This window comes from uncultured Campylobacter sp. (assembly GCF_937981295.1).
In the GTDB taxonomy this organism is placed as follows: Bacteria; Campylobacterota; Campylobacteria; order Campylobacterales; family Campylobacteraceae; genus Campylobacter_B.
Genome location: NZ_CALJPC010000095.1, coordinates 1 through 54,187 on the forward strand (window position 1 = coordinate 1; position 54,187 = coordinate 54,187).

At 45.9% G+C, this 54,187-nt stretch carries 66 protein-coding genes, 2 tRNA genes and 2 pseudogenes; 34 read left to right on the forward strand and 36 right to left on the reverse strand.

Annotated features, from left to right (window positions below; all coding sequences use genetic code 11):
• Window positions 1–134: 134 nt before the first annotated feature.
• The 3 genes from Q0135_RS09755 (at window position 135) to Q0135_RS09765 (ending at window position 2,389) form a co-directional block, all read left to right on the forward strand.
• On the forward strand, window positions 135–1,025 hold the full coding sequence (locus tag Q0135_RS09755) for an NTF2 fold immunity protein (RefSeq protein WP_297990147.1): 891 nt from the start codon (window positions 135–137) through the stop codon (window positions 1,023–1,025).
• Window positions 1,026–1,359: 334 nt separating this feature from the next.
• Window positions 1,360–1,728 (forward strand): hypothetical protein, encoded by a 369-nt coding sequence (locus Q0135_RS09760; RefSeq protein ID WP_297921403.1) that lies wholly within the window; start codon window positions 1,360–1,362, stop codon window positions 1,726–1,728.
• A 133-nt stretch (window positions 1,729–1,861) separates the two neighbouring features.
• The gene (locus Q0135_RS09765) at window positions 1,862–2,389 is read left to right on the forward strand and encodes a hypothetical protein (protein WP_297990148.1); all 528 of its coding nucleotides are present in this window, start codon (window positions 1,862–1,864) and stop codon (window positions 2,387–2,389) included.
• A gap of 282 nt (window positions 2,390–2,671) precedes the next feature.
• Here the strand turns inward: Q0135_RS09765 and Q0135_RS09770 are convergent.
• Both Q0135_RS09770 and Q0135_RS09775 read right to left on the reverse strand, forming a co-directional pair.
• Window positions 2,672–3,099: pseudogene (locus Q0135_RS09770) on the reverse strand (VOC family protein).
• A gap of 218 nt (window positions 3,100–3,317) precedes the next feature.
• A complete protein-coding gene (locus Q0135_RS09775) occupies window positions 3,318–4,190 on the reverse strand; it encodes a neutral zinc metallopeptidase (RefSeq protein ID WP_297923214.1) in 873 nt (290 codons plus the stop codon).
• Between the two features lie 189 nt (window positions 4,191–4,379).
• Here Q0135_RS09775 and infA point away from each other — a divergent pair, with 189 nt between their 5' ends.
• From infA to Q0135_RS09865, 18 genes are all read left to right on the forward strand, one after another.
• Window positions 4,380–4,598: a translation initiation factor IF-1 gene (infA, locus tag Q0135_RS09780; protein WP_005869854.1), complete on the forward strand. Its 219-nt coding sequence runs from the start codon at window positions 4,380–4,382 to the stop codon at window positions 4,596–4,598.
• A 172-nt stretch (window positions 4,599–4,770) separates the two neighbouring features.
• On the forward strand, window positions 4,771–4,884 hold the full coding sequence (gene rpmJ / locus Q0135_RS09785; RefSeq protein ID WP_005869855.1) for a 50S ribosomal protein L36: 114 nt from the start codon (window positions 4,771–4,773) through the stop codon (window positions 4,882–4,884).
• Window positions 4,885–4,887: 3 nt separating this feature from the next.
• Window positions 4,888–5,256: a 30S ribosomal protein S13 gene (gene rpsM / locus Q0135_RS09790; RefSeq protein ID WP_005869856.1), complete on the forward strand. Its 369-nt coding sequence runs from the start codon at window positions 4,888–4,890 to the stop codon at window positions 5,254–5,256.
• Between the two features lie 10 nt (window positions 5,257–5,266).
• Entirely contained in the window at window positions 5,267–5,659 is a 393-nt protein-coding gene (gene rpsK, locus Q0135_RS09795) for a 30S ribosomal protein S11 (protein ID WP_177387174.1), read from the forward strand.
• Between the two features lie 18 nt (window positions 5,660–5,677).
• Complete coding sequence (gene rpsD / locus Q0135_RS09800; protein ID WP_177387176.1) at window positions 5,678–6,304, forward strand: 30S ribosomal protein S4; 627 nt, start codon at window positions 5,678–5,680, stop codon at window positions 6,302–6,304.
• A gap of 11 nt (window positions 6,305–6,315) precedes the next feature.
• A complete protein-coding gene (locus Q0135_RS09805; RefSeq protein ID WP_297990151.1) occupies window positions 6,316–7,341 on the forward strand; it encodes a DNA-directed RNA polymerase subunit alpha in 1,026 nt (341 codons plus the stop codon).
• Window positions 7,342–7,698: a 50S ribosomal protein L17 gene (rplQ, locus tag Q0135_RS09810; protein ID WP_297990152.1), complete on the forward strand. Its 357-nt coding sequence runs from the start codon at window positions 7,342–7,344 to the stop codon at window positions 7,696–7,698. It begins immediately after the preceding gene.
• Between the two features lie 30 nt (window positions 7,699–7,728).
• Entirely contained in the window at window positions 7,729–8,289 is a 561-nt protein-coding gene (locus Q0135_RS09815; RefSeq protein WP_297990154.1) for a L,D-transpeptidase family protein, read from the forward strand.
• Window positions 8,290–8,803: 514 nt separating this feature from the next.
• Window positions 8,804–9,070 (forward strand): NifU family protein, encoded by a 267-nt coding sequence (locus Q0135_RS09820; protein WP_297990156.1) that lies wholly within the window; start codon window positions 8,804–8,806, stop codon window positions 9,068–9,070.
• Window positions 9,060–9,608: a histidine kinase gene (locus Q0135_RS09825; RefSeq protein ID WP_297990158.1), complete on the forward strand. Its 549-nt coding sequence runs from the start codon at window positions 9,060–9,062 to the stop codon at window positions 9,606–9,608. The genes Q0135_RS09820 and Q0135_RS09825 overlap by 11 nt, the downstream gene beginning before the upstream one ends.
• On the forward strand, window positions 9,586–10,896 hold the full coding sequence (locus Q0135_RS09830; RefSeq protein ID WP_297990161.1) for a UDP-N-acetylmuramoyl-L-alanyl-D-glutamate--2,6-diaminopimelate ligase: 1,311 nt from the start codon (window positions 9,586–9,588) through the stop codon (window positions 10,894–10,896). Before Q0135_RS09825 ends, Q0135_RS09830 begins: the two co-directional genes overlap by 23 nt.
• 16 nt (window positions 10,897–10,912) lie before the next feature.
• Entirely contained in the window at window positions 10,913–11,260 is a 348-nt protein-coding gene (gene panD, locus Q0135_RS09835; protein ID WP_297990163.1) for an aspartate 1-decarboxylase, read from the forward strand.
• A 2-nt stretch (window positions 11,261–11,262) separates the two neighbouring features.
• Complete coding sequence (locus Q0135_RS09840) at window positions 11,263–11,592, forward strand: YbaB/EbfC family nucleoid-associated protein (protein WP_297990164.1); 330 nt, start codon at window positions 11,263–11,265, stop codon at window positions 11,590–11,592.
• 587 nt (window positions 11,593–12,179) lie between these two features.
• Window positions 12,180–13,031, forward strand: a complete 852-nt coding sequence (locus Q0135_RS09845; RefSeq protein WP_297990165.1) for a polyprenyl synthetase family protein — start codon at window positions 12,180–12,182, stop codon at window positions 13,029–13,031.
• Between the two features lie 3 nt (window positions 13,032–13,034).
• Window positions 13,035–14,963, forward strand: a complete 1,929-nt coding sequence (gene tkt, locus Q0135_RS09850) for a transketolase (protein ID WP_297990166.1) — start codon at window positions 13,035–13,037, stop codon at window positions 14,961–14,963.
• Window positions 14,964–14,990: 27 nt separating this feature from the next.
• A complete protein-coding gene (locus tag Q0135_RS09855; protein WP_297990256.1) occupies window positions 14,991–15,401 on the forward strand; it encodes a GyrI-like domain-containing protein in 411 nt (136 codons plus the stop codon).
• 289 nt (window positions 15,402–15,690) lie between these two features.
• Window positions 15,691–15,778 (forward strand) — tRNA-Ser (locus Q0135_RS09860).
• Window positions 15,779–15,813: 35 nt separating this feature from the next.
• A complete protein-coding gene (locus Q0135_RS09865; RefSeq protein WP_297990167.1) occupies window positions 15,814–16,362 on the forward strand; it encodes a GrpB family protein in 549 nt (182 codons plus the stop codon).
• Window positions 16,363–16,774: 412 nt separating this feature from the next.
• Here the strand turns inward: Q0135_RS09865 and Q0135_RS09870 are convergent, their stop codons facing one another.
• The 25 genes and pseudogenes from Q0135_RS09870 to rpsJ all read right to left on the reverse strand — a co-directional run bounded on the left by Q0135_RS09870 (window position 16,775) and on the right by rpsJ (window position 31,365).
• Window positions 16,775–17,860, reverse strand: coding sequence for a threonine synthase (locus tag Q0135_RS09870; RefSeq protein WP_297990168.1), 1,086 nt, complete (start codon window positions 17,858–17,860; stop codon window positions 16,775–16,777).
• Window positions 17,861–17,868: 8 nt separating this feature from the next.
• Window positions 17,869–18,255, reverse strand: coding sequence for a RidA family protein (locus Q0135_RS09875; RefSeq protein WP_297990169.1), 387 nt, complete (start codon window positions 18,253–18,255; stop codon window positions 17,869–17,871).
• Window positions 18,256–18,436: 181 nt separating this feature from the next.
• Entirely contained in the window at window positions 18,437–20,425 is a 1,989-nt protein-coding gene (locus Q0135_RS09880) for a sulfatase-like hydrolase/transferase (RefSeq protein WP_297990170.1), read from the reverse strand.
• A gap of 511 nt (window positions 20,426–20,936) precedes the next feature.
• Window positions 20,937–21,695, reverse strand: coding sequence for a type I methionyl aminopeptidase (gene map / locus Q0135_RS09885; RefSeq protein ID WP_297990171.1), 759 nt, complete (start codon window positions 21,693–21,695; stop codon window positions 20,937–20,939).
• A gap of 2 nt (window positions 21,696–21,697) precedes the next feature.
• Window positions 21,698–22,963, reverse strand: coding sequence for a preprotein translocase subunit SecY (secY, locus tag Q0135_RS09890; RefSeq protein WP_297990172.1), 1,266 nt, complete (start codon window positions 22,961–22,963; stop codon window positions 21,698–21,700).
• Complete coding sequence (rplO, locus tag Q0135_RS09895; protein ID WP_005868985.1) at window positions 22,963–23,364, reverse strand: 50S ribosomal protein L15; 402 nt, start codon at window positions 23,362–23,364, stop codon at window positions 22,963–22,965. Before rplO ends, secY begins: the two co-directional genes overlap by 1 nt.
• Window positions 23,365–23,376: 12 nt before the next feature.
• On the reverse strand, window positions 23,377–23,820 hold the full coding sequence (gene rpsE, locus Q0135_RS09900; RefSeq protein ID WP_297990173.1) for a 30S ribosomal protein S5: 444 nt from the start codon (window positions 23,818–23,820) through the stop codon (window positions 23,377–23,379).
• 15 nt (window positions 23,821–23,835) lie between these two features.
• Window positions 23,836–24,192: a 50S ribosomal protein L18 gene (gene rplR, locus Q0135_RS09905; RefSeq protein WP_297990174.1), complete on the reverse strand. Its 357-nt coding sequence runs from the start codon at window positions 24,190–24,192 to the stop codon at window positions 23,836–23,838.
• A gap of 10 nt (window positions 24,193–24,202) precedes the next feature.
• The gene (gene rplF / locus Q0135_RS09910) at window positions 24,203–24,739 is read right to left on the reverse strand and encodes a 50S ribosomal protein L6 (protein ID WP_297990175.1); all 537 of its coding nucleotides are present in this window, start codon (window positions 24,737–24,739) and stop codon (window positions 24,203–24,205) included.
• Between the two features lie 77 nt (window positions 24,740–24,816).
• Window positions 24,817–25,212: a 30S ribosomal protein S8 gene (gene rpsH, locus Q0135_RS09915; RefSeq protein WP_005868989.1), complete on the reverse strand. Its 396-nt coding sequence runs from the start codon at window positions 25,210–25,212 to the stop codon at window positions 24,817–24,819.
• 9 nt (window positions 25,213–25,221) lie between these two features.
• A complete protein-coding gene (locus tag Q0135_RS09920) occupies window positions 25,222–25,407 on the reverse strand; it encodes a type Z 30S ribosomal protein S14 (RefSeq protein WP_005868990.1) in 186 nt (61 codons plus the stop codon).
• Between the two features lies 1 nt (window position 25,408).
• On the reverse strand, window positions 25,409–25,954 hold the full coding sequence (gene rplE, locus Q0135_RS09925) for a 50S ribosomal protein L5 (RefSeq protein ID WP_291938590.1): 546 nt from the start codon (window positions 25,952–25,954) through the stop codon (window positions 25,409–25,411).
• A gap of 2 nt (window positions 25,955–25,956) precedes the next feature.
• Window positions 25,957–26,190 carry a 50S ribosomal protein L24 gene (gene rplX / locus Q0135_RS09930; RefSeq protein ID WP_005868992.1) on the reverse strand — a complete coding sequence of 78 codons (234 nt, stop codon included), beginning with the start codon at window positions 26,188–26,190 and terminating at the stop codon, window positions 25,957–25,959.
• Complete coding sequence (gene rplN, locus Q0135_RS09935; protein WP_005868993.1) at window positions 26,190–26,558, reverse strand: 50S ribosomal protein L14; 369 nt, start codon at window positions 26,556–26,558, stop codon at window positions 26,190–26,192. Before rplN ends, rplX begins: the two co-directional genes overlap by 1 nt.
• The gene (rpsQ, locus tag Q0135_RS09940) at window positions 26,558–26,809 is read right to left on the reverse strand and encodes a 30S ribosomal protein S17 (protein ID WP_005868994.1); all 252 of its coding nucleotides are present in this window, start codon (window positions 26,807–26,809) and stop codon (window positions 26,558–26,560) included. Before rpsQ ends, rplN begins: the two co-directional genes overlap by 1 nt.
• 9 nt (window positions 26,810–26,818) lie before the next feature.
• Window positions 26,819–27,001 (reverse strand): 50S ribosomal protein L29, encoded by a 183-nt coding sequence (gene rpmC / locus Q0135_RS09945; RefSeq protein WP_297990176.1) that lies wholly within the window; start codon window positions 26,999–27,001, stop codon window positions 26,819–26,821.
• On the reverse strand, window positions 26,988–27,413 hold the full coding sequence (rplP, locus tag Q0135_RS09950; protein ID WP_005868996.1) for a 50S ribosomal protein L16: 426 nt from the start codon (window positions 27,411–27,413) through the stop codon (window positions 26,988–26,990). Before rplP ends, rpmC begins: the two co-directional genes overlap by 14 nt.
• 2 nt (window positions 27,414–27,415) lie before the next feature.
• Window positions 27,416–28,111 (reverse strand): 30S ribosomal protein S3, encoded by a 696-nt coding sequence (gene rpsC, locus Q0135_RS09955; protein WP_005868997.1) that lies wholly within the window; start codon window positions 28,109–28,111, stop codon window positions 27,416–27,418.
• A gap of 21 nt (window positions 28,112–28,132) precedes the next feature.
• Window positions 28,133–28,444 (reverse strand): annotated as a pseudogene (gene rplV / locus Q0135_RS09960) (50S ribosomal protein L22); the annotation flags it as partial.
• Window positions 28,445–28,453: 9 nt separating this feature from the next.
• Entirely contained in the window at window positions 28,454–28,735 is a 282-nt protein-coding gene (gene rpsS, locus Q0135_RS09965; RefSeq protein ID WP_005869002.1) for a 30S ribosomal protein S19, read from the reverse strand.
• A 2-nt stretch (window positions 28,736–28,737) separates the two neighbouring features.
• Window positions 28,738–29,568, reverse strand: a complete 831-nt coding sequence (gene rplB, locus Q0135_RS09970) for a 50S ribosomal protein L2 (protein ID WP_297990177.1) — start codon at window positions 29,566–29,568, stop codon at window positions 28,738–28,740.
• 1 nt (window position 29,569) lies between these two features.
• Entirely contained in the window at window positions 29,570–29,851 is a 282-nt protein-coding gene (locus Q0135_RS09975) for a 50S ribosomal protein L23 (RefSeq protein WP_297990178.1), read from the reverse strand.
• A gap of 1 nt (window position 29,852) precedes the next feature.
• Window positions 29,853–30,467 (reverse strand): 50S ribosomal protein L4, encoded by a 615-nt coding sequence (rplD, locus tag Q0135_RS09980; protein ID WP_297990179.1) that lies wholly within the window; start codon window positions 30,465–30,467, stop codon window positions 29,853–29,855.
• A complete protein-coding gene (rplC, locus tag Q0135_RS09985) occupies window positions 30,464–31,042 on the reverse strand; it encodes a 50S ribosomal protein L3 (RefSeq protein WP_297990180.1) in 579 nt (192 codons plus the stop codon). The genes rplD and rplC overlap by 4 nt, the downstream gene beginning before the upstream one ends.
• An 11-nt stretch (window positions 31,043–31,053) precedes the next feature.
• Window positions 31,054–31,365, reverse strand: a complete 312-nt coding sequence (gene rpsJ, locus Q0135_RS09990; RefSeq protein WP_005869011.1) for a 30S ribosomal protein S10 — start codon at window positions 31,363–31,365, stop codon at window positions 31,054–31,056.
• A 279-nt stretch (window positions 31,366–31,644) separates the two neighbouring features.
• Between rpsJ and Q0135_RS09995 the strand changes: the two genes are divergently transcribed.
• Together Q0135_RS09995 and Q0135_RS10000 are read left to right on the forward strand one after the other, a co-directional pair.
• On the forward strand, window positions 31,645–32,976 hold the full coding sequence (locus Q0135_RS09995; RefSeq protein ID WP_297990182.1) for a hypothetical protein: 1,332 nt from the start codon (window positions 31,645–31,647) through the stop codon (window positions 32,974–32,976).
• An 83-nt stretch (window positions 32,977–33,059) separates the two neighbouring features.
• Window positions 33,060–33,395, forward strand: a complete 336-nt coding sequence (locus Q0135_RS10000; protein ID WP_297990183.1) for a hypothetical protein — start codon at window positions 33,060–33,062, stop codon at window positions 33,393–33,395.
• 1,130 nt (window positions 33,396–34,525) lie between these two features.
• On the opposite strand, the gene dapF is transcribed toward Q0135_RS10000, so the two are convergent.
• The 3 genes from dapF to coaE form a co-directional block, all read right to left on the reverse strand.
• On the reverse strand, window positions 34,526–35,404 hold the full coding sequence (gene dapF, locus Q0135_RS10005) for a diaminopimelate epimerase (protein WP_297990186.1): 879 nt from the start codon (window positions 35,402–35,404) through the stop codon (window positions 34,526–34,528).
• Between the two features lie 178 nt (window positions 35,405–35,582).
• Entirely contained in the window at window positions 35,583–36,503 is a 921-nt protein-coding gene (locus tag Q0135_RS10010) for a tetratricopeptide repeat protein (protein WP_297990188.1), read from the reverse strand.
• Window positions 36,504–36,568: 65 nt separating this feature from the next.
• Window positions 36,569–37,243: a dephospho-CoA kinase gene (coaE, locus tag Q0135_RS10015; protein WP_297990190.1), complete on the reverse strand. Its 675-nt coding sequence runs from the start codon at window positions 37,241–37,243 to the stop codon at window positions 36,569–36,571.
• A gap of 73 nt (window positions 37,244–37,316) precedes the next feature.
• Between coaE and purM the strand changes: the two genes are divergently transcribed.
• Genes purM through Q0135_RS10030 form a run of 3 tightly spaced genes read left to right on the forward strand, consistent with a single transcriptional unit; the run spans window position 37,317 to window position 38,703 of the window.
• Complete coding sequence (purM, locus tag Q0135_RS10020; protein ID WP_297990192.1) at window positions 37,317–38,300, forward strand: phosphoribosylformylglycinamidine cyclo-ligase; 984 nt, start codon at window positions 37,317–37,319, stop codon at window positions 38,298–38,300.
• Window positions 38,301–38,345: 45 nt separating this feature from the next.
• On the forward strand, window positions 38,346–38,549 hold the full coding sequence (locus Q0135_RS10025; protein WP_297990194.1) for an Imm10 family immunity protein: 204 nt from the start codon (window positions 38,346–38,348) through the stop codon (window positions 38,547–38,549).
• A gap of 13 nt (window positions 38,550–38,562) precedes the next feature.
• Window positions 38,563–38,703 (forward strand): hypothetical protein, encoded by a 141-nt coding sequence (locus Q0135_RS10030; RefSeq protein WP_297961318.1) that lies wholly within the window; start codon window positions 38,563–38,565, stop codon window positions 38,701–38,703.
• 462 nt (window positions 38,704–39,165) lie between these two features.
• Here Q0135_RS10030 and Q0135_RS10035 read toward each other — a convergent pair whose 3' ends face one another.
• Window positions 39,166–40,311 (reverse strand): iron-containing alcohol dehydrogenase, encoded by a 1,146-nt coding sequence (locus Q0135_RS10035; RefSeq protein ID WP_297990196.1) that lies wholly within the window; start codon window positions 40,309–40,311, stop codon window positions 39,166–39,168.
• 276 nt (window positions 40,312–40,587) lie between these two features.
• Between Q0135_RS10035 and Q0135_RS10040 the strand changes: the two genes are divergently transcribed.
• Genes Q0135_RS10040 through Q0135_RS10070 form a run of 7 tightly spaced genes read left to right on the forward strand, consistent with a single transcriptional unit; the run spans window position 40,588 to window position 49,536 of the window.
• On the forward strand, window positions 40,588–41,172 hold the full coding sequence (locus tag Q0135_RS10040; protein ID WP_297990198.1) for a restriction endonuclease subunit S: 585 nt from the start codon (window positions 40,588–40,590) through the stop codon (window positions 41,170–41,172).
• Window position 41,173: 1 nt separating this feature from the next.
• A complete protein-coding gene (locus tag Q0135_RS10045) occupies window positions 41,174–42,664 on the forward strand; it encodes a type I restriction-modification system subunit M (protein WP_297990200.1) in 1,491 nt (496 codons plus the stop codon).
• Window positions 42,661–43,644 carry a virulence RhuM family protein gene (locus tag Q0135_RS10050; protein WP_297990202.1) on the forward strand — a complete coding sequence of 328 codons (984 nt, stop codon included), beginning with the start codon at window positions 42,661–42,663 and terminating at the stop codon, window positions 43,642–43,644. Before Q0135_RS10045 ends, Q0135_RS10050 begins: the two co-directional genes overlap by 4 nt.
• On the forward strand, window positions 43,641–44,765 hold the full coding sequence (locus Q0135_RS10055; RefSeq protein WP_297990204.1) for a restriction endonuclease subunit S: 1,125 nt from the start codon (window positions 43,641–43,643) through the stop codon (window positions 44,763–44,765). Before Q0135_RS10050 ends, Q0135_RS10055 begins: the two co-directional genes overlap by 4 nt.
• 12 nt (window positions 44,766–44,777) lie before the next feature.
• A complete protein-coding gene (locus Q0135_RS10060) occupies window positions 44,778–45,803 on the forward strand; it encodes a DUF4917 family protein (protein ID WP_297990258.1) in 1,026 nt (341 codons plus the stop codon).
• Between the two features lie 3 nt (window positions 45,804–45,806).
• A complete protein-coding gene (locus Q0135_RS10065; protein ID WP_297990205.1) occupies window positions 45,807–48,884 on the forward strand; it encodes a type I restriction endonuclease subunit R in 3,078 nt (1,025 codons plus the stop codon).
• On the forward strand, window positions 48,874–49,536 hold the full coding sequence (locus tag Q0135_RS10070) for a M48 family metallopeptidase (RefSeq protein ID WP_297990206.1): 663 nt from the start codon (window positions 48,874–48,876) through the stop codon (window positions 49,534–49,536). The genes Q0135_RS10065 and Q0135_RS10070 overlap by 11 nt, the downstream gene beginning before the upstream one ends.
• 75 nt (window positions 49,537–49,611) lie before the next feature.
• On the opposite strand, the gene Q0135_RS10075 is transcribed toward Q0135_RS10070, so the two are convergent.
• Both Q0135_RS10075 and Q0135_RS10080 read right to left on the reverse strand, forming a co-directional pair.
• Window positions 49,612–50,325 (reverse strand): rhodanese-like domain-containing protein, encoded by a 714-nt coding sequence (locus tag Q0135_RS10075; protein ID WP_297990208.1) that lies wholly within the window; start codon window positions 50,323–50,325, stop codon window positions 49,612–49,614.
• A 350-nt stretch (window positions 50,326–50,675) separates the two neighbouring features.
• Window positions 50,676–50,752: transfer RNA gene (locus Q0135_RS10080), tRNA-Met, on the reverse strand.
• A gap of 70 nt (window positions 50,753–50,822) precedes the next feature.
• Here Q0135_RS10080 and Q0135_RS10085 point away from each other — a divergent pair.
• Window positions 50,823–51,386 (forward strand): LemA family protein, encoded by a 564-nt coding sequence (locus tag Q0135_RS10085; RefSeq protein WP_297961402.1) that lies wholly within the window; start codon window positions 50,823–50,825, stop codon window positions 51,384–51,386.
• A gap of 256 nt (window positions 51,387–51,642) precedes the next feature.
• Here Q0135_RS10085 and ybaK read toward each other — a convergent pair whose 3' ends face one another.
• The 3 genes from ybaK to Q0135_RS10100 are packed head-to-tail and all read right to left on the reverse strand — an operon-like array spanning window position 51,643 to window position 53,868.
• Entirely contained in the window at window positions 51,643–52,116 is a 474-nt protein-coding gene (ybaK, locus tag Q0135_RS10090; RefSeq protein ID WP_297990211.1) for a Cys-tRNA(Pro) deacylase, read from the reverse strand.
• A gap of 19 nt (window positions 52,117–52,135) precedes the next feature.
• Window positions 52,136–52,906 (reverse strand): pseudouridine synthase, encoded by a 771-nt coding sequence (locus tag Q0135_RS10095; protein ID WP_297990213.1) that lies wholly within the window; start codon window positions 52,904–52,906, stop codon window positions 52,136–52,138.
• Window positions 52,906–53,868, reverse strand: coding sequence for an SIS domain-containing protein (locus Q0135_RS10100; protein ID WP_297990214.1), 963 nt, complete (start codon window positions 53,866–53,868; stop codon window positions 52,906–52,908). The genes Q0135_RS10095 and Q0135_RS10100 overlap by 1 nt, the downstream gene beginning before the upstream one ends.
• Window positions 53,869–54,187 lie beyond the last annotated feature (319 nt).

Here is a 54,187-nt window from a genome sequence, read left to right on the forward strand (position 1 = left end):
AAAGTATATTTCAACCGCGCTATTATCGCAAAATTTAATTTTGTTGCGCGTGCAAATCCGCGCGTAAATTTCAGCGCCTTGCGCAAATCGTAAAATTTCACTAAAATTTTAAAATCAAATTTAAAGGATAGATGATGAGGCAGATCACGATGCAGGAGGCTTTGGACGCGGTTAGCGAGCGCTACTGCAAAGGCCATCACTACGAAAACGTAGCACTCACCGATGAGATGGTGCGCCGCATCTGCGAGGTAAAAAGCCTCGTAAATATGGGCTTTATAGCTACGGCGATTACGGATGCGGCGCTGCAGCATCTAGCCACGCTGCCGAAGCTTGCGTATCTGTTTTTGCAAGATAGCGATAAGATAAGCGGCGAGGGCTTTAGATACTTTGCGGAACACGCTAAGCTCGAACACATCGGTATCGAAAACGTCAGCATCACGGATGAGGGGCTAAAAGCGATCGTGCAAATCCCGAGGCTAAAATCGCTGCGCCTGATCAATTCGCACGTGAGCTTTGCGGGGCTGCTAGCCGCGGCGGATACGAAAATCCAGTTTTATCTAGACGGCGGGCGCTTTAGCAAGGAACAAATTGCGGAGTTTGAGCAGGCGCAAAGAGACGTCGCAAAGAGCAAAAAGAAGCTTGATCCAGATGACCTGGCGGCGGCGCGCGATGCGCTGCTCGCGTTTTTCGCGGCGATGAGCGAATGGGAAAAATTCGCTACATCGCGAATTGATGACGCGGATGACGGCGAGGTGCAGCGCAGATGCGAGGAGCTATTTGCGCGCTACTGCACGCCCGTTAGGCGCAGCGGCTTCCGCCCCGAGGGCATCTCATTTTCGATGATGGAGGGCGGCACCTACGGCGGGTACGAGCTAACGGACGCCGAATGCGAGAGTAAAAATAAAATTTACATCTACGCCAAGGACGAACACGGCTTTGCGCGCCGCTTCCTGCTCGTGCGCAAGGACGGGCGCTGGCTCGTAGATAAGTGCCAAGGTATGGACGGCAAAAACCGCGGGCTGTAAATTTGAGCGCGAAACGGGATTAAATTTCATCTGCGGCGCGATCGCAAGATAAAATTTAGCCTGCCGCGGGCACTGTGATAAAATTTCATCGGCGCTACAAAACAAAAACAAAGAGGGCAAATGAGCGGTAAAATTTCTGCGTACGACGCGCACGGCGATTAAAGAAAGGTGCGAATGAAAAGGCAAATTTTCTCCGAGCTGGGCGGCTTCGTGATAAAGGGTCCTCGCGCTGCTCGCGCACTATCTGGATAAGCACGGGCTTGCAAGCGACGACGTTCTTGCCTATTTCACGCAGACCGAACACGGCGACGCGGTCACAAGAGAGGGGGTCGCGGTGCCGATATCGGGCGTCCGCAGCGATTATTACGATTTTGCGGTTACCGTGGGCGAGGCGAGTGAGGAGATATTCGCACAAGACGAAGCAAAAATCATCTCTCGCGGCTGGGTCTTTCACTCCTCGGGCACGCTAAAAATCGCAGGCATCGGCTATTTTAAAGATATGAGCTGCATTAGCGAGCAAAACAGCCTGAGTTTTCGCGTAAAGCGCGGTCGGTACCGCTTGGAAATTTTAAGCGGATACCGAGGCGCAAATTTTAGCGGTGCGCCCGCTCCCCTCGGCGATACGCCCGTTTTTCATTTGCGGCTTACGCCTTCCGCTGAGCCCAAATTTAGCGGTGATTTGGAAACGTCATTTTATTTTTAGCAGAATTTGTAAAATTTCGCGTAAAATTTCTCTTTTTATGCGCGGCGGGCAGGCAAAATTTTATAAATTTAGCCGCATTTAACCGCTGCGCCGAGCAAAATGCTATAATCGGCGCCAAATTACGGGAGGCGAGATGGTTTTTGACGAACTTATAGACGCGCTGGCGCAAAACGGCTGGCAGATACGGCGCAGAAATGAAATTTGCCCGCCGCAAAGCGAATTTTTAGGCGGCAGATTTAAAAATTTAAGCGAAGATTTTTACCACTTTGTTTGCTCTTTTGAAATTTTGAGCGACGCTGCGGACGCCGTTTGGTTCGTATCCGCTAGAGATTATGCGTCGCCAAACGCGGACGAAGCGGAATTTTGCTACGAAGATTTTGAAAAAGACAGCCTGGAGTGCGCGGCTAACGATGCGGAAAGAGCCGCCGTGAGCGCGTTTTGGAGTGGGTGCTTGCCGTTTTTGTTTTCAGTCAGGGGCGAGCGCTGCTTCGCGGGCACCCTCACGCAGGGCGCAGACGCGGGCAAGATCGTATTCGGCGCGGAACCGATATATGAGGATGCCCTGGTCATCGCGCAAAACTTCGAGGAGCTTATCGCTATTTTCCTTGCCGCGCTCACGGACAAAAGTGCCGCAAAATATCCACTTTCTTGCTTTGTGTAGCGGCATGCGATGCGAGCAAAGCGGTACCGCGAGCGCGAGTAAAACAGCGCGACAGGGGTGCGAGTAAATTTTAGCCTCGCGCAAAATCTGTGCCGCAGATCATATAGAAAAGTAAAATTTCGCTTGATGTTTAGAGAAAAGCACGAAAAAACAGTGCCGCAAATTATACGAGCCACAAGAAACCCGTCCGATGATTTGCAATAAAATTTTGAGTTTAAATTTTACGCGCTTAGGCCAAAGGCTTCAGCGCCTCCGAACAGGCCTCAGCCGCAAAATTTTGATCTAAAATTTGAGCAGCCCATCCTCGTCAAATTTAAAACCGGGCCCCAAACCACCTCCCAGTAGTATCCGTCCGGATCGGCAAAATACGCGTGATATCCGCCCCAAAACGCATCTTGGGGTTCCTTGACGATGGTTCCGCCCGCCTTTTTTACTAGCTCTATGACGCTAGCTACGTCCTCTTTGTTTTTTACGTTATACGCTAGCGTGATGCCGCCAAATCCGCTTCCTTTTGGCGGATCGTTTTCGTCGATATCTCGAGCCAGCGCGTCCAATGGATAGAGCTCAAATTTGGTCCCCGGCGTATTAAAAAAGCATACCAGCGGGTCGTCGTCTTTGCAATCCGTCTTAAATCCTAGGCCGTCGCGATAAAATTTCAGCGCCCTTTGCATGCTTCGCACGCCTAGGCAGATGCAGGTTATTTTATTCATTTTTGCCTCCATAAATTTTAACGTATCTATTTTGGTTTCTTAATGCCGTAGTCGAGCCTGCGCTCAAATAAGCCGTCGTCGCGGTAGCCGAGCGCGCCGTCCGAACTTTTTAATCGCCGATCATTAAAATTTTAAAATTTCGCCTCCAAGCTCGGCGTTAAATTTTAAAATTTAGGCTGCTTCCAATCTAGCCCGCAAGCTAGCTCAAAGTCCGCACCTTACGGCTCAAACGAGCAAGCTTTTAGGTTTCCGCCCGCTAAGCCCTTTTTAAACCACTCTTTGCGCTGCGCCGAGGTGCCGTGCGTGAAAGAATCGGGCACGACGCGACCGCTAAATTTGCGCTGCAGCGTATCGTCGCCGATCGCGCTGGCGGCATTTAGCGCCTCGTCGATGTCGCCCACTTCAAGCACGCGCCCGGCTTTTGCTAGATAATGCGCCCAGACCCCAGCATAGCAGTCCGCCTGTAGCTCGACTTTGACCTGAAGCGCGTTTTGCTCGGCTTCGCTGCGAGCGCGCCTTTTTAGAGTGCTAACCTGCTCTAGCGTGCCGATTAAATTTTGAACGTGATGCCCTACTTCGTGCGCGATGACGTAGGCCTGCGCGAAGTCGCCGCCCGCTTTGTATTTGTTCGCAAGCTCGTCGAAAAAGCTAAGATCGAGATAAATTTTACGGTCCCTCGGGCAATAAAAAGGCCCCGTCTGCGCGCTCGCAAAGCCGCAGCCGCTTGCGATCTGATCGCGGAAAAGCCGAAGTCCGGGCTCCTCGTAGCGCACGCCCGCACTTTTAAATATCTCGTCCCAAACATCCTCGGTTTGGGCTAGCACCGCCGAGACGAAGGCGAGCTTTTCTTGCTCCTGTGGGCTATCGGTCGGCTCTCTTTGCGTGCTGGCGCCTCCGTCTAAAAGCGCTAAAGGGTTGTAGCCCATAAAATACGCTACGACGCCGATTACGAGCACTATGCGCCCGATCTTTGAGCCGAGCAAAAACCTAATGATCGGGATCAGCATCCCAAGTGAGCCCGAGCTCGTGCGCATGCTGCTTGCGCGGTCATCCTCCACGTTTGAGCTTCGTCTGCCGTTTTGCCATTTCATGTTCTTCCTTTAAAATTTTTGAGCCATTATACTAAAATTTTAAAAAGAGCGCCGTCTTGCCTTTACAAAAACAGTGCGCGCGTAGCGAAATAAATCTGAAATTTTGCTTATTTTAAATTTCTTTTAAGCTGTTTAAAATTTTAAATTCTATATAATCGCCCTTTTTAAATTTAAAAGAAAGGAGAATTTGTGGCAAAAGACGACGTCATAGAGATCGACGGCAACGTCATAGAAGCGCTGCCGAACGCGACTTTTAAGGTCGAGCTGGACAACAAACACGTGATTTTATGCCATATCGCGGGCAAGATGCGGATGCACTACATCAAGATAATGCCGGGCGATCGCGTAAAAGTCGAGCTGACCCCTTACAGCCTCGATAAAGGCAGGATCACCTACCGCTATAAGTAAGGATAAAGTTAAATTTAGATATACTCGCGATTTTGCGACTAAACTGTAGGAAGAAGTGTTTTCAAAATCCCCACTATTTTGAAAACAGTTGGTTTGATACTTTCGCTTTTGAAATTTCATTAAACCTAGGTGCAGTTTGCATTTAAAGTGGAGAAAATTTTAGGAGAGTGGAATGAAAGTTCGTCCATCCGTTAAGAAAATGTGCGACAAATGTAAAATTGTCAAGCGCAAAGGTGTTGTTCACGTTATTTGTGAAAATCCAAAACATAAACAAAGACAAGGATAAGTTATGGCTCGTATCGCAGGTGTAGATCTACCAAAGAAAAAAAGGATTGAATACGGACTAACTTATATCTACGGTATAGGTTTATTTACGTCGAGAAAAATTCTCGATGCGGCAGGAATTTCTTACGATAAAAGAGTCGCCGATCTGAGCGAAGATGAAGCCGCCGCTATCAGAAAAGAGATCCAAGAGCACTATATGGTTGAAGGCGATCTTCGCAAACAAGTGGCTATGGATATCAAAGCGCTTATGGACTTGGGCGGCTATCGCGGCTTAAGACACAGAAAGGGCCTTCCTGTTCGAGGTCAAAAAACAAAAACGAACGCCAGAACCAGAAAAGGCAAACGCAAAACCGTCGGCGCGGCAGCTAAATAAGGATTGAGATATGGCACAAAAAAAAGTAGTTAAGAAAAAAACCGTCAGAAAAAATATCGCCAAAGGCATAGTTTACATCTCCGCTACGTTTAACAACACTATGATTACCGTAACGGACGAGATGGGCAACGCGATCGCGTGGAGCAGTGCGGGCGCTTTAAATTTTAAAGGCAGCAAAAAATCCACCCCTTATGCGGCGCAACAAGCCGTCGAGGACGCGCTAAACAAAGCCAAAGAGCACGGCATCAAAGAGGTAGGCGTCAAGGTTCAGGGTCCGGGAAGTGGACGCGAGACCGCCGTTAAAAGCGTAGGTAGCGTAGAAGGGATCAAAGTTACATATTTCAAAGATATCACTCCTCTTGCGCACAACGGTTGCAGACCGCCTAAACGACGTCGCGTGTAATTATAAAAGGAGAAATTTATGGCTAGATATACAGGACCGGTTGAAAAATTAGAAAGAAGGCTCGGCGTCGATCTATTTATGAAAGGTGAGAGAAGACTTGCGGGCAAGAGCGCGCTTTTAAAACGCCCTTACGCTCCGGGTCAGCACGGACAAAGACGCGCTAAACTAAGCGAATACGGCTCACAGCTTCGCGAGAAACAAAAGGCTAAATTTATGTACGGCGTAAGCGAAAAGCAGTTCCGTAGGCTATTTGCCGAAGCGGCTCGCAGAGAGGGTAACACAGGAGCGATTTTGGTTCAGCTTTTAGAGCAGAGGCTAGATAACGTCGTTTACCGCATGGGCTTTGCTACGACTAGACGCTTTGCGCGCCAGCTCGTTACGCACGGACACATTTTAGTAGACGGCAAACGCGTCGATATCCCTTCATACAGCGTCCGCGCAGGACAAAAGATCGAAGTGATCGAAAAGAGCAAAAATAACCCGCAAATTTCAAGAGCGCTGGATCTTACGGCACAGACCGGCATCGTAGCGTGGGTAGACGTAGAAAAAGAGAAAAGATACGGAATTTTTTCTAGAATTCCAGAGAGAGAAGAAGTTGTTATTCCTGTAGAGGAAAGATTTATCGTAGAGCTTTACTCGAAATAGTAGGTGCTAATATGAGAAAAATCACAACATCAGCTCATATGCCAACTGAAATAAAGGTTGAGAATGTCAGCGAAAATGTTGCTAAAATCATAGCATATCCCTTTGAAACGGGATATGCCGTCACTCTAGCTCATCCTTTACGAAGGTTACTTTATACGAGCACGGTCGGTTTCGCGCCGACTGCGGTTAAAATCGAAGGCGTAAGCCACGAATTCGACAGCATGCGCGGTATGCTCGAGGATATGGCGGCTTTTATCATAAATTTAAAGGGCTTAAGGTTCAAAATCAAGGGCGATTCCCTACGCGAGGTCGTAGAATACAGCTTTAAAGGACCTAAAGAAATTTACGGCAGCGACCTAAACAACGACGCCGTAGAGATCGTAAATCCAAGCGCTTATCTAGCTACGATAAACGAGGATGCCGATCTTAAATTTACGCTCATCATCGAAAAAGGTATCGGCTACGTCCCAAGCGAAGAGATCAGAGAAAATTTAGACGCTGATTTCATCGCGCTGGATGCGTTTTTTACCCCGGTAACCAAGGCTGTTTACGACATCGAAAACGTATTTGTAGAGGATAATCCCGACTACGAAAAGGTCGTCTTTACGATCACTACCGACGGTCAGATCAGCGCGATAGATGCGTTTAAAAACGCGCTTGAGGCGATGTATCAGCAGCTGGCGGTTTTCAAAGGCATCGTAAATATCAGCGCTGCAGATACTTTCGGTAGAACGATCCCTGCAAATTCCGAGTTTGCAAAGCTTTTCGAGAGCGTTAGCAATCTAAGCTTAAGCGCACGAAGCTTCAACTGCCTAGATCGCGCCGATATTAGATTTATCGGCGAGCTAGCGATCATGGAGGAGAGCGAGCTTAAAGATCTTAAAAATTTAGGTAAAAAATCGCTAGAGGAGATCAAGGCCGTTATGGAGGAGATCGGTTATCCTATCGGCAACCAAGAGCTCGGCGATAAAAAAGAGCAGCTAAAACGCAAGCTTGATGAGCTAAAGGCTCAAAGACAAAAGAATGAAGGACAATAAATGAGACATAATCACGGATATAGGAAGCTAGGGCGTACTTCGTCTCACCGTGCCGCCCTGCTTAAAAATTTAACCATCGCTTTAGTTACTAGCGGCAAGATTGAAACCACGCTTCCTAAGGCAAAAGAGCTAAGAAGCTATGCCGAAAAGCTGATCACTCGCGCGCGCAAGGGCGACAGCGAGGCGTATAGATTTGTTTTCGCGGCGCTTCAAGATAAAGCTGCGACAAATAAGCTGGTCACCGAGATCGCTCTAAAATATACAGGCGTAAACGGCGGCTACACTCGCATCATCAAAACTCGCCTCCGCAAGGGCGACGCCGCAGAGATGGCTTATATCGAGCTAATCAGCAAATAAAATTTCGGGGTCGCTCCCGAAATTTCTTCTATGAAATTTAAAATTTTACTCCCGCCTATTATCATCGCTGCGGGCTTGGCATGGGCATTGGACAACTATCTTAGCTACAAAAATATCGAAACGATCAATTCTGAAATTTCGCTAAAGCAAGCATTGAGCGGCGAGCAAATTTCTAAAATCCGCGTCTATAAATCCAAACGAATTCTTGAAATTTTAACCTCAAAAGGCGTCGCGAAAAGCTACAAAATCGCCCTCGGACGCGAGCCCGAAGGACACAAAGAAGTTCAAGGCGACGGCAAAACCCCGGAGGGCAACTACACCATAAACGGCAAAAATCCAAACTCGGCGTATCATCTAAATTTAGGCATCTCCTATCCGAATAAAGCCGACGTAGCACACGCAAAATCCCTCGGCAAGAGCGCAGGCGGCGATATCAAAATCCACGGGCTACCGAACAAATTTAGCTACCTAGGGCAGAGTATCGCGGCGTTCGGCGACTGGACGGAGGGCTGCATAGCGCTCGTCAACGACGATATGGACGAGCTTTTTGAACACGTGAAAATCGGCACGCCGATAGAAATTTTGCCGTGATTGCACGCGCCTGCGCTAAAATTTCACAGCCGCGATCGATATAAAATGTAGCGTAAATTTCATCTGCGAGCTTTAAAATAATATTCGCCGCCCAATCTTTCATATCCCGCAAAATTTACGATTAAGATCGAAATCTATTTTTTATAAAAATTTAATCGTATCGGCGCTTGTCCTAATTAAATTTAGACAGTTTCGCTTTAAATTTTACCTACCGCTCAAGCAAAATTCCTTTTCAAATTTAGCCCTCGGTCTGGCTGAAATTTCATCCCAAATTTATAGCGCAAATAGTCTAAATTTAAATATACGCAAGCCCGATGATTTGCGCGTACTTCGCCATTGCGAATCGATAAAATTTTAAAATCGCGGCTCGCCGTTCGCGGCGTATAAAATTCTTTGCGAGCCATTACGCAAAATCCGCGTCCTCACGCAAAATTTCAGATTAAATTTCATCCCCGATAAGCCTTTTTTTATCGCTTTTAGATATAATTCGCCAAAATCAAAACAAGGAATTTTAATGATACCATTTAGCGATGAAGAGCTTCTAGCCCCGGTACAGGATAGCTTAGAGCTGATCCGACCGATGCTGCAAAACGACGGCGGCGATATGAAGCTTTTAGGCATAAAAAACGGCGTCGTCTATGTCCGCCTTACCGGGCATTGCCACGGTTGCGCCGCAAGTGCGCAGACCCTAAAATACGGCATCGAGCGCCAGCTTCGCATGGATATTCACCCCGAGCTTAGCGTCGTAAACATCCCCGAAGGCGAAGAGTTTGAACTATAAAAAACTGGGGCTAAAGGCCTTTTCGCGCGGAGAATTCGAGCTTGCGAAGCTGTATTTTTCGCTCGCCTACGAAAAAAGCGGCGAGGAGGAAATTCTATTTTTACTCGAGCTTTGTCAGACCGCGCTGGCAGACCGCGAAGAAGCGCTTATGCTCTTTGATTTTTACAACCTCAGCCCCAAAACTCAAACCGCGGAGCTTTTTAAAATTTTAAACTCCATCAACGAAAAGATTGCGAACGAAACGGCCTCCGAGCCCGGCGCCGAGGATGAGATCGCCGTTATTGCGTATGCCGATTTTATGCGAGCGGTAGGTCAAAAGGGCTTCAAAGACGCCTTCGAATCGATCATTTTTTCCTCTAAAATCGCCATTTCGGACAAAAGCGAGATGATAGAATTTTTAGAAAATTTGATAGAAAACGGCTACTACGAGATGGGGCTTAATTACGTCGAAAGCTCGGCTGCCGCGTATGCGGGCGATGAGCGCTTCGAAGCGCTAATGCAAAAAATCAAAAATCATGAAAATACGACTCGAAAATAGCTTTATCACCGACAACTCCGCCGAGTGCGAGGCGGGTTGCTTTTTTATGCACACTGACGCGAACGCTAAATTTGAACCCGAAGCGGCGCAAAAAGGCGCGCAGATCATCTCTATCGCGCAAGCAAAGGAGCTTTTAAATATCGATCCGCGCATCAAAATCGTAGGCATCACCGGTACGAACGGCAAGACCACGACCGCGGCGGCGATCTATTCGACGCTGCTGGATCTGGGCTTTAGCTGCGGCTTAAGCGGCACGCGCGGCGCTTTCATAAACGAGCGCAGGATCGACGAAAAGGGGCTTACGACGAGTTCGGTTTTTAAGACGATGAGCTATCTTTATGAAGCCGGCAAGCAGGGCTGCGAGTATTTCGTTATGGAGGTAAGCTCGCACGCGATAGCGCAAAATCGTATCGAAGGATTAGAATTTGCGCTTAAAATTTTTACGAATTTGAGCCAAGATCATCTCGATTATCACGGCAGCATGCAAGAATACGCGGCAGTCAAGAGCTCGTTTTTCGCAGACGACGCGCCAAAGCTTATAAACGCCGATGACGGACACATTAAATTTAACCCTGCAAACGCCCTTACCTACGGCATCAAAAACGCCGCAAGCTTCGGCGTAAGCGGATACGGGCTAAAGGGCGGCATCGACGCGCTCGTGCGCACTCCAAACGGCGATAATGCACAGCTGCAAAGTGATCTGATCGGCGAGTTTAATCTCTACAACCTTACCGTGGCGTTTGCGGCGGTTAAAATTCTGACCAAGCTGCCGAACGAAAAGATCGCAAAAGCCCTGGCAAACTTCGGCGGCGTCGAGGGTCGCGTGCAGATCGTAAATAAAAACCCGCTTGTGATCGTCGATTTCGCCCATACCCCTGACGGCATCGAGAAGGTGCTAAATGCACTGCGTGTAAGTGGCGAGATTATCGCGGTTTTTGGTGCGGGAGGCGATCGCGACCACGGCAAGCGTCCGAAAATGGGCGCCATCGCCGAGCACTTTGCCAAAATTTGCATCGTCACGAGCGATAATCCGCGTAGCGAGGATCCGGATGAGATCATCGAGCAGATTTGCGCCGGCATGCGCCGAAAAGATAAAATTTTAAAGATCGCGGATCGCAAAGAGGCGATCGCGCGCGCGCTAGATCTTGCCAAAAACGGCGAGATGATCGCTATTTTGGGCAAGGGAGACGAGACTTACCAGGAGATCAAGGGCGTGAAGCACCCCTTCAGCGACAAGCAGGTCGTGAGCGAGCTCATCGCGGCGCGAGGCGGGTCAAATTTAGACTAAATTTAAAGGACGGCCGATGAAAATCGAAATTTTATCAAGCAAAATCCACCGCGCGCGCGTGACGGATGCCAACCTAAACTACGTGGGCTCCATTACGATCGGGCCCGAACTCATCGAGGCTGCAGGGCTTTGCGAATATCAAAAGGTCGAGATCCTAAACGTCAATAACGGCGAGCGCTTCGCTACATACGTGATCCGCGGCGAGAAAAAGGGCGAGATCTGCCTAAACGGCGCGGCCGCGCGCAAAGTCTGCGTCGGTGACATCGTCATCATCGTAGCCTACGCTCAGATGAGCGTCAAAAAAGCGAGAGATTTCGAGCCAAAAATCGTGCAGGTAAACGAAAAAAACCAAATAACGGAGTAAAGATGTTTGAAGGAATGGATTTTTCGAAAATGGGGCAGATGCTCGATCAGATGCAGGCCAAGGCTAAGCAGATCGAGGAGGAGAATGCGAGCAAGGAATTTACCGTAAAATCGGGCGCGGGCATGGTCGCCATCAGGCTAAACGGCGCAGGCGAAGTGCTCGATCTCAGCATCGACGACAGCCTTTTTGGCGATAAGGAAAGCCTGCAGATACTACTGATCTCAGCGATAGGCGACGCGATAAAACTCGTCGAAAATGAAAAGAAGGGCGCCGCAGCATCCATGCTAGGAGGGCTCGGCGGCCTAGGCGATCTGCTCGGCGATAAGGGCTAAGCGTAGTTCAAAAATGGTGAAAATAAGCTTTTTATATAGAATGGCTGTTTTGCTTAGCGAACGGTTTGGATTTTACGGAGCGAGCGGCTTCTGTAGCAAACTAAATGAAGCCCGATTTTATAAGGCGGCGTTAATTTAGATTTTTGTGGCGATACGGTTTGCATAAAGCACAGCTTGCTTGATTTGACGCTAGGTTATTAAATTTCAACCTTAGCAAATCGGTCAAATTTAATGGGTGGCGTGAGGGCAAATTCTAAAATTTCGGCGAGCTGCTACGCTGCGGCGCAAAGTAAAATTTAGCTCGCACGGCTTAAATGCAAAGCGGGCGAGCCATTGCGCGACATCCGCGAGCAAATCTAGCTAAGATGCGGCTCAAAAAAGCGGAGCATCCTTCGCCGCACGCACTGCGTAAAGCTAGGGAATTAAAATTTAAAATTTTAAGCGGCATGATTGCTTTTACGCGGCGTACAAACGGCTCACGACAACAAAGTCTAAGCTGCGCGACAAAAAGGCATTTGAAGGGCGCGAATTTGCATTCGTCAAGGGCGCGCCCAAGCAGAGCAAATCAAAACCGCAAGGTAGGATCGATGGATATTTTAGAAAAATTTAAAGATTACTTGAAGCGCAACGAGCTGAAGGCGCCGAGCTTTCATCCGTACTTCGAGGAGGCGCTCAATTACATGCTGCAAGCGGGCGGTAAGCACTTTCGCGCGCAGCTGCTACTAGGCGTCGTCTCGGCGGTGGATGAGCGGCGCTTTGAGGGCGCGCTGGCGATCGCGATGGCGCTTGAGATGATCCACACCTACTCGCTCATACACGATGATCTGCCCGCGATGGACGATGCGGATCTGCGCCGCGGACGGCCGAGCCTGCATAAAAAATACGACGAGGTCACGGCGATTTTGGTGGGCGACGCGCTAAATACCGACGCGTTTTTGATCGCCGCGAGCGCGAACCTAAGCGACGAGATCAAGATAAAATGCATTAAAACTCTAGCGCGAAATGCAGGCAGCAGCGGCATGGTGCTGGGCCAGGCGATCGATTGCCGTTTTGAAAACAGCCCGCTAAAGCAAAGCGAGCTTGAGTTTTTACATCTGCACAAAACGGGCGCGCTCATCGCTGCGGCGTTTGAGCTAGGCGCCATAATCGGCGGGCTAAATGACGAGCTCGCGCATGAGCTTTATAAGATCGGGCTGAAGCTAGGTCTTATATTTCAGATCAAGGATGACATCATCGACGCCACGGGCGACGAAGCAAGCGCGGGCAAGCCCGTAGGGGCGGACGGCGCGAAAAATTCCTTCGTAAATTTACTCGGACTTGCGGGTGCCAGAAGCTACAAGCAGCGCCTAATAGGCGAGGTAAGCGGCGCGATGAGCGGCTATGATGCGAGCCTACGCGATTTGGTTTTAAATTTGATAGAAAAATACCTGAAAGGATGAAAAATGTCGAGCGAGCAGCTAAGTAAAATTTCAAACACGATCAAATTTCTAAGCGCGGATATGATCCAAAGCGCCAACTCAGGCCATCCCGGCACGCCGATGGGGCTAAGCGACGTAATGAGCGTCTTTATGAGCAAGGTATGCCACAATCCCAAAAATCCCGCGTGGCTGAACCGCGACCGCGTCGTATTCTCAGGCGGGCACGCAAGCGCGCTCGTGTATAGCTACCTCTATCTTAGCGGATACGATTTGAGCATGGACGATCTCAAAAGCTTCAGGCGTCTACACTCTAAAACTCCCGGTCACCCGGAGATCGCTACCCCGGGCGTCGAGATCGCTACCGGACCGCTCGGACAGGGCGTCGCAAACGCGGTCGGATTTGCGATGGCCGCGAAATACGCCGCACATCTGCTCAACGAGGGAGGAAACGAGATTATCGATCACCGCGTCTATTGCTTCTGCGGCGACGGCGATCTGCAGGAGGGTATCAGCTACGAAGCGTGCGCGCTTGCGGGCAGACACAACCTCGATAATCTCACGATAATCTATGATTCTAATGGCATCACGATCGACGGCGGCACCGATATCGCGTGGTTTGAGGACGTAAAGGTGCGATTTGAAGCGCAGGGCTTTGAGGTCGCGCGCATCGACGGGCATAATTTCGATCAGATAGAATTCGTCCTTGACGAGGTCAAAAATAAAACCAAACCCTACCTCATCATCGCAAATACCACGATCGGCAAGGGCGCGCTCGAGCTTGAGGGCACGGCCAAGACGCACGGCGCTCCGCTTGGAGAGGAGCTGCTTGCGCGCGCTAAGCAAAATCTAGGCTTTGATCCCGCTCAAAGCTTCGTCGTAAGCGAGGACGTGCTTTTTGCGACGCGGGCTGCGATCGAGAAGGGTGATTTGGAGGAGCGGCTTTGGAAAGAGAAGCTTGCGAAGCTAAGCGATGAAAAAAGAGCGCTTTTAAACGAGCTTTTAAATCCCGATTTTAGCAAGATAGAATTCCCTGATTTTAGCGGGCTTAAGGTCGCCACGCGCGATAGCAACGGTAAAATTTTAAACGCCATCGCAAACGCGGTGCCCGGCTTTTTGGGCGGAAGCGCCGATTTGGCGGCGTCTAATAAGACCGAGCTTAAAGGTGGCGGCGACTTTCCTTGCGGCAAAAATCTACACTTCGGCATCCGCGAGCACGCGATGGCGGCGATCGGCAACGCCTTCGCGAGATACGGGCTTTTCATTCCGTTCAGCGCGACGTTTTTTATCTTCAGCGACTATCTCAAGACTGGCGCGCGACTCGCGGCGCTGATGGGCTTGCGCCACTATTTCGTCTTCACGCACGACAGCATCGGCGTGGGCGAGGACGGGCCGACGCACGAGCCTATCGAGCAGCTTAGCACCTTCCGCGCGATGCCAGACTTCTACACTTTCCGTCCCGCAGACGGCAACGAAAACGTAAAATGCTGGCGCACGGCGCTTTCCCTGAATGCCCCCGCGGCGTTCGTCTGCTCGCGTCAGGGGCTTGAGCCGCTGCCTAAGGCGGTTTTGGGCGACGTGCAAAACGGCGCGTATCTGCTAAGGCAGAGCAAAGAGGCGCAGATCACGCTCATCGCAAGCGGCAGCGAAGTCTCGCTCTGCCTAAAAGCGGCGGCGATCCTGCAAGAGCAAGGCATCGGCGCAAACGTCGTAAGCGCGCCGTGCTTCGAGCTTTTGTGCGAACAGGACGCTGACTATCTGGCGCAAATCCTGCAGGCGCAAACTAAAATTTTAGCCGTCGAAGCCGCAAGCGCGCTTGAGTGGTATAAATTTGCAGACGCGGTACACGGCATGCAAAGCTTCGGCGAAAGCGGCAACGCGAGCGAGCTATTTAAGCTTTTCGGCTTCACCGACGTTGCGATCGCAAAGCAGGCCAGAGAGCTTTTAGAGCAGTAGCGGAAAGGGTAAAATTTGAGCGAAAAAATCAAAATTTCATATTTAGACGGATTTAAAATTTACGGGTTAAAAGCCCGCACGAAAAACGCGGACGAGCTAGGTGGAAGCGGCAAAATTCCCGCGCTGTGGGCAAAATTTATGAAAGAGTGCTATGACGGGCAGAGCGAGATCTACGGCGTCTATTATGATTACGAAGACGGCAACGACGGGCTTTACGATATATTTATCGGCACCAAAGCGCCCCGCAGCGACGAAACCTTGGAGATCAAAAGCGGCAAATACGCCGTTTTTAGTTTCCCAAATGAGCCGCAAAACGTAGCAAAGTTTTGGAGTAAAATTTGGAGCTTTTTTGAGGCCGGCGAACTAAAAAGAGCGTTTGGAACGGATTTTGAGTTTTACGGCGGAGACGAGATCAAAATTTTTATCTCGGTTTTGTAGGGCGGCGCATGAAATTTATAAACGGCGAGTGATTTTTCACCGCCGCGACGATAAGCTTTTGCGTAAAATTTCATCCATAAAGCGGTAAAATTCCGTGCCTAAAACTACGCGCGAAAATAAATTTTATGCCGAAAGCCGCGCCGTACCTTAAGCCGTAGATTTAAAATGAAATCTAAATTTGCGCCGTTAAATTTCAACCCCCGCTCGCAAAATCAGGCGAAATTTCGCGCGGAATTTCATTTTTAAATCTGTTATTAAGCCATTTTTGGCTTAAATTACATTTTTATTCGGGTAGATGTCCGAGCGGTCGAAGGAGCGCGCCTCGAAAGCGCGTAAGGCGTCAGCCTTCTAGGGTTCGAATCCCTATCTACCCGCCATTCATTCAAATTTCACCCAATACTTTGGAGTTAAGATGAGCAATAAACTCCTTTCGATGAGCCTGCAAGAGCTGTGGCGGCTCTTTCCGATACGTCTCGTGCCGCACGATCCGCGCTGGGGCGAATACTTTAGGCAGGAGCGCGAAATTCTGCGCGGCCTGCTGCAAGATCATGGCGAGATCAAGATCCACCATATCGGCAGCACCGCGGTAAGCGGGATCTGGGCGAAGCCGATCGTAGATATTTTGATCGAATGCTCGGATATTGCCGCCGCCAAACAGCGCCTGGTAGAGGCCGGCTATCTGCTAATGAGCGAAAAGGGGAGCCGCTGCAGCCTAAATAAGGGCTACACCGAAGCGGGATTTGCCGAGCGCGTTTTTCACGTACATCTACGAAATTTCGGCGATGCGGATGAGATATTTTTTAGAGATTTTTTGCGGGCGAATGCGGATATCGCCGCGCGGTACGAGGCGCTTAAATTAGAGCTTTGCAAGCGATTCGAGTTCAACCGCGACGCCTATACTGCGGCAAAAAGCGAATTTGTGCTTGAGCTTACGCGTATCGCTAAAGAAAATCTAAAATAGTCGCGCAAATTTATCATCTGCGTAGAAGGTCGCTTCCCAAGAGCGATAAAACGTCCAAATTTTATAAACGAAACGGGCGGATAGCGCCGCACCTTACAGGCTAATTTCTATAAATTTTGACCGTAATTTCAAATTTAAGAGGCGGCCGTCCAGCTATCGACAGATAAAATTTTAAAAATCCAACTAACGGCAAAGTCGCCCATAAAATGCGCTGTATCACCTATCGCCGTATCATACCGCAAACGAAAGGTGTTCCCGCGCTTCGTTACAAGTTTAAATTTAAAAGCCTACGCGTCGTTAAATTTTTAGAATTTCACCAAAAACAAACTCACAAACTCGCTAAATTTAAAGCGGCGAAAATTTTAAATTCCTCGCCGCTAGCTAGCCACACAAATCCGTCTGGCGCTTAAATTTAATGATCGCTCTTCAGCCCCGCGCCGCAAAGCGGGATGATGCTATCTCCTTGTAGATCGTGGCTTTCTTTGTAGCGCAGATACGCCGCATAGGTAGCCGCGGTCGTGTGCTCGACGTAAAATCCGCCGCGCGCAAGCGCCGCTCTGGCAGGCAGTATATCGCTCTCGCTCGCCAAGATCACCTCGCGCTCGCCAGCGTAGCTAGAGCCAAGAATTTCGCCCGCGCGCATCGGTCTTGCGATCGCGATGCCCTCCGCTAGCGTCGGCTGCGGCCTGGTCTCGCGCGCCACAGCTTCAGCACCGAAAAGCGGAGCGCAAAGCTCGCCCTGAACGATGAAAATTTTTGGCAGCGCTTCGATAAGACCGCCCTCATATAGCTCGCCCAGCGCTGCTTGAGCGCCCAGCAGTAGCGTGCCGTTGCCCACGGGGATAAAGATATTGCGCGGCACCCTGCCCAGCTGCTCGTAGATCTCATAAATGTAGCTCTTTGTCCCCTCGTAAAAGATCGGATTATAAACGTGGTTGGCATAATAAATTTGCTCGCTCACGGCCTTTTTGCGGCACGCATCCGCCGTCTCGTCGCGGCTGCCGTCAAATACCGTGACGTGCGCGCCGTGGCTTTTGATCATATCAATCTTTTTGGGAGACGTGCCCTTCGGGACGTAAATTTCACACTCGATGCCCGCACGAGCGCAGTACGCCGCCACGGCGTTGCCCGCGTTACCGCTGGAGTCTTGCAGCACCTTTTTCACGCCGATATTTTTGGCATGCAGCACCAAAACCGCCGCGCCGCGGTCTTTAAACGAAAGCGTAGGCATCGCGTAATCGAGCTTGAGGTAGAGGTCTTCGCCGAATTTCACACTCGCCGTGAGCCCCTCGCCCATCGAAATTTCTTTAAATTTAGTCGTGTTGATACCCATAAACCTGCGGTATCTAAAGATGCTAAACTCGCTTTGATCTACGAGCGCGGGGTGAAATTTAGGCGCATCGGAGTTTAGCTTATACAGCCCACCGCAGTCGCATTTATAGCTCAAAGTATCGATGGACGCGTGCTTGCCGCAGCCCGTGCAGATGAAATCGCTCATTTTAGCTCCTACTTTTTCTCTTTTATTTTTGCGACGGCCTCGATCTCTACGAGGCAGCCGAAGTGCAGAGCCGTAGTCGGCACCACGACGCGGGCGGGCTTGTGTGCGCCGAAAAATAGAGCGTACTGCTCGTCGATCACGTCCCAATTCGCGACGTTAGGCGTATAGACGCGGCACATCCGCACGTCGTTTTTATCCGCACCTGCGGCGGCCAGCACTGCCGCGACATTGCTTAGAGCCTGCGCGGTCTGCTCAGCAAGACCCTCCAGGATAGCTCCCGTGCGCGGATCCACGCTTAGCTGCCCCGAGACGTAGAGCGTACCGTCGTCGTCTAAGATACCCGGCGCATAGTGTGCCTTTTTCGGCGCGAAACCGGTTGGATAAATCTCTTTCATTTAAGCTCCTTGGCGTAGAATTTTTGAAATTTTATCTAAATTTCTAGATTTTATATGAAATTTTATAGACTTTGCGCCAGACTAGCGCTTTTCGGACCGAGCATTAAGCTCTTTGAAATTTTGAGACCCGCCGCTTGCATAGTGCAGCGGCGCGCAATATGTGCGGATAAAGGCAATCCGCCTATTCGAGCTCGTAGCCCTTCGCGCTTTTTAATTTCTCGTCATAATCGACTCCGTTAGCAATTCGCTTGCGTGAAGCATTAAAATCCACTCGTATCGGGCTTTTGCGCTCGTCAAACTCAAGTGGCGCGACACCGATGATATCTGCTAGCAGATGTGCCAAATCATCGCTCATAAAAGGCTTATCTTTCGCCGCAGCCAGCCTCTGCCATAGCGTAGCATGATCGCTCAAAAACTCGCGCGAGGCTATAAAAAGCAACGGAATTTCGTAAGTAAAGCGGCTCTCCATGCCGTGCCCAAGGCGTCCATTTTCGTATAAATTCTCGCCGTGATCGCTAAGATAAACGATGAGGCTGTCATCACCCGAAAAAATTTTAAAAATTTCATTTATGACAAAATCGTTGTAAAGCACGCTGTTGTCGTAATACGCGACGACATCTTTCTGCTTGGAAGTAAGTTTTGCCTTTACATCCGCCGCACTAAACTTGCCAAATCCCTCGGGATAGCGCAGGCTATAATCCATATGGCTACCGATGAGATGGATCACGTAGAAATTTCGCTCGCTCTGCCCCGCTTTCGCCTGATTTATGAGTGGAAGCAGCACTCCATCAGGCTTGATGCGGACGGTTTCGTAAAGATTGCTCTTTGAGAGGAAGGATTCCGCGTCCGCGCGATCGGCAGCGCTTTTAGCACTTAACGCATGTGCGCCGAAAGCCTCTTGATTGCTAATCCAAAAGGTGCGGTAGCCACTTAGCTTAAACATATCGATGATGCTGAGGTTGCGAAACCACGCCCTTTTGCGCTCGCTTTCGTAATCGCTGAAATTTAAAAGCCGCATCAGTACCTGATTAGTCGTGCCGTAAGGCGAGATTGTATCGCCAAATTTTATCAGATTGCCGCTTGCTTCGAGACCCTCCAAAAGCGGTGTATTTTTAACGCCGTAGCCGTAGAGCGACATATGCCCGCGCTGCAAGCTCTCACCGATTATTAGGATGATATTTTTGACGCGAGACTTTTGCAAGGCGGGGTTTGTAGCGGCCTCAGGGTTTTTAGAATTTGAAATCACGCTGGGGCTTTGCGGCGTAGAATTTAAATTTACGCTGGAATTTTGCGCCTGGGCGTTTGATGCAGGCGCGGAATTTTCAGACGCGGAGCCCGAGGCGGCGCCTTGCGGATCTGAATTTGCGCCGCCTTTTAAAACGCCTTCGTTCACGCGCTTAGCCTCGTCATATCCGAGCTGCACTTCGTGCATATCGGTGATGAAATTTTTATCGCTTAGATAATCTTTTAGCGTGAAGGCAAACTCCAGCGGGACGTATTGCGATAGCTTGGTTACAAAGCCGCGCTTGCCCTGAAAAGCTTTGACGGCGATATCCGCGCAAAAGATCGATCCATAGATAAGATAAAGCGCCGCTAGCAGCAATCTTAAGCGGCTATGCGCTTGCTCCTTCTCTCGCCGTCCTGCTCTTAGTGCCGCAAAGATGCAGCCGAGCAACGCCGCTAAATATAAAATCGTTGCCGGGTTAAGAAACTGCGAAACAAACTCGCGCGTCTCGGCTGCGTCGGTATGGACGATCGCGTCGATCGCTACGACGTTGAAGCTTGAGTCGAAATTTACGATCAAAAATAAAGACGTGCTCGCAATCAGCGCAATTAACGCCAGTAGCACGAACGAAACAAGCTTAAAAAATCGCCCGCTAAGCAAATAGCAGAGGTGAAAGATGAGCAAATTTATGATGAATACCACGGGGAAACTCTCGGCGATGTAGGCAAAGATGGGACCGTTAATCTGATAATGTATCTTAGCCCAGCACGCGAGCAAGCATAGCACCGTCGCAAGCCAAAACACCCTCCACACGGGACGTTCGCGCAGCGCGGTAAAAAAGCCGCGGTCGATTTTCATAAGCAAGCGCGCTATGAGCCCACCCGCTTTCGTCTGCGCCGCAAGCTCGCCTATATTTGCCAGCGCTACATAAAATTTTTCTCTCATTTTATCTTTCCTGCCTCGTACGAAGGGACGCGATGACGCGTACTTCACATAGCGCGACATATTTTCGCTTTAAAATCAAGGCGCAATCTTAGCCGCTTAAAGCTTTGAGCTTGCTTACTTGCGCGCCTTTACGCTTCAAATTTTACGGCTAAATTTTAAAGATACGGGCGGGGGTTAGAATCGGATGACGGAATTTTGAGGCTAAATTTTAATTGAAAGCGGATCTAAGAGCGAAGCTACAAAACGAGGCTTTAAAAACAAAATGTATGAGCTAAAATCTCGGCTTTTAAAATTTTGCGGCCGGACCCCGCAAACCGTCGCAATAGATTTTAAAATTTCTAGTGCGATAAGCTTCAAACGGTCTTTGGATAAAATTTATGCATTAAGCGACTGGAGTAAAATTCTACGACACGAGCAGTGTAAAATTATCAAAGACCGATCGCGGGCAAAATTTCGCACCGACAAAGTGAAAAAATTTTAACTAGGCTGAGCCAGCTTTTGCGCGGAAATTCTATGCGACGCTTAGGACTTCTACCTTACCATCGAAAACCGCCATGCAGTGCTCATAGTGGCTAGTGCGAAGTCCATCCTTGCTTCTCGTGCTCCATTTATCCTCGGCGATGACCGGCGTGCCGTCCTTTTGGCAGATCATCGGCTCGATGCAAAAAACCATGCCGTTTTTGATTTTGGGGCCCGATTTTGGATTGTTGCCCTCCAGATAGTTTGGGATCTCAGGCTCTTCGTGCGGGTGCTTGCCGATGCCGTGGCCGCAGAAGCCGTATAGCGGCACGAAGCCGCGCGCGCGGATAAATTTCTCGATCTCGAAGCTTAGCTCTTTGAAGTGCATCCCTACCCTGATCGTTTTGATGGCAAACTCCAGCGTGTCCTTGCTGCATGCGATGAGCTCCTCGTCGGTTTTTGAAATTTTACCGACAGGCAGGGTGCGCGCGCTGTCGCCGAAATATCCGTTTAGCTTCGAGCCCAGATCGACGCCTAAGATATCGCCCTCTTGCAGGATAGTTTCGTCTGGGATGCCGTGGATAATGACCTCGTTTAGCGAGAGGCAGGCGGCGTTTGGAAAGCCGTATAGCCCTTTAAAAGCGGGATACGCGCCCTTGGAGGTGATAAAATCGTCGATCTTTTTATCGACTTCGAGCAGACTAAGACCCGGTTTTATGAACGAAGCTGCGTAATCAAGGGCTTGCGCGACGATCCTGTTCGCCGCACGAAGCCCCTCTAAATCTTTTTTTGTTTTAAGCAAAATTGCCATTTTTATAGCCCAACCGCGCTTAGGGTCTGATATTTGTTCATATAGATCTGCGCTTCAATGCGCCTCATCGTATCAAGAGCGACGGAGACGACGATCAGCACGCTGGTGCCGCCGAAATAAAACGGCACGCCCATAAATTTAACGAGCAGCCACGGGATGACGGTTACTAGCCCGAGATAGATCGAGCCCCAAAACGTAAGGCGACTTGCGACTTCGTTTAAAAAGCTCGCCGTTCCCTCGCCCGGACGAATGCCCGGGATAAATCCGCCCTGCTTCTTTAAATTTTCGCTTATATCTTTTGAATTAAACGCGATCGATGCGTAAAAATACGCAAAAAACACGACCAAAACAAAAGTTAGGAAGTTAAAAAAGTAGTTGCTCGGGCTTAAGAAATCGTGGATCTTTTGAATGATCGGATTGGTGCTTGCCTGCAAAATAGTGGTCGGAAACATCAAAATTGCGCTTGCAAAAATCGGCGGAATGACGCCGCTTAAATTTAGCTTGATCGGCACATAGTTCATAATGCGCTTGTTTTGATTCGCCATCAATACCTTGCGCGAAAACGAAACGGGAATCCTGCGCTCGCCCAGCTCTATGTAGATGATCACGCCGATAGTGAGCAAAACAATAGCTATGATAAGGGCGAGAATCAAGAAATTCATCTCACCGGTATTTACTAAATTTACAGTACTTCCGATCGCTCTAGGGATGGCGCTTACGATACCTGCAAAGATAATAAGGCTGGTGCCGTTACCGACGCCGCGCTGCGTGATCTGCTCTCCGATCCACATCAAAAGCATGGTGCCTGCCAGCATCGAAATGCACGAGATAAAAACAAACTCGTTGGTATTTTCAGCCATTATCGCAGGCGCTCCGGTCTGTCCGTGGATGCCCTGTAAGCCAATGCTAACGCCGATGGATTGAACCATAGCGATTGCGATTGTAGCATATCGGATGATCTGCATATATTTCTGCATACCGTCGCGCTCTTTTTTGAGTTTGCCTAAATTTGGAAAGGTTGCGGCAAGCAGCTCCATAATGATCGAAGCGGTAATATAAGGCATAATGCCTAGCGAGATAACGCTGAATCGCTCCGCCGCGTTACCGCTAAACATATTAAACATTCCAAAAGCGTTGTTGCTATTGTTTTGAAAAAATTGCTTTATAACCTCAACGTCCACTCCCGGAACCGGCACGTAAGCTAGCAACCTATAGGCAAAAAGAAAGCCCAAAGTAATGAGAATTTTGTTGCGTAGCGATTTATTCATTATTTTTGTCCGCTAGACTTTACGTTCTCGTCTTTGATCTTGCTAGCGAGCGCTTTTGCGCCTACGCCGATCAGCTTGATCTTTTTAACGGAATTTGAAATTTTATGAACGGATTTGATGCTTTCGATCGTGATCTCGCTAAGATCTTTGATAGCTTCGATTTTATCGACATTGATCACGTAAGGCTTTTCAAATTTAGAAGTAAAACCTACCTTTGGAAGCCTTCGCTGAATCGGCTGCTGACCGCCCTCGAAGCCTCTTTTTTCGTGAGAGCCGGTGCGTGCGGTCTGACCCTTTCCGCCGCGACCAGCAGTTTTACCCAGGCCGCTTCCTTGACCGCGACCCAAGCGCTTAGTAGCGTGAGTCGAGCCCGGGGCTTTTTTAAGATTTTCTAATCCCATCTTTTATCCTTGTTAGTGTTTTAACATATTAAGAGCTTTCATCGTAGCTCTTACGACATTTGAGGAGTTGTTCGAACCTAGCGATTTGGTAAGGATATCTTTAACACCCGCAAGCTCTAAAACTGGGCGGACTGAACCGCCTGCGATAACGCCGGTACCTTCGCTCGCCGGCTTAAGTAAAATTTTGCTCGCATTGTATTTAACTTCAATATCGTGAGTGATGGTAGAGCCGTTTAAATTTACCTTGATGATATTTTTAAACGCATCGTCCACCGCCTTTTTAATCGCGTCAGGAACCTCTTTGGATTTACCGAAGCCAAAGCCTACTAGACCGTTTCTATTGCCTACCACTACAAGCGCGGTAAATCTAAACCTTCTACCGCCCTTAACGACCTTCGTAACCCTACCGATATTGACGATTACCTCTTCGAATTCTTCTCTATTATACTTTTCCACAATCATTCCTTTGGGTTATAGTTTGATGCCGTTTTGGCGTAGCGACTCGGCAAAGCTTGCGATTACGCCATGATACAAATAGCCATTGCGATCGAAAATCGCCTCGGAGATGCCTTTATCCCTTAGCTTGGAAGCCAAATCTTTAGCTAGGCTAGCCGCGCCCTCTTTGTTTGCCTTTAAATTTAAAACCTTACCGCTGCTGGCGCACAAAGTTACGCTCGCTGCGTCGTCGATAGCCTGAGCGTAGACCGTCCTATTGGATTTGAAAATAGAAATTCTAGGGCAAGATGCGACGCCTGAAATTTTAGCGCGAATTCTTCTTTTTCTCTTGATTCGTAAAGAGATCTTTCTTTTTAATACGTTCTGTGTCATTTCTCAACCCTTATTTCTTAGCTGTTTTTCCGGCTTTGCGGATGATATGCTCTTCAAGATACTTGATGCCTTTACCCTTGTACGGCTCAGGCGGTCTGAATCCTCTGATCTCGGCTGCTACTTGACCTACTTGCTGTTTATCGTCGCCTTTGATGGTTACGACGTTTTTATCTACGGAAATTTCAATCCCCTTTGGAGGCTCAAAATTTATCGGATGCGAAAAGCCCAAATTTAGCTCAAGCACCTTGCCTTTCATCGCAGCTCTGTAGCCGACGCCGTTGATTTCGAGCTGTTTTGAAAAGCCCTCGGTAAGACCAAGGACGATATTGTTGGCTAAAGCGCGGTATGTTCCCCAATACGCCCTGCTCTGCCTATCTTCACCTTTAGGTGAGAATTCTATCTTTCCGTCTTCGATTTTTACATCGACATGACCTTTTAAATCAAGCTCTTTTTCGTTATTCGATTTTTTAAATTTTAACGACGAGCCGTCAATCTTGACCTCAACTCCGCTCGGGATAGAGATCGGTTTTTTACCAATTCTTGACATAATTTTCCTTTTTATTTGTCTAGGGTATGTCTACTTTTACGAATGGATACCACAATGCCATAAAAAGTAGAAACTTCTTACCAGATCGTGCAAAGCACTTCGCCACCGACGCCGGCTTTGTGCGCGTCGATACCGCTCATAACGCCTTTGCTTGTGCTAACGACGACGGTTCCGTAGCCGTTTTTGAAGCGCTTGATCTCGTCTTTGCCTTGATATACGCGGCGACCCGGAGTTGAAATTCTTTTAACTTCGTTTATCACGCTCCTGCCCTTTTCGTCATATTTAAGCACTACGTTGATGATCTTTTTATTGTTTTCCTCTACTACGTTGTAGCTCTCGATATAGCCCTTCTCGGCTAAAATTTTAAGCATAGCCTCAACGACGTTTGAGTGAAAAAGCTTAGTCGTATCTAGCCTTCGCATCGCAGCATTTCTGATGCGAGTTAATCCATCTGAAATAAGATCGTTAATCATCTCTTCTCCTTACCAGCTTGCTTTTTTTAGACCCGGGATCAAGCCCTCGTTTGCCATCTTGCGAAGGCAAACGCGACAAATTCCAAAATCTTTATAAACGGAGTGCGGACGACCGCAAATTTGACATCTGGTATATGCGCGAGTGCTAAATTTAGCGGGGCGTTTCGCCTTGGCTACCATTGATTTTTTTGCCATATCATTTTCCTTTTGCAAAAGGCATGCCGAATAACTCTAGCAATTTAAATGCCTCTTTATCGTTATTTGTAGTCGTTACAACGGTTATATTCATACCGTGAGTTCTTAAAATTTGATCGTATTCGACCTCAGGGAACATCAGCTGCTCTTGCAAGCCGAAGTTGTAATTGCCGCGTCCGTCAAAGCCCGTTCTAGGTAGTCCTCGGAAATCCTTAACTCTAGGAAGCGCGATAGAGATCAGTTTGTCTAGGAAGGCAAACATCTGCTCCTTTCGTAACGTAACCATTATGCCTACCGGAAAACCTTCGCGAACTTTAAAGCCTGCAACCGATTTTTTTGCATTGACGATAAGCGCTTTTTGACCTGCGATCAGCGAGATAGTATCGGCCATATTTTGAAGCACTTTTTGATCTTTGCTCGATTCGCCCGTTCCTACGCTGATAACGATCTTTTCAAGCGCCGGGATAAGCATAGGATTTTTTATATCAAATTCTTTCTGCAAAGCAGCTCTGATGGAATTAGCGTATTTATCTTTTAGTCTGCTCATAATCAACCCTCTACCAACGCAACGTTTGAAATATCCATAGGCATCTCTTTGCTTGTAAAGCCGCCTTGCGGATTTTGCTCGGTTGGTTTGATAGCCTTTTTAGCCATTTTACAACCCTCGACGATAACTTGAGCTTTTTTAGGAAACACGGCTTTGACTGTGCCTGTTTTGCCCTTATCGTCACCTGCGATGATCTTTACTTGATCGCCCTTTTTAATCTTAAATTTTACTGCCATTATAAAACCTCCGGAGCCAGCGAAACGATCTTCATAAAACCGCCGTATCTGACCTCTCTACCGATAGGACCGAAAATACGAGTGCCAATCGGCTCTTTTTTTGAATCCAAAATAACGGCTGCGTTCTCATCGAATCTAATTAGCGAGCCATTGCCTCTGTGCAACTCTTTAGTCGTACGAACGACTACGGCTTTTACTACTTGACCGCGCTTAATCTTGCCGTTAGGGAGCGCTTTTTTTACAGAGCAAACGATAATATCGCCGATTGTGGCGTATCTTCTTTTGCTGCCGCCCAAAACTTTAATACACATAAGTTCTTTTGCGCCGCTATTATCAGCCACCGCAAGTCTGGTAAAACTCTGTATCATTATTCAACTCCTGTTTTCAAAACCGCTTTTAAGCGAAACGATTTTCTAGCGCTTAGCGGTCTGCACTCGATCGCAGATATGGTGTCGCCGATCTTTACGACGTTGTTCTCATCGTGGATCAGATATTTTTTAAATCTTTTTACGATCTTTCTATATCTAGGGTGCATGACCCTTCTTTCTACCAAAACGGTAGCTGTTTTATCGCCCGCCTTCTTTACGACTACGCCTTGAATTTCTCTTTTAAATGCCATAACCTATCCTTATTTCGCTTTAATAGCGGTGTTGATTCTAGCGATATCTTTTTTGATAGCGCAAATCTCGTTAGGATTGCTTAGCTGCATAGTTTTTAGCTTTTGTCTAGCCGTAAATAAAAGCAACTTACTTTGTTTCAACATAGAATTTAGCTCAGCCAAATCTTTATCTTTCAAATCAGTATATTTCATTTTCGCTTTCCCTACTTACGATTTTCGTTTTAAAAGGTAGTTTATGAATCGAAAGCATAAGCGCCTCTTTAGCAACCTCTTCGCTAACGCCGGTCATCTCGAAAATGATCCTGCCCGGTTTTATATTCATTACCCACTCTTCTACGCCGCTCTTACCTTTACCCATACGAGTTTGTAGAGGTTTTTTGGTAAGCGGTTTGTCTGGGAATACCTTAATCCAAATTTTAGCTTGACGATTCACGAAGCGCGTCATCGCGACACGAGCCGCTTCGATCTGGCGAGAATTTACCCTACCCGCCTCTACCGCTTTGATACCGAAATCGCCGAATGTCAAGGAATTTCCTCTCGTCGCATAGCCGCGATTGCGACCTTTCATCATCTTGCGGTATTTTGTTCTTTTTGGCATCAACATAACTATTTACCTCTTCTTGGTCTGCGTGTTTTTTTAGGCGCATCATCGGTCTTTTCAGCCTGGATGCCTTTTTGTAAAATTTCACCCTTAAAGATCCAAACCTTAATGCCGATATTACCGTAGGTCGTATGCGCTTCGGCAAAGCCGTAATCGATCCTAGCCCTTAGAGTATGAAGCGGAACGCGTCCCTCCAAATACCATTCGGTTCTAGCCATCTCCGCACCGCCCAAGCGACCTGCGACGCAAATTTTAATTCCCTTTGCGCCTGCTTTTTGAGCGCCTTGGATGACTTTTTTCATAGCGCGGCGGAATGCAACGCGGCGCTCTAGCTGCATAGCTACGTTTTCCGCAGCCAAAAGTGCGTTCGAGCCTACTTTGCGCTCCTCTTTGATATTGATGGCGATGTCTTTATTGACTAGCTTAACGACTTCGCTTCTTAAATTTTCGACCTCGCCGCCTTTTTTGCCGATGATAATACCCGGTCTTGCGGCTACGATCGTTACGCGAATTTTCTTAGCCGTTCTTTCGATAAGAATTTGGCTAATTCCCGCATAGTAAAGCTTAGCTTTTAAAAATTTACGGATCTTGTAATCCTCGCCGATACTCTCGGAAAGCGTCGCTTTAGAAGGAAACCATCTAGACTCCCAATTTCGATTAATTCCTAATCTTAAACCGATCGGATTTACTTTCTGTCCCATTTACGCTTCCTTCTTACTTGGTTTTGCTACTTCGACGATAATGTGCGAAGTAGGCTTGCGGATACGGCTAGCCGTACCTCTGGCGCGCGGACGAAATCTCTTAAGCACCGGACCCGCATCCACTCGGCAGCTGGTAACTACGACCTCTTCGGGCTCAAAGCCGCCGTTTGCGACCGCACTTGAAATCGCCGTAGCGATATATTTCGCGCCGCGATTAGGCGTAAATTCCAAAGTAGCAAGGGCAAATTCCGCATTCATGCCTTGAATTTGTTTTGCGATAAGTCTTGCTTTTGTCGGCGAAAGGCGAACAAATTTAATAGTTGATTTACTCATATTCTATCCTTACTTGCCGATCTTTTTCTGCACGGAGCCTTTGTGGCCTTTGAAAGTGCGCGTAGGAGCGAACTCGCCTAATTTATAACCGATATGATGCTCGGTGACGTAAACCGGGATAAAATTCTTTCCGTTATGAACGTTAAACGTAAGTCCGATCATCTCAGGCACGATCGTGCTTCGTCTCGACCAAGTCTTGATCGGTTTGTTATCGCCGGCTTTCTTTGCCGCAACGACTTTTTTCATTACGTGATCATCTACGAAAGGACCTTTTTTTAGCGATCTAGCCATTTTTATTTTCCTTTCCTTCTTGAAATTATAAGCTTATCGCTCGCTTTTTTATGGCGAGTTTTATAGCCCTTCGTCGGTTTACCCCACGGAGTTACCGGATGGCGACCGGAGTTTTTCTTGCCCTCGCCACCGCCGTGCGGGTGATCAACCGGGTTCATTGCAGAACCTCTGGTTTGAGGACGGATACCTCTGTGGCGGTTACGTCCGGCTTTACCAATGACGACGTTTGCCCACTCTTCGTTACCCACTACGCCGATACTAGCCATACACTCTGCAAGCACTCTTCTCATCTCACCGCTAGGCAGACGCAAAATGACGTATTTTTCCTCTTTACCCATAAGCTGAGCATAGCCTCCTGCGCTACGTGCCATTTGGGCGCCTTTGCCGGGTTTTAACTCGATATTGTGCAGGATAGTTCCCACAGGGATGTTTTTCATCTTCATCGCGTTGCCAGGTTTAATATCTAATCCACCCTCGGCAGCGGCTACTACGTCGCCCACTTTAAGATCGTTAGGCTTGATAATGTAGCGCTTCTCGCCGTCTGCGTATGAGATCAATGCGATACGGCAGTTGCGATTCGGATCGTATTCAATCGCCTCGACCTTGCCAGCAACGCCGAATTTATTTCGCTTAAAATCGACAATTCTATAAAGTTTAGCGGCTCCAGCTTGTTTATGACGGCTGGTAATGCGACCGTTATTGTTCCTTCCGGCAGCGGCAGGAATTTTAACAAGCAAACCTCTAACGCTAGCTTTTGCAGTGATATCCTCGCTGCTAAGACCAGTCATAAATCTTCTACTTGGAGTATAGGGTTTATAAGTTTTAATCGCCATTTTACGCCTCCACGCTTTCTAAGCTTGCACCCTCAGGTAGTTTGACGTAGAATTTCTTCACATCATTTCTAACGCCAGTTCTGCCTTTAAATCTTTTTACTTTGCCGTCCTGTCTTAAAGAATTTATCTTTAGCGGAGTGATCCCGAAATAGTTCTTCAAAACGCTCTTTAGTCCGTTTTTCGTAACCGACGGGCTAGTTTGGATAACGACCACGCCGTTTTCTTGAAGACCGAGAGACTTTTCCGTATAAAGGATCGTTTTGATATCTGTTATATCTGCCATTTTAGTCCTCTTTCACTATTGATTCAAATGCCGCTTTTTCGAATACGACCGAGCCGTAAACTGCGATTAGGTAAGCATTGACCTCGCTTGCATCGATGACATAGCAATTTTTTAGATTTCTATAGGCCAAAAGAGTTTGTGCGTCTAGCTCGTTTTTAACGATTAGCGCATCTCTAACGCCCAGTTTCTTAATAAAATTTGCCGCATCTTTGGTTTTACCGCTTTTTAGCTCCAAATCGTCGAAGATAAAAATTTTACCCTCGTTTGCTTTCTCATTGATAGCAAATTCCAGCGCAAGGCGTTTTTGCTTTTTATTGACCTTCTGCTCGTAATTTCGCTCGTTAGTCGGACCGAATGCGACCGCGCCGCCTACCCAGACATTGGTTCTGGTTGAGCCCGCTCTAGCGCCGCCGCGGCCCTTTTGTCGCCATGGTTTTTTACCGCCGCCACTAACCTCGGCGCGAGTTTTAGCGTTAGCCGTATTTGCACGAAGCGAAGCAAGGTAAGATTTGACGTACAAATATAGATTGTGCGAATTGACTTCCGAAAATTTCACAGGGATTTCAATTTCGCTTGCTTTTTTTAGTTTTTCGTTAAGCACGCTTACTTTACTCATTTTACTATCCTTATTCTGCCCATTGCACCGTTAAATCCAGGAACCGAGCCCTTAAGCACTAAAATTTTATTCTCGGCATCAAAGCTTACGACTTCGTTTTTAGCAGTGATCGTTTCGTTTCCAGTGTGTCCCGCCATCCTCATACCAGGCTGAACGCGACCGGGCCACTCGCAGTTGCCAATAGAACCAGGTCTTCGGTGGAAGCGGCTACCGTGCGCTGCAGGACCGCCCGCAAAACCATGACGTTTGATAACGCCCTGATAGCCCTTACCCTTGGATCTGAAGCTTACTTTTACGATCTTAGCTCCGCTCAAAACATCTAAATTTTGATCGCCAAGCTCGGCATTTTCTAAGCTTAGAGTCGCAAATTTATTAAATTCCTTGCTTAGGCTATATTTCTTTTGAATTCCGGCGATAGCTTTGTTATGCGCTTTGCCGTCTGCGTAGGCTACGATAGCTTTTTTCTCATCGCAAACTTCGCAAATTTTGGTATTAATAAGTCGCAAAAGAGTCACGGGCGTGCTGCTCGTGTTGATCGTCCTACTCATACCTATTTTTTCTACGATATATTCCATTGTTTTACCCCTTATTTGCCCATCGCGTGAACTTCGACGTTGACTTCCGGAGCCAAATCAAGCTTAGTTAGCGAATCAACCGTATCTGGCGTAGCCGCTACGATGTCTAGCATACGAGCGTGAATTTTCATCTCAAACTGCTCTCTGGAGTCTTTATTTACGTGCGGAGATCTTAAAACGGTGTAGCGTTTAATCTTCGTAGGCATCGGCACGGGACCTCTGACGTCCGCACCTGTTCTTTTTACGGCTTCAACGATAGCCGAAACTGTGCGATCTAAAACTCGATGGTCATAAGCCTTGAGTTTTAACCTAATTTTTTGCATCACTTTTCCTTAATAAAGAACTTGTCGCAACGCGCGACCTTTTGTTTCAAACAAAAGACGCACATTATATAAAAGCGCTCCCTTTTTGTCAAGAAAATAACCAAATTTTATGGAAATATTTCCTTTTAATAAGGAAAGATATATAGAATTTCGAAAATTTTTAGAGTGCCGAAAAATTTCAATACAAAAATTTTGGATAAATTTAGAAGGATATAAAAAATCTCATAGGATTTTTCAGATTTATTTCCTTTTAATAAGGAAAATTTTAAAATACTCGCTATGAATGATCTAAAATTTTTTTACGAAAATCCGCCGGAATTTGCGGGCTTTATCCCGCGCAAAAGAGGTATCGGCTCTGCCAAAACCATAATCTACGGCGTGCTAAATTCCGGCAAAAGCGCCGTGCTGAAAAATGAAATTTCAGAGCTTAAAAAAGATGAAATTTTGTATCTAAATTTAGCCGATCTGCGCCTTGAGGATATGGTAGCGGGTGGCACGATCGTTGCGGCCAAAAATAGCGCGGACAATACAAACGGCAGCGAAGTAAATGAGAATGAAATAAGTAGAGAGACTACGCTCGATGCAGATATTTCGGATATAGATGAATTTTACTGCGCCGCCATAAAAAATACAGATACAAAAAATGAAAGCGCAAACAGCTTAAACAACGCAAAAAATGCGGAGTCAGGTGGCATAAAAAACAGGAGCGAGAATTTCTTTCGCGAGATCAAGAAGTTTTTGGCGGTCAACGAGCAAATTTCATCGCTTTTTTTAGATAATTTTAGTAGCGCCGATTTTGAAATTTCATCGCTCCAAAGCTTCGCCGAGGGGCTAAATTTAAAGCGCTTTATCATCTCTACTCGCGATAGAGAGTTAGTTTTGCCGGGTTTTGAGCGGCTTGAGCTTTTGCCGCTTTCGTTTGAAGAATTTATCGCCTTCGATAAGCGCCACAACGAGATAAACTCGATGATTTCGGCCTTTTTAGCCCAAGGTGGCGGCGCAAAAAATCCCTTCATAGCGCCTGCCGAAATTTTAGAATTCGAGCAGAGACTGCTTGCGGCAAACTTTAGCCGCACGGAAATTTTAATCCTCAAAGAGTGCCTAAGCTCTGTCCACGCCGCATTTAGCGCAAATAAAATTTACACCGCGCTAAAGACGCGCATCAAGATCTCCAAAGACGCCGTATACGGCACTATCGCCAAGCTTGAACGGGAAAATTTCATCAGATTTTTAAGCAAAGCGGGCGAGCCCGCGCGCGCAAAAAAATTATATTTTTCGCATTTTAATATGCGCGAAATTTTAACAAGCAAAAAGGACTTCTCGAAAAAATTTGCCAACGTCCTTTTTTGCGAGCTTTTGGGGCTAAATACGCCGATTTTTTACACAAAAGAGCTGGATTTTTACCTGCCTGCTCTAAAAATGGGGGTTCTCGTCATCCCATTCAGCGACGCAGACATCATCTTTTTAAAATTCCGCAAAATCTTAAGCGCGCTCAAGAGACTCGGTATCACGAGCTTAAAAGCTATTTCTATGGCAAACTCCGGCAGGCTCGAGATTGAGGGCATCCGCTGCGATGTCGTGCCGTTTCATGAATTCGCGCTTAGCTTCTGATTTATTGACACTTCATATCATAAAAATACAAATTTTATGATATAATTTTAGCAAACCCATATCAATTATGCAAGAGAAAGCCGATGATCAAATTAAAAGATAAACTCATTTATGAAACGCTAAAACTGGTCGAATCGCAAGGCAAAGAGGGGCTTTTGTGTCGCAATAAGCAAAGCGATGCGGAGTTTATGAGACCCGTGAACGAATTCGCAGCTGCGAGTGGGCGCAACTACACATCGATCAAATCGACTCTTGACATAATTCATAAAAACTGGGGCTATCTGCAGCGCGAAAGTATCAAGGACACGGGGCTTGATGCGGGCAAGGCGTCGAAGATTTTCATCTACCGTCTATGCGAGTCAGGGCGAAGCTTTATCGAAAAATACGAAAAAGCGCTCGTCCAAAACACCGACAAATAGCCCAAAATTAAAAATTTTAAGCGCCGATTAGATAGAATTCTTTAATTTCACGTGGAGCGACAGAATTTCATTTTTATGCGACTCGCCTTGAAAAAAGGAGATGAAAATGCTGGATTTTATAGTAAAAATGTTCGCATGGAAAGCTGAGTGGGAGGTAAAAAAGGAATATGGCAAAGAATTTGGTGATCTATCCTCCATGCGCTCAATCTTGCGCTTTATAATACTTCTTATCATACTTAGCATTTTGATTAAATTTCAATTAAGCGTATGAAAGATACATTTTTAGATATTGCGCTCGTTTTATTTGGCATCGTCATGCTTGTCGCGATACGACAAAAATCTTTATTAAAATTTACAATCTTCGTTGTGATTTTAGCGCTCGCCAGAGAGTTAATCATCAGGCTTTATGCCTAGTTTCGACGAAATCGACGCGGATGGAATTTAAAATTTAAACGACAAAATGACGGCGCGACGGAATTCGGCGGGCGCAAATTTTAAATTTTGCCGTAACTACACTATGCTTTTATCGTCGTTAGTAAATTCTACCGCACTTCAAGAATTGCCGCATCTATAAATCCAGCCTTTATCGTCAATGATAGATTTATCCGCGCCGAGGATTTGCGCTTGATGTCGCACTTTCTGCTATTAGTGGCGGATTTCGCTCGTGCAAATGCGACGGAATTTCACTTGTGTGAACACGACGGATTTTTGCGGCGGCAGTAAAAATTATAAACCGAACGAGCGGGCTAGAGCGTAAATTTTATAACGCTATAATGCTTAAATTCCGCAGAAGCCTAAATTAGCGCAATACAAGTGCAGAATTCAATCAAAAAATTTCAAACTTAGTGGTAAAATTCCGCGCACTAAAATTTTAAAATTTTATTTCATAAAATTCCGAAATTTAGGAATTAAATTTTGCAGTGAAGCGACAAATTTTACCTCAAAATTAAAATTCTCACACAAACCATGCCCTGTAAATTTTAAAATTTCATCATTATAAAATTTTACAATTCCAATGTCGTATTGCAAATCTATTATTTTATAAAACGGAGTGAAAAGCGAAATCTTGCATAAATCGCACTCGAAAATTTCACGGATTCTCGCGCAAACCGGCTCGAAATTCCGTCTGCCTACTCCACGTATCCGATAAATTCGCCATCGAAAGTATGCCTAACGTCGCCGCGAAAGTAAATTTTGCCTCTATCGCCTAAGCGCAAATTTAGCGTTTCGCCACTTGCGGGTATCACGCGGATGTCGGGGGCTAGCCTCATATTTTCGACGCCTGCGATGAAGCATGCTGCCATCCCCGTACCGCATGCGAGAGTTTCGGCTTCTACGCCACGCTCAAAGGTGCGCACTTTTAAAATTTTGCTTGCGAGGCGGCTTTGAACTAACGCATAATTAACGTTAGCGTTATACTTTTCACGCAGGTCGCTAGCCAGCGCGGCGTCGAACTCATTTAAATCGCTAACAAAAGTTACTAAGTGCGGCACTCCTGTGTTATAAAAATACCACGTTAGCCCTGCCTCCTCAAAGCTTTCGCCCAGGCGCTTAGGACGAGTTAACGTTACCTCTACGTTAGCTACTAACGCGTGAGCATTAGGACGCAGATTGAAAATCTCGCCAAAGCTTACATTGCGTAGCTCGCCTCGCATGCTCTCGCTCAAATTTCCGCCGAAAATACCGAAAATTTCACCGCTAATTACGCCTGCGCCGCTTAGAAATTTCATACTCTGCGCGGCCAAAAAATTCTCATACGCATACATGCATACCGCTCGCGAGCCGTTGCCGCACATATCGGCGCTACTGCCGTCGCTATTATAAAATTCCCACTCAAAGTTTATCCCCTCGATACCGTTAAATTTCGGCAACACAACGATGAGCCCATCGGCGCCTACTCCATCGCGCCTATCACATAGCTCGCGCGCTAGCTTGGATCTATCCGCCTTAACTGAATCCGTAAATATTACGAAATCATTTCCGCTCGCATTATATTTTGAAATTTTCATTATCTACCTCGCAAATTTTTAAAATTACTAACGCTCACTAACGCTTTATTAAAATTTTACTTATATCTAAATTTAAGCGTATCGCTTATTCCTAGGCTTTACTAAGACTCAATTTACTAACGTATCTTCTTTCGTGAGCCCATTTTGTTATGCGTTTTTCGCGCTTGATGTTAGAGTCTCATCTCATAATCTCTAAATGCTCGCAAGCATCAAATCTTCCGAGCTTGCAAGCCTTTTCATAAAGCTCGCGCGCCCTCTTTTTATCTTTCGCTACGCCCCAGCCCTTTTCGTATTGATACGCCAAATTTGAACAGGCTAGCGGCTCATCGCTTTTCTCGCACGCCTCGCTAAAATACTTCGCAGCAAGCGCATGATCCTTTTGCCCGCCGTCGCCTTTGAAATACGTAACGCCCAAATTTACGCACGAATCCACGTGTCCTTGCTCACAAGCTCTCGTAAAAAATATCCTGGCCCTGTCCACATCTTTTTTCACGCCTTCGCCAAGAACGTAGCTAAGCCCTAGGTTATGGCACGCCTCTACCTGCCCCATCTTGCAAGCCTTGATCAAAAGCTCGATCACCTTTTTCACGTCGGGATAGACGCCGAGCCCCTTTTTATAGTTGTATGCAAGGCTCGCGCACCCCTCGCTGCTGCTTTTCTTACAAGCATCGCTAAAAAGCTCATTCGCCCTCTTGCGATCCTGCGTTACCCCCTGCCCGTCGTTGTAGAGCAGCCCTAAATAGACGCAGCCCTTCTGCTCACCGAGCTTGCACGCCCTGTCGTAATAGCGCGCGGCCTGCCTGAAGCTTCTATTTGAGTCGTATGCGTAGCCTAAATTTACGCAATCCAGCGCGTTTTCCTCGCCGCCGGCGTCGCAGTTGCGCTGCAGCTCATTTATCACGCGGCTTAGTTTTTTACAATCCATCTCGCTCCCCGCGGCGCAGCCCTTCTTTAGATCGTCAATCTCCGCCGTAGCGCTCGTCGCAAACAGCGCAGAGAGCAAAACCGCTCGCGCCGTAAATTTCAACCGCTCTTTAAGCGGCGCGCTTTTAAATTTTTGAAATTTAGCGCCCTTTTGGGCGAAGCTACCGATTCTCATCGCCTTCTCCTTTATTTTCAACTCATCTTAATTCGCGTAGAAATTTTACGCAACCGCGCAAAGGGCTAAATTTTATCTTTTAGCTCTTTTAAAAATCTCTCCACCGCGGCCTTAAGCGCGGCAAGATCACCGCTATTATCTATCACAAAATCCGCCATGGCGCGCTTTTGCTCGATATCCGTTTGCAGTTCCACGCGATGTTTTGCAGCGGCATGATCTAGCCCGTTTCGCTTCATCACGCGCGCGATTAGCGTATCTTTAGGCGCATAAACGACCGCTACTTTATCAAAAAACTCATACCTCTTGCCTTCGAAAAACAGCGGAATATCGACGAAATAAAGCCTTCCTTTCGCCTCTAAAGCCTGCGCCCGCGATAAAATTTCAGCCGTTATCTTTGGGTGCAGCAGCGCTTCTAGCTTTGCAAGCTCAACGGGGTTTTTAAACACCAGCTCGCCTAGCTTTTTTCGGTCCACCGAGGCGCAGATGGCAGACGAAATTTCCTCGTTCGATCTAGCGTTAAATTCCGCTTGCGGGTTCAAATTTGCAGCCTGTACGTCTTTTTGCACGACGTATTGCGCTCCGAAAATTTCAGCTACCTGCGCGGCACAGCGATCCAAAATGTCATGCGAAATCTTATCAGCGTCGATGATCTCAAATCCGCGATCACGAAGCAGCTCGCAAACCGCGCTCTTGCCGCTACCGATGCTGCCCGTGATGACGACGGCGTGTTTAAATTTCAAGGTGAGCCTTTATAGCGTTTTTATTCGATTTTAGCTAAAATCTGCGAAATTATACCATCTTGGAGGATAAAATTTGATAAGCTACAAAGACGCTGGCGTCGATATAGACGCGGGAAATGAGTTCGTAAACGCGATAAAACCGTTCGTCAAAGCTACGCAAACTCCGCACGTTTTGGGCGGTATCGGCTCGTTTAGCGGCGCGGTGAGGCTACCCGCAGGCTACAAAAAGCCCGCGATCCTAGGCGCCACCGACGGCGTGGGCACAAAGCTGCGACTCGCGATCGACGCGCGTAAATTTGACGGCGTCGGCCAAGATCTCGTCGCGATGTGCGTGAACGACCTCATCTGTAACTTCGCCGAGCCGCTATTTTTCCTTGACTATTACGCGACGGCAAAGCTCGAGATCAGCGATGCCAAAGAGGTCGTAAAAAGTATCGCCGAGGGCTGCAAACTCGCCCGCTGCGCGCTAATCGGCGGCGAAACGGCGGAGATGCCCTCAATGTATGAAAAGGGCGATTTCGACCTTGCAGGCTTTGCCGTGGGTATCGCCGAAGAGGACGAGATCGACCGCAGCAAGTTCGTACGTGAGGGCGACGTGCTCATCGCGCTTCCTAGCAGCGGCCTGCACTCAAACGGCTTTTCGCTCGCGCGAAAAGTGATCGCCGAGCTGGGGCTAAAATTTGACGACAAAGTGGACGGCCGCGCGCTCATCGACGTGCTTTTGGAGCCGACCAGGATTTACGTCGCCGACTTTTTAAATTTAAAAGACAAGATCAACGCGCTCGCGCATATCACGGGCGGCGGCATAGTGGAAAACCTACCGCGCGTATTTCCACGGGGGCTGGGTGCGAAGATCGAGCATACAGCAATCCGCACGCCTGAGATCTTTAAAATCATCGCGCAAAAAGTGGAGCCTGCCGAGATGATGAGGACGTTTAACATGGGCGTTGGCATGATCGTCATTGCTCCGAAAGAAAACGCGGACTTTGTGCTGTCAAACACCGATGGCTACGTTATCGGCGAGGTCGTAAAAGGCAGGGGCGTGCAGCTCGTGTAAATTTTGAAGCGGTAAAATTTGCCGCTTTTTGTCAAAGCAGAGTTTATGTTTAGACTAAATTTTAAAGCAGGTATCGTGACCGCTTCTAAAAACAGCGCCGATAATTATTATATGATAGGCCTTGCGGACGATAAGTACGACTATAAAAACTATCTGCTTTTCCAAAGACCGATCAAGCTCGGACGGTACGAGGACGCAGACGCACCGCATAACGGCTCATATGCCAAGTGTAGGCGACGTGTGCTATAACGGCTGCAAGGCTGTGAAAATCACTGGCGAGCTTATCGTTTTTGAAGTCCAAGATAGCGTCATCGCCGTGGATATTCGCGGCATCAAAATTCCCAAACGCTTCATTCAGTATTGTAAAGAAATTTTCGGCGATCTGCTTAGCATCGAGGGATAAATTTAAATACGCAGCGGCACGCAAAAGCAAATTTCGCAATCACAAATATAAAACCGAGATTAAAAATTTAACGAACGAATTTTTAGATAGCGCAGGATAAGAGCGTTTAAGCAAAGCCATTAAACGCGATGAAACTTCGCGCCGGAGTAAAATTATTGCGAGATTTGCGCATCAAATTCGGTGCAAGTATTATGTGGCAAAATTTACCCTAACAAACATAGCTAAATTTCACGCTCGATCCGTAGTCGTCTAAGCTTTAATTTAGATGCGCCGTTTATCGCCTCTGCCCTCTTACAGCGAGCCTCGCGGACTTAAGGGATACAAGGCGATCATCTCGCTATCCGCGCAGCCGATTATTTTTTAGAAAGGCTAATCGCTAGCGCACCCACACTGCCGCCTGCTTTTTCGGAAAAGGGCGATCGCTCGCCCTTTCTGTTTAAATTTTATCTATGCGCTCGCGGCTTATTTTGCAAAATCTAAAATTTTAGCGATATTTTCGCGGCTGTAGAGCTCCGCCATATTCCAAGCTTTGGCGTTTGTCGCGGCTACGTCTATAACCTCGTCCAGGATCTTGCCTTCGATACCGAGCTGTGCCAGGCTAGTCGGCGTGCCGATCTTATCAAACCACGCCTTAAGCGCCAGGGTTCCTTCATTCGCGCTTTTAAGGCCGAAAATTTCACGAGCAAAACGCTCAAATGCGCTTAAATTCCTATCCTTATACCACCTCATCCACGCAGGCATTACCACGCTAAGACCGGCTCCGTGCGCGCAGTCCACGACCGCGCTCATCGCATGCTCGATCATATGATTCGGATAGCCGAAGCCGCCCACGCCCACGTAAGTTAGTCCGTTTAGCGCCATCGTCGCGGCCCACGCAAACTCGGCGCGCGCGTCGTAATCGCTCGGATCTGCGAGTAGGATTTCAGTCGTGCGGATGACGGTTTTGATATTGGCTTCGATATAGGCTCGTACGATGTCCGGATGGACGCTAGCGGTAAAATACCCCTCGATGCTGTGCGCGATGATATCGCTCGCGCTATATACGAGATACTCGCGGCTGACGGTTGCTTGCAGCTGCGGGTTTATGACCGAGACCTTCGGGTATAGACACGGCGCGCTGATCGCGTATTTTTGTTTGGTCTGCTCCTTGGTCACCACGCCGCCGCAGTTCATCTCCGAGCCCGTCGCGGCGAGGGTGATGATATCAAAAATTTTAAGCGCGGCGCTAGGATTTTTGCCGGTGAAAAAATCCCACACGTCGCCCTCGTAGCAGGCGCCCGCGGCTACGGCTTTCGCCGAGTCCAGCACGCTTCCGCCGCCCACAGCAAACACGCTATCGGCGCCAAATTCTTTAGCAAGCTTGATCGCTTCATTTACTTTGCTTAACACCGGATTTGATTTTATGCCGCCAAGCTGGGTAAATTCTATACCATTTGCCTTTAAGCTACCCTCCACGACGCCCATCAGACCGCTCTTTCGTACGCGCTCGCTGCCGTATAGTACGAGAGTTTTTTTCGCGCCCGCTTCCTTCATATACTGCCCGATATGTTTTTCTTTATCCTTGCCGAATTCTATCCTCACGGGGTTGCAAAAACTAAAATCTCTCATCTTTTCTCCTTTAAATAAAGTTGCTAAATTATAGCCTTTTTTAAAATTTTGTGGTAGCACGATAGTCCAAATTCCTTGCCTAATCGTGCAAATGTAAATATAGCCCGAGTAAATTTGAAGGACTTAGTAAGCGTCGCCGCTAAACTTATACTAGCTCATGTTTCGCATAAAATATGTACTATTTACAAATAATATAAAAAGCTCTTGACATTTTCTAACTTACTTGATATATTTCTCTTAGTATTATTTACAAGTAATACATAAAAGGACTTTGTGATGGTAAAATTAAACGATATAGCCGAGATAAAAACAGGCTTAGTGTTAAGTAGAAAAAAGGCTGAGGCGCATAGTCCGTCCGAGCACTCGTATAAAATCGTCTCGCTAAAGTCGTTTGCAGAAGATGCCATTTACGACGACGCTTTTGCGGACGAATTTATATCTAGCGAGCAAATAAACGAGGAGTATAAAGTAAGTCATGGCGATATCTTGCTGCGGCTTAGAGAGCCGAATTTCGCCGTTTATATAGACAAGGGCTATGACGATCTTATTTACTCATCTTTAATGGTTCGCATAAGGGTTAAAAGCGGTAAATTTGATCCGCATTTTGTGGCGCATTATCTAAATAGCAGCGTTGTTAAAAGAGCCCTTGCGCCAGACATTTCAGGCACCGCCATAGCGATGATAAGCGTTGCTAGTATAAATAATTTAAAAATACCGCTTGTAAACTTGCAAACTCAAAACAAGATAGTAAAATACCTAAATTTGGTCCGCCAAGAGAGCGAAATTTTACAAAATTTAGCAGCTCAAAAGCAAAAATACCACAAAAGCATATTTGAAAATTTAATAAAAGAGGAGAATTAAGATGCAAAAGACCACGCAAGAGACCATAAATAACGTCGTTTGGAAGGCTTGCGACACGTTTCGCGGCACGATGGACGGAAGCGACTATAAAGACTATGTTTTAACGATGCTTTTCGTCAAGTATCTATCTGATTTTTACAAAGAAAAGCTGGGGCAGCTAAGAGCCGAGTATGGCGACAAGCGTAAAAGGATCGAAGCGAAGCTAAAGAAAGAGAAATTTAAGCTTGATGAGAGTTGCACATTTGAGTATCTTTTGGCGCACAAAGAGGCGGTAAATTTAGGCGAGATAATGAATAAAACGCTAGAAAAGATCGAAGAGGACAACAAAGACAAGCTTGAAGGCATCTTTAGGAGCATAGACTTTAACAACAAAAACAAGCTTGGCGACACGAAAGAGAGAAACGCCATCTTGCAAAATTTGCTAGAGGATTTTAGCGATAGCAGGCTAGACCTTCGTCCGTCTATGCTTGAGGGTAACGACATAATCGGCGACGCATACGAGTATCTCATAGCTCATTTTGCAAGCGATGCGGGCAAAAAAGGCGGAGAGTTTTACACGCCTAGCGAGGTTTCGACGCTTCTTGCGAAATTGGTCGAGCCAAAAGAGGGCGACATGATTTACGATCCTACTTGCGGTTCCGGCTCGCTTCTTATCAAGGCTTCAAAAGAGGTCGGTAGCAAAAATTTCCGTCTTTACGGACAGGAGAAAAACGGCCAAACTCACGCACTTTGTAAGATGAATATGTTCTTGCACGAGATAAACGACGCCGTTATCGAGTGGGGCGACACGATCAGAAACCCGCTCCACCTGCAAGATAACCTTATCAAAACATTTGACGTAGTTGTAGCAAACCCTCCATTTAGTCTAGATAAATGGGGCGCTGATTTTGCTGGGAGCGATCCTTTTATGAGATTTAGCGGCTATGCCTTGCCGCCAAAGAGCAAGGGCGACTACGCATTTGTCGTGCATATGATAAAAAGCCTAAATAAAAACGGCAAAATGGGCGTCGTGCTTCCGCACGGCGTGCTATTTCGCAGATCTAGCGAGGGCAAGATACGCCAAAAGCTGATCGAGGAAAATTTGCTTGACGCCGTTATCGGCCTACCGGCAAATCTATTTTACGGCACGAGTATACCTGCTTGCATACTAGTTTTTAAGAAAAACCGCACAAACGAAGACGTGCTATTTATCGACGCTAGCAAAGAATTTGAAAAGGGCAAAAACCAAAACTCCCTAACCGCTCAAAATATCGACAAAATAATCTCCACCTATAAAAATAGAAGCGAGATAGAAAAATACTCTCACCTAGCAAGCCTTAGCGAGATAAAAGATAACGACTACAACCTAAATATCCCTCGCTACGTCGATACTTTTGAAGAAGAAGAGGCTGTGGATATTGAGGCGACTAAAAAAGAGATTTCACGCCTTGAAGCCGAGCTAAAAAGCGTTCAAAACAAGATGAGCGAGTATCTTGCGGAGCTTGGGTTATGAGCGATATAGTTATATACAAAACCGACAATTTAGACATAAAAGTCAAAGTATCAAACGAAAGCATTTGGCTCTCAGCCGCTCAAATATCTGAAATTTTTGGCGTAGGAAAATCCGCCATAAGCAAACACATAAAAAATATTTTGTTTGAAAAAGAGCTTGACGAAAAAGAAGTTGTTTCCATTTTGGAAACAACTGGAGCTGATGGCAAAAGATATCAAGTAAAATATTACAATCTAAAAATGATCATATCTATAGGATATCGTCTTAGAAACAGCGAGCAAGCGGTTCGTTTTAGGATCTGGGCTACTGGAATTTTAAACGAATATCTAATCAAGGGCTTTGCTATGGATGATGAGCGACTAAAAAGCCCAGACCAACCGCTTAATGATTATTTTGATGAGCTACTTGAGCGCATTAGAGATATCAGAGCTAGTGAGCGCAGGTTTTATCAAAAAGTAACAAACATTTACGCAAAATGCAGTATAGATTATGATCCAAATTCACAGATCACAAAGCAGTTTTACGCAAAAGTTCAAGATAAATTTCACTATGCCATGACCGGATTTACAGCGTGCGAGATAATATTTAAAAGAGCCGACGCAACTAAACCGAATATGGGATTATTTAGCTTTAAAAATGCTCCGCTTGGCAAAATAAGAAAGTCTGATATATTGGTAGCTAAAAATTATCTTAGCGCAGACGAGCTAGATAGCTACAACAGAATAGTAGAGATGTATCTAAATTTCGCCGAATTTCAAGCGAAAAATAAAAAAACCATGACGCAAAAAGAGTGGATAAAAAAGCTGGATGATTTTTTAAACCTCAATGAAAAAGAGATATTAGATAATAACGGCTCAATAAGTAGAGAGAGTGCCGAAAAACATGCATTAGAGGAGTTTGAAAAATTTAAAAAAATGCAAGACAAATGCGATATTTCTGACTTTGATAAATTTGTTAAAAAACTAGAGAGTAGAAAATGAAAAGCGAATTTAAAAATTTACCGAGTGGGTGGAGGGTTGTGAAGCTTGAAAAGGTTGCGCCATTACAAAGAGGATATGATTTGCCAACCGATAATATTAAAGAAGGTTTATATCCAGTAGTATATTCTAACGGCATATTGAGATTTCATAATGAATTTAAAGCTAAAGCCCCAGGCGTTATAACTGGGAGATCTGGGACTATTGGAAAAGTAGTATATGTTGAGGAGGATTATTGGCCACATAATACTTCGCTGTGGGTTACAAATTTTTACGACAATAACCCCAAATTTATCTACTATATGTATATCACCCTTAATTTAGCAAGATTTAGTGCTGGTTCCGGCGTTCCAACATTAAACAGAAATGATATACATGCACAAACAATCCCGCTTCCGCCATTAGACGAGCAAGAAAAGATAGCGGAAATTTTATCTACTTGGGATGAGGCTATAAATTTAACTATAAATTTGATAGAAAACAAAAAGCGGTTTAAAAAAGCTCTTATGCAAATTTTACTTACAGCCAAAATCCGCTTTCCTGAGTTCAAAGACGAGTGGAAAGAAACAAAACTTGGAAAATGTTTAAAAGAAAAAAGTGATCGAAATACTAAAAATATTGATTTGGTTTTAAGTGTAACAAATAAATTTGGATTTGTAACTCAAGTTGAGTATTTTGATAAAAGCGTTGCTAGTGACAATATGACAAATTATAAAATCGTTAAAAAGGGAAATTTTGCCTACAACCCTTCGAGAATAAATGTCGGTTCTATTGCTTTACTGGAAAGCTATGAAATCGGAATTCTGAGTCCTATGTATGTTGTTTTTGAGTGCCTGAAAAATTCAGATAATCGTTTTTTAAAATTTTGGTTTCAAAGCCATAATTTTATTGGTAATTTATATAAATATTTAGCTGGAAGCGTTAGGAAAAGTTTGAATTTTAAAGATATGAAAACAATCTCAATAAAACTCCCAAATTTAAACGAGCAACAAAAAATCGCAGAGGTTTTGGCGGCTTGCGATGACGAGATAAATTTACTAAATTTAAAGCTAGAAAATTTAAAAAAACAAAAACAAGGCTTGATGCAAAAACTACTAAGCGGAAAGATAAGGGTAAGAATATGAGCAGTAGATTTGTTGGATTTTAATGATGTAAAGAAGCAAATTCTAGAGGATAAAAATAGGCATTTGCTTTTGGGTAATGGATTTAGCATGGCATATGACATCAAAAGATTTTCTTTTACTAGTTTGTTACAAAGTGCCGTAGACAAGAAGCTTATAAAAGAAACGGACTCTATGTATAAAGTGTTTGAAGAATTTAATACTAAAGATTTTGAGGAGGTCATTAAATTACTAGAAACTTCTGTTAGGGTGTTAAAGCATTATGGTATTGTAGGGGAGGAAGATGAGCAAAAAATATTAAATGATTCAGGTTCTCTAAAAAATCATTTGGTTGAAATCATAACAAATAACCACCAAGAAAAGATTACAAATATAACCGACGCTGAATTTGAAAATAGTATAAATTTTATAAAGGATTTTAAATCTATATATACTCTAAATTATGATTTATTGTTATATTGGACTTGCATGAAATTAAAAGCGCTTGTAGACAATGAAAAAATAAAAGACTCTAGTCTCGTGGTAAGTGATGGCTTTTGCAGCTCTGGTAATAATGGAGACGACTATGTCATTTACGCAAATGATAGTAGTGTGAAGCAAAATATTTTCTTTTTACATGGTGGGCTGCATATATTTGATAAACAAAATGAGATTATAAAAAATACGTATTGCAGAACCGACAAACCACTTAAAGAGCAAACACTAGAAAATTTAGATAAAAATATATATCCTATTTTTGTTTCAGAAGGAACTAGTGAACAAAAGAAAGCAAAAATCATACACAATGCCTATTTAAACCATTGTTATAAAAGCTTATCAAAAATTAGTGGAAGTCTTGTAATTTTTGGAACAATGTTAAAAAATGGAGACGAACATATTAGGGAGGCAATAATAAGAAGCAAAGTAAAAAATATCTATATTGGAATTTCAAATGAAAGTGCAATTAATAATTTTGATGATTTTATAGATAAATGCACTCATTTAAAAGATAAAAAAGAAGTAAAATTCTATAACTATAAGACAGCAAAAGTTTGGAGATGAAATATGACCCCCGATACTTCAGAAAACAAAATCCAGCAAAACAGCATAAATTTACTTCAAAGCTTGGGCTATAAATTTATAAGTAGGGAGGAAAATTTAAAGCTTCGCGGCGGTAAAACAAGCGAGGTTTTGTTTAGAGAAATTTTAACCAAAAAGCTTAGTGGGATAAATGGCTACGAGTATAAGGGCAAGAGATATGAATTTAGCCAAAGTAACGTTTTAAAGGCGGTCGATGAGCTAGCGGGAGTGTCTTTAAACGAAGGGCTAATGATCGCAAATGAAAGGATCACGAATTTGCTATTGCTCGGCACCAGTTTAGAAGAAAATTTAGAAGACGGCACAAAAAGGAGCTTCTCTTTTAAATTTATAGACTTTGAAAATTTACAAAACAACGACTTTTACGTAACGGAAGAATTTGAAGTAAGCAGGGCAAATCAAAGCGATAGCGCAAAAAACAGAAGGCCTGATCTCGTACTTTTTATAAACGGCATACCAATAGTCGTGATCGAGCTTAAAAAATCAAGCGTGAGCCTTGAAAACGGCATAAAGCAGCTAGAAAAAGAGCAGGGCAAAGATGAGATAGCGCACCTTTTTAAATACATCCAGCTAACTATCGCGGCAAATGGAAGTGGGGCAAGATATGGCACAACTGGCACGCCGTTTAAATTTTATAGCGTGTGGAAAGAGCAAAACGGAGCAAATGAGAGCCTAAAGGACGCGATAAAAGATAGAAAGATATGTGCTCTTGATACTACGCTCTTTTCGCTGTTGTCTAAAGATAGGCTACTAAGGCTAATTAGGCACTATATATTGTTTGATAAAAGGATGAAGAAAGTTTGCCGCTATCAGCAGTTTTTCGCTATCGAAGAGACGCTAAAGAGGGTATCAGCGAAAAAAGAGGGCGCAAGAGTGGGCGGACTCATCTGGCACACGCAAGGAAGCGGCAAGTCGCTCACTATGGTAATGCTAGCAAAGCTTTTAAAGCAAATTTATCCAAACTCAAAGGTTGTCGTCGTAACCGACAGGATAGATCTAGATGAACAGATACACGAAACTTTTAAAAACACGGATATAAAGGCGGGGAGAGCAAGTAGCGGAAGCGATCTGATAGAAAAGCTACAAGGCGGGGTTAGCGTGATAACTACGCTCGTGCATAAATTTGAAAAAGTGCAAAGTCAAAAGGTAGTGATAAGAGATAGCGATATATTTGTGCTAGTGGATGAGAGCCACCGCACGCAAGGCGGCGATCTGCATAAGGCTATGAAAAAGGCGTTGCCTCTTGCTTGCTATATAGGATTTACCGGAACGCCGCTTTTAAAGCGCGAGAAAAATAGTTTTGCTAAATTTGGCGGAGAGATACATAGATATACGATAGACGATGCGGTCAAAGATGGTGCCGTTTTGCCGCTACTTTACGAGGGGCGATACGTCGGTCAAAAGGTGCTTGATGCTGATGGGCTAAGTAGGAAATTTGATCTCATATCAAGAGAGCTAAGCGATGAGGCTAAAAGAGACCTGCAACAAAAGTGGGCGAGGTTTGAGCGTGTGGCGTCGAGCGAACAAAGGCTAGAGCTCATAGCGTTAGATATCAACGAGCATTTTAAAAAGAGTTTAAAGATGGCAAAAGGCGGCTTTAAAGCGATGTTAGCTACGCAAAGAAAATACGACGCCATAAAATATCATCAGATATTTGAAGAGTACGGAGAGATAAGAACTGCTTACGTGATCTCAAGCAACGAGCACGAGGAGCTTAAGGGTGGGCATAGAGAGTATGTCGCAAAGGCGTGGCAAGAGACGATAAAAGAGTACGGTAGCGAGGAGGTATATCTAAAATATGTCAAGAACGAATTCGTTTACGGCGACGAGATAGATCTGCTTATCGTCGTGGATAAGCTTTTAACGGGATTTGACGCGCCAAGAGCAAGCACGCTTTATATAGATAAACAGCTAAAAGAGCATAATCTGCTTCAGGCCATAGCTAGGGTAAATAGGCTTTATGACGGAAAAGATTATGGCTATATTATTGATTATAGAGGGCTTTTAGGCGAGCTTGATGAAGCGCTTACTAGCTATGCGTCGCTAAGTGGTTTTGACCCGGAGGATCTAAGTGGAGCCGTGATAGACGTAAGAAGCGAGATAATAAAGGCAAAGACCTACTATACTCATTTAGACGGGCTTTTTAGCGATGTCAAATTTAAAGACGACTTAGAAAGCTATGTGGCGGTTTTAGAGGACGTGCAAAAAAGAGACGACTTTAAAGAGTGGCTGTCGCAGTTTGCTAGAGCTTTTAAACTAGCGCTTTCGAGTGAGAAAATTTGCGATATCTTAAGCGAAGAGGAGATAAAAGCTTATAAGCAAAAGGTTAAATTTTATAACGAACTAAGAAAGACGGTGCAACTAAGATATCACGAGGCTTGCGATTTTGGTAAATACGAAGCGCAGATGCAAAAGCTACTTGATACTTATGTGAGCGCAAAAGAGGTCAATGAGCTTACGAAGCTCGTAAATATCTTTGAGACGGAATTTGATGATGAGGTGCAAAGAATCGAAGGCAAAAATGCAAAAGCCGATACGATAATCAGTGCCGTAAGTGCGGTGGTAAAAGAAAAAATGGAGTCAAATCCGGCGTTTTATAAATCAATAGCCAAACAGATACAAGATGTCATCGACGAGTATAAGGCTAAAAGACTTAGCGAAGAAGAAAAACTTGCCAAAGCAAAACAGTTAAAGGATCTGATAACAGGAGCTTTAAAACCAAACGAAGATAGATATCCAAAAGAGTTTAACGGCAAGAAAATTTTGTTTGCCATTTATGATAACTTGCTTGATATTTTAGGCAATGTGGAGCTTGAGGGTATAGAGTCGGTTGCTAAAAATTTGAGCGTGAAATTTTATGAAATTTACGAAGAGGCCTCAAAAAAACCAGAATGGCACAAAAATAAAGACGTAGAAAATGAGATAACAAGCGCGATGGAGGATGCTCTTTGGGACGTAGAGGATGAATACGGTGTTTCTATCGACGATAAAGAGAAAATTTATCAAACTATCCGTGGTATAGGGATAAGCTTTTATGCAAAGTGACGTAAAAATCATCAAAAAAGATGTAAAAAATATCACTTTAAAAGTTAGACCAAACGGCGAAGCGATACTAACCGCGCCAAATTCAGCAAGCGATGAGCATATAAAATTTATCATGCAAAAAAGAGCCAAGTGGATATCGCAAAAACGGGCGTTTTTTGCTTCGTTTAAGACGCCGCAAAAAGAGTATGTAAGCGGTGAGGATTTTAGGTATCTTGGGCGAAGCTACCGGTTAAAAGTGGTGCAGTCTAAGGAGGAGCGCGTAAAGCTACAAAGAGGTTATCTGGAGCTATTTGTAAAAGATAAAAGCGACCTAAAGCGAAAAGAAAATTTGATTTATGAGTGGTATCATGAAAAGGCGATGCTATATTTTTTTAACATCTTGCAAGAGTTTAACAAGATAGTAAAGCAAGATATCAAAAGCGTAAAAATAAGGCAGATGAAAACAAGATGGGGAAGCTGCAATCCCTATAAGTCATATATAAATTTAAACATAGAGCTCATCAAAAAACCAAAAGCGTGCATCGAATATGTAGTTTTTCATGAACTTGTTCATTTGGTGCACCCAAGTCACTCCAAACAATTTTACGATTATTTGTTTCTTTATATGAGTGACTGGGAAAAGCGTAAGAAAATTTTAGAGCGCTCCCTCTGATATATAAATATTGCGAAAAAATAATGTTATGGATTTAGGCTTTTGAAATTTTACTTTAAAAGCCTAAATTCTAATTTACTTCACCAACTCGTAATTATACTCTTTCGTGCCGTCGAGTAGATTTGTAACGTTGTAGCCTCGCTCGTTTAGGGCTTTGGCTAGCTTGGCGCTGCGGTTGCCGCTGTAGCAGTGCGTGATTATCCTTTTGTCTTTGTTGGCCTCAAGCACGTCCTTGTAGTTTTCCAAAGGCTCGCCGTATGGGATATTTATCGCGCCCTTCATATGCCCCGCGTCGTAGTCCTGCTTCTGCCTAGCATCGATGATCAGCACATTCGGCTCATTTGCTATTTTCAAAAATCCCTCCGCGTTTATGCTGCCGACCTTATACAGCTCATAGTTATACTGCTTCACGCCTGGCGCATTCATAAGCATACTAAAGCCCTTTTGTTTAAGCAGATCAAGCGCCTTGCCGCTGCGGTTGCCGGTGTTGCAATAAAGCACGACATTTCTATCCTTGTAGGCGCTTATCTCGTCCAGCCTGCTTTCAAGCTCTCCGAGCGGGATGTTGATCGCGTGCTTTAGGTGACCTGCAGCATATTCCTCCGCGCTTCTAACGTCGATGACTAGATAATTTTCTTTAGCCCTATTGTCCTCCTCTATCGCCGATAGCGCTACGCCGCTTATGGCGTGGCCGCTAGGCTGCTGCGTCTCGGCGCCGCAAGTCGCAAAAGATCCCAATGCTGCCAGCAAAACCGCGCTTTTTAAAATTTTGTGAGAAATAAATTTCATATGTTTCCTTTAAATTTTAGCTTTTAAAGCGGGGGGATTATATCAAAAAATTTAGCTAAATAGTGTGAATCTGCGCGGAATGTGATAGGTTATGCTGATACGGATTACCGATGTGAAAACGCGAAAGAGACTCGAATAAAAAACTTTTGCCAAAATATCTTAAAGGCTCGTAGGTAAAGATACTTTGCGTAAATTTATCTTTTAGAGACGGAGCAACAAATTCAAAAAAACTCACATTTGCCCGAAGGTAAATTTTATGCTTTTGCTAATTTTCATTATTTTTCAAGTATAAGTAAGATATAATCTCGAACTTTTTGGGGCGCCGTTGCGGCTCTTAAAGGGATTAAAGATGGTGTCAAGAGAGAGACTTGAACTCTCGACCTCCGGCTTATGAGACCAGCGCTCTAACCAGCTGAGCTACCTTGACACGTGAAAAGAAATGGCAAGTATAGCTAAATATTCTTATTTTTAATTGAAACACTTTAAAAGGAGAGAAAATGAATGCGGCTTTGATTTTATTAGTCGTCATAGTTTTGTTAGTTTTGGCGTTAGTGGGCGTTTATAACTCGTTCATCGCCAAGCGTAACCAGGTGCGAAATATCGCCTCTACCGTTGACACGCAGCTTAAAAAGCGCTACGACCTCATCCCAAATTTAGTTAGCGCCACGCGCGAATATATGAGCCACGAAAACGCCGTGCTAACGCGCGTTAGCGAACTTCGCTCGCAAGCGATCAACGCGGCTTCTAACGCGGATAAATTTAAGCTAAATAGCGAAATTTCGGCTCTTTTGGGGCAGATCCGCATTGCGGTAGAGGCGTATCCGAACCTCAAGGCTAACGAATCGTTTGCTAAGCTACAAAACGCGTTAGGCGAGTGCGAGGAGCAGATCAGCGCCGCACGCCGCGCTTATAACGGCGCCGTTACGGTTTATAATAACGCCTGCGAGATGTTTCCGACCAATATCATCGCTAACGTTTTTAACTTCGCCAAAGCGGAATTTTTCGCCGCTAGCGAGCAAGAAAAGCAAGCTCCGAACGTCTCTGAGCTTTTCAAAAAATAGGCGCGAGACGTATAAAATTTGCGATGGAATTTTAAAATTTCATCGCAAACGACTCCAAACGCCGTGAGTCTAAATTTATAGTGAATAAAACGGATCACGCGCAAAGAGCGCGTTCTTAAAAAAGACTTGTCGCGCAGGAGCTCGTTTTAATAAACGGCACGCTGCGAAATTTTAAAAGTCTAAATCTCGCAGTGCAAATTTTAGCCAGCTTGCCGCCGCTGCTACTTACGCAAGCGGCAGCAAAAGTAATGCTGCGTTAGTCGTGAGTAATTTTGCAAATTTGCGCTTCGGTTGCGACTGCAAGGTCCTTCGGCGCAAGAGCGATTTGTTTTCCGCGCACGCCTGCGCTAACGTAAATTTTCTCCTGCGTTAGCGCTTTTTCATCGATGAAGGTGCGGAAGTGTTTTTTCATCCCAAGCGGCGAGCAGCCGCCCCTGATGTAGCCCGTGACCTTTTGTAAATCCTTCAAATCCATCAGCTCGCAACGCTTCGCGCCGCAAATGTGCGCGAGCGCCTTGAGATCGAGATTTAGATCGCCTTGCAGGCAGGCTACGACATATTCGTGATCCGCCGTGCAAACTATCGTTTTATAGACCCGCTCGATCGGCTCGCTCACGCTGTTTGCCACGTGTACCGCATCTAAATTTAAAGGATCAACCGCGTATTCTTTAATCTCATAAGGGATTTTCAGACCGTCCAGTACGCGTGCGGCGTTTGTTTTTGAGCTCATTTCGCCTCTTTTCTTAAATTTAATAGCGGATTTTGTTTTCTTTCAAAAAATCACGCAGGTCTTCGTATTCGCCCTGATCAAAATAGCGCCATTTGCCAGGCTTTAGCGTTCCAAGCGTCATTCTGCCGAATGCCGTGCGCTTAAGCTCCACGACATCCAGATCGAAATAGCCGAAAAATCTACGCAGCTCGCGGTTTTGACCCTCGTTAATGATCGCTTTTATTTTCGTATAACCGCCGCTGCTAGGCATTATGCGGTAGCCCAAAAAGGGTTTAAACTCCATCGATTTGATCTTGCTTTTAGCGTGCGCGCCTTTGCTCGCATCTGCGGCGAAAAAGCCCTCGCGGATCGACGTTACGACCTCGTCCTTCACCTCGCCTTTTACCTTTAGATAGTACTCTCGCTCGATGTCGCTGTTCATCAGCGCCGTAGCGATCGCCGGCGCATCGGTCAGCAGCAAAAGCCCCTCGCTTGCAAAATCCAAACGCCCCACGCTAACAAATCTGCTAAACCCCTCCGGCAAGCTATCGTAAATCGTCCGCCTGCCGCGATCGTCCTTTTTAGTAACTAACTCGCCTTTGCGTTTGTTATAAACGATCATCGTAAATTCCGTCTTGGGCTTGATAGGGCGCGAGCCGATGCGGATCTTCTCCTCGCCGCTAACTTCTATAAAATCGCTAACGACGCGGCCGTTAATACTAACCTTGCCCTGCTTGATCAGCTCGTCCGCCTCACGGCGCGAGTAGCCGGTGTTGTGGGAGATAAATTTATTCAGACGCATCTTTTGCATTATTTTAGCCCCAGACTCGTTAGATCATGGATATGCAAGATCCCCGCGGGCACGCCGTTTTCGACCACGGGCAGGACTTGAATTTTAAATTGCTCGATCAAATTTAGCGCGTCTATGGCTAACATATTTTTATCGTCCAGCATTTTAGGATTTTTGGTGGCATATTTTAGCGCGCCGTCATTGATGTCAAAATCCTCTCGCATCAGCGCGCGGCGCAGATCGCCGTCGCTTAAGATCGCCTCGAGCGTACCCTTTTCGTTCACCAACAAAACGGTGCCGAGCTTTCCGTGAGTCATAACGTCGATGGCTTGTTTTAGACTGGCGTTACGCTTTGCAACTGGCAAATTTTTGCTTTGCATTACGTCTTTTACTTTGACGAAGAGTCGCTTGCCGAGGCTGCCGCCTGGGTGAAAATTTGCAAAATCCTCCTTACCGAATCTACGCTGCCTCATCAAACAGATCGCTAACGCGTCGCCCAAACCGAGCGTTAGCGTCGTAGAAACCGTAGGCGCGGCGCCAAGCGGACAGGCCTCTTTGACAATGTTAAGGCTTATGAACTCATCACAAACCTTGCCGAGCGAGCTGTTTTTATCGCGTGCCATCGCGATGATCTTTACGCCGAAGCGTTTGAGGTGTGGCAGAATTCTAACCAGCTCCTCGCTCTCGCCGCTAAAGCTAATCGCAAGCACCATATCGTCCTTGCCAATCATACCCAGATCGCCGTGTAGCGCCTCGGTAGGGTGGACAAAAAACGACGGCGTGCCGGTGCTGGCAAGCGTCGCGGCGATCTTAACGCCTATGTGACCGCTCTTGCCCACGCCGGTGACGATCACCTTGCCCTTGCAAGCAAGGATCAAATTTGCGGCCCGCTCGATCTCTTCGCCGATAAGATCCGCATGCCGCAAAAGCTCCGCTCCTTCGAGCCTTAGCACCTCTCGTGCCGTATCTAAAATTTCACTCATTCAACCTTCTTTTTAAAATTTGCTTTCATTTTGCGCCTCTTTACGCCGCGCCTAAATTTACGCTAGCTGAAATTTCGCGCCTTTAAAATTTACGCCGCAAAATTCTAATCACAAAATCACGCGCCCCCTTACCTACTCGCCGCGGGCTTGCTAGACACACTTTAAATTTTACTTTACGCCAAAATTTTGCGTTCAAATTTTACTAACCGCTTTAAAATTTTCACGCCGTAAAACTCGCTTTCATCGCAAAATTTCAGACCCGAGCGCTAACCGGCGCCATCAAAATTTCACTCGCCCGCCGCAGATCAAAGTCTCTTTG

What these genes read in the sequence shown, in the direction of transcription:
- Q0135_RS10000 (WP_297990183.1), top strand. Translation starts at nt 33,060, where the DNA reads ATGATCAAATTAAAAGATAAACTCATTTATGAAACGCTAAAACTGGTC.
- Q0135_RS09805 (WP_297990151.1), top strand. Translation starts at nt 6,316, where the DNA reads ATGAGAAAAATCACAACATCAGCTCATATGCCAACTGAAATAAAGGTT.
- Q0135_RS09975 (WP_297990178.1), bottom strand. Translation starts at nt 29,851, where the DNA reads ATGGCAGATATAACAGATATCAAAACGATCCTTTATACGGAAAAGTCT.
- rplQ (WP_297990152.1), top strand. Translation starts at nt 7,342, where the DNA reads ATGAGACATAATCACGGATATAGGAAGCTAGGGCGTACTTCGTCTCAC.
- rplB (WP_297990177.1), bottom strand. Translation starts at nt 29,568, where the DNA reads ATGGCGATTAAAACTTATAAACCCTATACTCCAAGTAGAAGATTTATG.
- Q0135_RS09865 (WP_297990167.1), top strand. Translation starts at nt 15,814, where the DNA reads ATGAGCAATAAACTCCTTTCGATGAGCCTGCAAGAGCTGTGGCGGCTC.
- Q0135_RS10050 (WP_297990202.1), top strand. Translation starts at nt 42,661, where the DNA reads ATGAGCGATATAGTTATATACAAAACCGACAATTTAGACATAAAAGTC.
- Q0135_RS09880 (WP_297990170.1), bottom strand. Translation starts at nt 20,425, where the DNA reads ATGAGAGAAAAATTTTATGTAGCGCTGGCAAATATAGGCGAGCTTGCG.
- rpmJ (WP_005869855.1), top strand. Translation starts at nt 4,771, where the DNA reads ATGAAAGTTCGTCCATCCGTTAAGAAAATGTGCGACAAATGTAAAATT.
- Q0135_RS09820 (WP_297990156.1), top strand. Translation starts at nt 8,804, where the DNA reads ATGATACCATTTAGCGATGAAGAGCTTCTAGCCCCGGTACAGGATAGC.
- Q0135_RS10065 (WP_297990205.1), top strand. Translation starts at nt 45,807, where the DNA reads ATGACCCCCGATACTTCAGAAAACAAAATCCAGCAAAACAGCATAAAT.
- Q0135_RS09920 (WP_005868990.1), bottom strand. Translation starts at nt 25,407, where the DNA reads ATGGCAAAAAAATCAATGGTAGCCAAGGCGAAACGCCCCGCTAAATTT.
- rpsJ (WP_005869011.1), bottom strand. Translation starts at nt 31,365, where the DNA reads ATGCAAAAAATTAGGTTAAAACTCAAGGCTTATGACCATCGAGTTTTA.
- Q0135_RS09815 (WP_297990154.1), top strand. Translation starts at nt 7,729, where the DNA reads ATGAAATTTAAAATTTTACTCCCGCCTATTATCATCGCTGCGGGCTTG.
- Q0135_RS10010 (WP_297990188.1), bottom strand. Translation starts at nt 36,503, where the DNA reads ATGAGAATCGGTAGCTTCGCCCAAAAGGGCGCTAAATTTCAAAAATTT.
- Q0135_RS09995 (WP_297990182.1), top strand. Translation starts at nt 31,645, where the DNA reads ATGAATGATCTAAAATTTTTTTACGAAAATCCGCCGGAATTTGCGGGC.
- rpsH (WP_005868989.1), bottom strand. Translation starts at nt 25,212, where the DNA reads ATGATTAACGATCTTATTTCAGATGGATTAACTCGCATCAGAAATGCT.
- Q0135_RS10045 (WP_297990200.1), top strand. Translation starts at nt 41,174, where the DNA reads ATGCAAAAGACCACGCAAGAGACCATAAATAACGTCGTTTGGAAGGCT.
- rplD (WP_297990179.1), bottom strand. Translation starts at nt 30,467, where the DNA reads ATGAGTAAAGTAAGCGTGCTTAACGAAAAACTAAAAAAAGCAAGCGAA.
- Q0135_RS09755 (WP_297990147.1), top strand. Translation starts at nt 135, where the DNA reads ATGAGGCAGATCACGATGCAGGAGGCTTTGGACGCGGTTAGCGAGCGC.
- tkt (WP_297990166.1), top strand. Translation starts at nt 13,035, where the DNA reads ATGTCGAGCGAGCAGCTAAGTAAAATTTCAAACACGATCAAATTTCTA.
- Q0135_RS10070 (WP_297990206.1), top strand. Translation starts at nt 48,874, where the DNA reads ATGCAAAGTGACGTAAAAATCATCAAAAAAGATGTAAAAAATATCACT.
- Q0135_RS10095 (WP_297990213.1), bottom strand. Translation starts at nt 52,906, where the DNA reads ATGCAAAAGATGCGTCTGAATAAATTTATCTCCCACAACACCGGCTAC.
- dapF (WP_297990186.1), bottom strand. Translation starts at nt 35,404, where the DNA reads ATGAAAATTTCAAAATATAATGCGAGCGGAAATGATTTCGTAATATTT.
- rplE (WP_291938590.1), bottom strand. Translation starts at nt 25,954, where the DNA reads ATGAGCAGACTAAAAGATAAATACGCTAATTCCATCAGAGCTGCTTTG.
- panD (WP_297990163.1), top strand. Translation starts at nt 10,913, where the DNA reads ATGAAAATCGAAATTTTATCAAGCAAAATCCACCGCGCGCGCGTGACG.
- rpsD (WP_177387176.1), top strand. Translation starts at nt 5,678, where the DNA reads ATGGCTAGATATACAGGACCGGTTGAAAAATTAGAAAGAAGGCTCGGC.
- rplO (WP_005868985.1), bottom strand. Translation starts at nt 23,364, where the DNA reads ATGGGATTAGAAAATCTTAAAAAAGCCCCGGGCTCGACTCACGCTACT.
- Q0135_RS10040 (WP_297990198.1), top strand. Translation starts at nt 40,588, where the DNA reads ATGGTAAAATTAAACGATATAGCCGAGATAAAAACAGGCTTAGTGTTA.
- Q0135_RS09845 (WP_297990165.1), top strand. Translation starts at nt 12,180, where the DNA reads ATGGATATTTTAGAAAAATTTAAAGATTACTTGAAGCGCAACGAGCTG.
- rplR (WP_297990174.1), bottom strand. Translation starts at nt 24,192, where the DNA reads ATGACACAGAACGTATTAAAAAGAAAGATCTCTTTACGAATCAAGAGA.
- Q0135_RS09840 (WP_297990164.1), top strand. Translation starts at nt 11,263, where the DNA reads ATGTTTGAAGGAATGGATTTTTCGAAAATGGGGCAGATGCTCGATCAG.
- secY (WP_297990172.1), bottom strand. Translation starts at nt 22,963, where the DNA reads ATGAATAAATCGCTACGCAACAAAATTCTCATTACTTTGGGCTTTCTT.
- rplF (WP_297990175.1), bottom strand. Translation starts at nt 24,739, where the DNA reads ATGTCAAGAATTGGTAAAAAACCGATCTCTATCCCGAGCGGAGTTGAG.
- rplN (WP_005868993.1), bottom strand. Translation starts at nt 26,558, where the DNA reads ATGATACAGAGTTTTACCAGACTTGCGGTGGCTGATAATAGCGGCGCA.
- rplP (WP_005868996.1), bottom strand. Translation starts at nt 27,413, where the DNA reads ATGTTGATGCCAAAAAGAACAAAATACCGCAAGATGATGAAAGGTCGC.
- ybaK (WP_297990211.1), bottom strand. Translation starts at nt 52,116, where the DNA reads ATGAGCTCAAAAACAAACGCCGCACGCGTACTGGACGGTCTGAAAATC.
- Q0135_RS10055 (WP_297990204.1), top strand. Translation starts at nt 43,641, where the DNA reads ATGAAAAGCGAATTTAAAAATTTACCGAGTGGGTGGAGGGTTGTGAAG.
- rpsQ (WP_005868994.1), bottom strand. Translation starts at nt 26,809, where the DNA reads ATGGCATTTAAAAGAGAAATTCAAGGCGTAGTCGTAAAGAAGGCGGGC.
- Q0135_RS10100 (WP_297990214.1), bottom strand. Translation starts at nt 53,868, where the DNA reads ATGAGTGAAATTTTAGATACGGCACGAGAGGTGCTAAGGCTCGAAGGA.
- Q0135_RS09830 (WP_297990161.1), top strand. Translation starts at nt 9,586, where the DNA reads ATGAAAATACGACTCGAAAATAGCTTTATCACCGACAACTCCGCCGAG.
- Q0135_RS09870 (WP_297990168.1), bottom strand. Translation starts at nt 17,860, where the DNA reads ATGAGCGATTTCATCTGCACGGGCTGCGGCAAGCACGCGTCCATCGAT.
- rpmC (WP_297990176.1), bottom strand. Translation starts at nt 27,001, where the DNA reads ATGAAATATACTGATTTGAAAGATAAAGATTTGGCTGAGCTAAATTCT.
- Q0135_RS10035 (WP_297990196.1), bottom strand. Translation starts at nt 40,311, where the DNA reads ATGAGAGATTTTAGTTTTTGCAACCCCGTGAGGATAGAATTCGGCAAG.
- Q0135_RS09775 (WP_297923214.1), bottom strand. Translation starts at nt 4,190, where the DNA reads ATGAAATGGCAAAACGGCAGACGAAGCTCAAACGTGGAGGATGACCGC.
- rpsS (WP_005869002.1), bottom strand. Translation starts at nt 28,735, where the DNA reads ATGGCTAGATCGCTAAAAAAAGGTCCTTTCGTAGATGATCACGTAATG.
- Q0135_RS10085 (WP_297961402.1), top strand. Translation starts at nt 50,823, where the DNA reads ATGAATGCGGCTTTGATTTTATTAGTCGTCATAGTTTTGTTAGTTTTG.
- Q0135_RS09765 (WP_297990148.1), top strand. Translation starts at nt 1,862, where the DNA reads ATGGTTTTTGACGAACTTATAGACGCGCTGGCGCAAAACGGCTGGCAG.
- Q0135_RS09875 (WP_297990169.1), bottom strand. Translation starts at nt 18,255, where the DNA reads ATGAAAGAGATTTATCCAACCGGTTTCGCGCCGAAAAAGGCACACTAT.
- Q0135_RS10075 (WP_297990208.1), bottom strand. Translation starts at nt 50,325, where the DNA reads ATGAAATTTATTTCTCACAAAATTTTAAAAAGCGCGGTTTTGCTGGCA.
- rplX (WP_005868992.1), bottom strand. Translation starts at nt 26,190, where the DNA reads ATGGCAGTAAAATTTAAGATTAAAAAGGGCGATCAAGTAAAGATCATC.
- rpsC (WP_005868997.1), bottom strand. Translation starts at nt 28,111, where the DNA reads ATGGGACAGAAAGTAAATCCGATCGGTTTAAGATTAGGAATTAATCGA.
- rplC (WP_297990180.1), bottom strand. Translation starts at nt 31,042, where the DNA reads ATGGAATATATCGTAGAAAAAATAGGTATGAGTAGGACGATCAACACG.
- Q0135_RS10025 (WP_297990194.1), top strand. Translation starts at nt 38,346, where the DNA reads ATGTTTAGACTAAATTTTAAAGCAGGTATCGTGACCGCTTCTAAAAAC.
- rpsM (WP_005869856.1), top strand. Translation starts at nt 4,888, where the DNA reads ATGGCTCGTATCGCAGGTGTAGATCTACCAAAGAAAAAAAGGATTGAA.
- map (WP_297990171.1), bottom strand. Translation starts at nt 21,695, where the DNA reads ATGGCAATTTTGCTTAAAACAAAAAAAGATTTAGAGGGGCTTCGTGCG.
- rpsK (WP_177387174.1), top strand. Translation starts at nt 5,267, where the DNA reads ATGGCACAAAAAAAAGTAGTTAAGAAAAAAACCGTCAGAAAAAATATC.